Origin of the sequence: Candidatus Poriferisodalis sp. (assembly GCF_965215815.1) — a bacterium.
Classification (GTDB): domain Bacteria; phylum Actinomycetota; class Acidimicrobiia; order Acidimicrobiales; family Poriferisodalaceae; genus Poriferisodalis.
This window is the reverse complement of record NZ_CBDCEO010000012.1, coordinates 633,164-690,834: the sequence shown is the minus strand read 5'-3', so window position 1 is coordinate 690,834 and position 57,671 is coordinate 633,164. Positions and strand designations below refer to the sequence as shown.

Sequence of the window (57,671 nt, the reverse complement as noted above, 5' to 3'; positions counted from 1 at the left end):
AGATGTTGGTGGGCCTGTCGGTGCGTTGCGCTTTCTGTACCGATCCGCCTGTGACGTTGAAGGCTTGGAGCTTGAGGGTCTTGTAGCTCAGGCGGAGGTTTTCGCTGAAGTCGAGGTCGAAGGTGAACTCCGACGTTCCGTTGTGGGTGGTCGGGGCGGCGGCGGTCACGCTGACGGTGAACGGGACCGGTTCCGGTTCGGTCTCAGACTCGGTCTCGGTTTCAGACTCGGTCTCGGTCTCGGTCTCAGCCTCGGTCTCAGTCTCGGTTTCGGTCTCAGCCTCGGTCTCAGCCTCGGTTTCGGTTTCGGTGGTCTGTTGTGAGACTGTTCCGGTTACTTTGATTTTGAAGCTGGCTGTCTCGTCGTAGGCGGTCCAGGTGCGTGTGTCGGAGCTGACGGTGAGGTGGTAGGCGTTGTCGGCGATCGTCCAGCCGTCCGCACCGCCGGGGTCCTCTTCAGTGGCGGCTGTTTCCTCGGTGGGATAGGTCTGGGGGATGAGTGCGAATGCGTCGGTTCCGTTCGGGTTGACCCACTCGATGACAACGAAGTAGGTGGTCTGGGCCGCCAGTTGCGGGCAGGCGCTTTCGCCTGTGGGCGCGTCGAAGGCGATCACGCCCGGTGCGGTGAAGGTCGACGGATCGGTCAAGGTGCAGTGCGCGTCGGCGGGCTCGCCGTCGGTTGCGGTGCTGTTGAGCGTCACCTGGAGCTGGTCTCCCACGCTCGACGCGTCAGGAAAGCTCGAGACCTGGATGCCGACCGCATCCAGTGCGTAGCCGCCGGTGTTGGTGCCCGTCGTGAATGCTTGGGCGAACCCTGATCGGGCGGCGTTCAGGGTGCGCATTATCCCGGTCTCGACGTTTATGCCCAGGTTGGCGACCAGGACTTGTGTCGGGGTGCTGGTCAGTGTCTCGCTGTCGGCGGGGACACCTGTGTCCGGTGTGTTGGCCGGCAGAGCGTCGATGTCGGCCGTGCGAACAATGCGCACGCGAATGACCTGGCCGTCTTCCCAGTCGACGTCCACGTCGTTCCATTTGAAGCTGCTGGCACCCGAGCTGTCCGCCGGGAACTCCAGCGACAGATCGCCGACTTGGAGGGTGTAGTCCGCAGCATCGGGAACGTCGGCCTCGAATGCCAGGCGAAGATCGCGGCCCGTTACATAGGACCACAGCCACCTGACCTGCAGGTCCCCGCTCCCGCCCACATCGGAGAACAGATCCGCGGTGGCCGCGCCGACCGACACGCTGCTGTACTCGGTCACCGTCATGTCCGCCGACCACAGCGGCTCTGGGGGCTCGTCCGCGTCCGCCGGCACCGACCAGAACGCCATGCCCACCAGCACCATCGCCATCGCCGCCAAGGCGACCCTGATGCCGCGTGGGCTCAAGACCCGACCAGACAGGCCAACGAGCGCCTCTGTTCGGGGGGCGGAGCCCGCCAAATTGATGCGTCTTGTCGGTTTCATCTCGAATCGCCCCCCAGGTCGGCGACGACCGTTGGATCCCATGCCACTTCTCGGCCCTAGTTCGTGGTACCGATGACCTCGATCAACAAGGAGTCACCGTTGGCATCGGCTGTCCACGTCGTCCCGGACAAGTAGCTGCTGTCGTTTTCGATCGACGAGCCGGTCGTGCCGCCGCTGTCCTCGTTGTCGCTGTTTGTCTTGCTCAAAGAGATGCTGTCGCTGTCGATCGTCACCCGTTCTATGACGACGAAGTAGGTCGTTTCCGCCTTGAGCGTCGCGCACAGGTCCCGGCCGAAGGTGTTCACCGCGTTCTCGGAGAAGCTCGTCGGGTCGATCAGCGTGCACATCACCCTGCCCGGATCGCCGCTGTCGTCCGCGTTGAGCGTTACCGACAGCTGCGCACCGGCTGACGAGCGCGTATCGATGGAAGCGAACCCGACGCCGATTGAGACCAGCTCGTAGCCCCCGGCGTTGTCGCCGGTGGTGAATTCCTGGGCGCTCTTGGGAGTAGCAGCGACTAGGGAATTGACATTGGAGGAGACGGTCTGGCCGGTGTTCTTGACCAGGAGCAGCGATGTTGATCCGGGCGCCCTCCCGCCGGCCACCGTGAAGATGGGCGAGATCGCGTAGAGCGGCAGCAGCCTTTCTTGCTCTTGGCCATGGATCACGACAAGGAATTGGCGGTATGCGTACCCGGAATCGGAATCGACGGCGCCAAGAGGAGCGTGGTTGGCCTCTGGATCGTTCGGTGTGCCCACGGCGATCATGTTCATGTCTGAGATGGCGCCCATGGGGACAGACGGATGCGGGTCTCCGGAGGCGTCGCACCCGGTCCAGACCTTGGCCGACGGGTGGAGGTAGGCGGAGTTCCCGGTGACATAGGCGCCGTAGTCGGTGTTGACCCACTTGGGGCCGTAGAAGTCGGCGTACGAATTGGCGACCAGCGTGGGGCGGTCCTGCCAGCCCCCGTCCAGCCAGTGGACCGGCACGCCGGGGCCCGTCATCCCGGTGTTCGTCCGCGCGTCGTCGTCAGCGGTGCAGACCACCGCCCTGAACTCCGAGGCGTTTTTCCAAATGACCGGATCGGTGTAGGGATCGGCCTTTTCTACGCCCCGGACAAGGATCCCCGCTGCCTCCTCCTGGACCCAGGCGTTGTAGTCGTCTATGTCACTGGACGTGGGGAGCCTGCCGCGATGTGTGACGAACAGCGCCCTGAACTGGTACCCCGCATCGACGCCCTCCGGTATGTGGAGCCAGCTCTGGGGCACCTCGATACCGCCGGCCACGAAGGGGGCACCCTGGTTGACCTCGGTGTACACCGCGATCTCCAACTTATTGGTGCCCCCGATCAGGTCGGTCAGGTCGGTGCCCCGGTTCAATCCGTCAGCGATGCTGGCGCCTGTTCGAGCGTCCGAGTCCTCGCTGTTGCTCGAGGTTCTCTGCAGCCTGTGCCAGGTGCCGCGGAGGTAGCTCCAGACCAGCACATAGGAGGTGTCCGGCGTCAGTTTCGTTCCCGGCGGCGCCTCGAAGAAGCTGTGGCCCGGCGCGTACTCGGTGGGACTGACGAGGTCGAACAGCTTCGCGCCCGGCTTGCCGCCCGAGTCGGCGTGCACGGCCACCGACACCGACGTCGGTGCAGAGGGCACTTGGGCGTTGCCGGCCGTGTCATCGGAGCCTTCGATGGCGACGCCGATGCCCTGGAGCCGGTACCCGAGCGCGTCGGAACCGGTCGTGAAGCCCTGTGACACCACTTTGTAGGTGTCACCGACGGTGAAGTAGCTGTTGTGGGTCTGCCCCAGGTTCTGCACCATCGCCACGAGCGGCTCGCCGAAGACGGCCATCAGCGGTTGGTCGCAATCGAAGTCCCCTGTACCGTCGCCGATGATCACGCCGGCCGCCGCCGGCGAGTCCACCTCAGTGGACGGGCTGCAATGATGTCGGCTCAACGGGACGCCCCCCATCCGGTTGAAAGTCTTGATGTCCTGGAAGAACTCGTATTCGGTGCCTCCTGCCACGGTTGCGCCTTGGGGAGCCGTAAATTCATTGATGCCGGGTATCTGACGTGTGCTGACCATCCGGACCCGCGTGGTAGTTCCGAGGCGCAGGTCCCACGGATTGGTAAAGCCCCCTTCTGTGGACGCGTTATCGAGGCTGAAAGTCACACCGCGAATGAGGTAGCGATCCGCCTCCCCGACAGTGAACTCGAGACCGTTCTGATCGCCGACCGAGACGATTTCCTGCGAGCCGAATCGCTGGTCTTGCGCGTAGGTCGAAGCTAGGATGCCGCGGGCCCGCTTCGAGCCCTTCACGGCCAGGCGCAGCACGCTGCTGTTCCCGCCCACGCTGTCCGCCAGCGTCGCTCCCGTCTCGCCGTCCTCGCCGTCCGATGTCGTCTCCTTGATCGACAGCGAGGAGCCGAAATCCGACAGCACGATGAAGTATTGGATCCTCTGGTACGCGAACGCCCCTGCGGGAGCGGTGAACTCGTTCGGACCGACGGTGAACGAGGACGGGTTCTCAAAGTCGAACAGCCATGTTCGCGCTGTTCCTGAGTCATTCCCAGGAGGGGGGCCCATCCACAGCGACACCCTCAGACCGGGCGGTATCGCGGCCAGCTCGACCGAGACGCTGGAGATCTCGTAGCCCTGGCCGTGATTCCCCAGCCTGAACCGCATGGAGTACCGCCCGGTGATCGGCGCCGTGGCCGACCCCGGCTGACCCGTGTTGCCGACCAGCGTCGTTGTGGGCGCCGACGGGCCGGCTGGTTCGGCGAGCGGGCCGAACGGCAGGCTGATCACAGTCTCCAAGTTGCTGCTGGCGTCGTAGAACGACACCTGCACCTTGATCAGCTTGCCGATATCCGCCTCGACACGCCGGTAACGGGCCGATTTGCCCACCGCTGTCTCAGTGTCGCCGTCGACCCGGATCCACTGGTAGGACCAGTCGTTAAGGATGCCTGTCGAAGCTATATCACCCACATTGACGAGCCCGTCGGGGTCGCCAATGCCCGAAGTGTCGACAGCCAGGACGCCGGCGTCCTCCGCGGAAGCCAGCACGACCGGCCGGCCGGTGGCATTTACCACGATCTTTGTGGGGCTGTACACCGCCATTTCCAAGACATCGCTGCCCGTGTCCACGGCCAGGTTGTCAAGGTCGACACCTTGATAGAACGCGTTCGCCAAGCTGAAGCCTGTCAGCGCGCCCGAGTCCTCGCCATTGCTGCCGGTCTTCCGCAACCTGTGCACGGTGCCGCCGAGGTAGCGCCAGACCAGCACATAGGAGGTGCTCGGCTCCAGCGTCGCTCCCCGCGGCGCCTCGAAGAAGCTGTGGCCGACCGCGAACTCGCTGGGACTGACCAGGTCGAACAGCTTCGCGCCCGGCTTGCCGCCCGAGTCGGCGTGCACCGCCACCGACACCGACGTCGGCCCGTCAGGGAAGTTGCTGCCCGAGCCTTCGATGTTGACGCCGATGCCCTGCAGCTCGTAGCCGCCCACGACCGAACCGGTCGTGAAGCCCTGCGTCAACGCCTTGACAGTGCCGCTGCCGACGGTGCGGTAGCCGTCGTTGGCCTGGCCCAGGTTCTGCACCATCGCGTAGAGCGGCTCGCCGAGGACGGCCATGAACGGCAGGTCGTGAGCACCGAGTTGCGCGTCTCCAATTCCGCCGCTGAGGGTCACGCCCGGCGCCGTCGGCACGTCGTCGAGATCGTCTTTGATGCCCCACGTGCGCGTCAAGGTGCCATCTATTCTCTCAATTGAGCCTCCCCTCAGATTCTGCCCCATGAAGTATGAGGCGCTCCCTTCCACGGTCGCGCCTTGCGGAGCCGTCCATACATTTAGGCCCGCATTGTTACGTGTCTTTCGCAGGTTGAACCGCCTGGTGCCCAGGGCATTGGAGCTTTCGTTCCACAGGCTCATCTTGTTGGCAATGCCGCTGTTTTGGGATGATGTGTCGTCCGAGATCCAAGAAAAACCGCGGATGAGGTAGCGATCCGCGGCTCCGACATTGAGCCCGACAGTCCATAGGTCGCCAATCGAGATGATTTCTTGGTCATCGTCGAAGGATTGGGCGTAGGTCGCAGCCAGGATGCCCCTGGCCCGCCTCGAGCCCTCGAGGGCCAGGCGCAGCACGTTGCTGTTCCCACCCGCGCTGTCGAAGAGGATGGCTCCCGTCTCGCCGCCCGCATCTTCATTGTCGGACGTCGTCTGCTTGATCGACAGCGAGGAGCCGAAACCCGACAGCACGATGAAGTGATCGATGTTTTGGTACGCGAACGCCCCTGCGGGAGCCGTGAACTTGTTCAGGCCGACCTTGAAGGAGGACGGGTTCTCAAAGTCGAACAGCTTGTATGCCGTGGTTGAGCTGTCGTCAATGAGCTCAGGATGGCCGGCGATCCACAGGGAGACGGTCAGGTTCGACGGCGCCGCGGCCAGGTCGATCGAGACGCTGGAGATATCGTAGCCCTGGCCGTGAGTCCCCAACCTGAAGCCCATGGAGTACTGCTCGGTGATGTTCGCCGTGGTCGCCGGCGACTGGCCGGCATTGCTGACCAGCGTCCCCAGTACCCCCGACGGGACTTCCGGTTCGGCGATGGGGCCGAAGGGCAGGCTGGTCACCGTTTCCGAGTAGACCGGCCCTGTCCGTGAATGAGACTCGCACCTTGATCAGGTTGCCGACATCGCCGGCGTCGAGCTGGTAGCTGGGCGAGTCGCCGCCCACGTTGGTCTCGGCCGATGTGCCGCCGTCGACCCGGATCCACTGGTAGGACCAGTCGACTCGGATGAGGGGGCCAGTGACTTTGGGGAAATCGTTCTCGTCGGCGATGCCCGAAATGTCGGCCACCAGGATGCCGGAGCTTTCCGCGGAACGAAGGACTCTCGGCGCGCCGGTGGCGGTCTGGTTCGCGTCCCTTTCAGAGCCACGGACGGTGATCTGGAGTGCCTCGTCGCCCCCGCCCTTTTGCTGCCAGGTGCCGCTGTTGTTCCAATCGAACTTGTTCTTGATGGTCCAGCCCGTGAGGCCGCTCGAATCTTCTGCCCCGGACGTGGTGGTGTCGAGCGTGACGCTCCCGCTGCCGCGCTGTTTGATCACCACCACGTAGTTGTCGTTCGCATTGAGGTACATGCCCGGGTGCGTGAACTCCAGGCTCCCGGCATCGAAGGATCCCAGATGTATCAGCTCCGTGCAGGTCGAGGTCGGAAACTCGGTCGTGTCGTCCGCCTCGCAGATCTCGACATCGAAGTCGTCGCTCCCGGTGTCCTCGGAGACGACGATCACGCTGGTCACCACGTAGCCGTTCGTGGCGCCAGCCGTGTGGAACAGCTGCGCATGGTCGTTGCCAGCCGTCTCAGCGCTGTCGTCGCTCCCTTGCCCGACGTTGCTCACGAGGTCGCGCAACGTGAATTGCGCCTCCGCCGCCGTCGACCAGAAGGCCATGCCCGCCAACACCATCGCCAGGAAGGCCAACCCCGCCAGGAAGGCCAACCCGAAGTTTCGTAGCGACAAGCCCCGACCAGACAGGCCAACGGGCAGCAGCGGGAGCGTGCCAAGACGCCGGAAGGCAGTCACGACCTACCTCTCGCGAGCCGAGCGCCAAGGTCGGGGGGGGGGGGGGGGGGGTCATGGCGCGCAGCCCATTACGGCCAAGCGACCACAGTGCGTGAGTCATATGCATGAAGCATTGAGCTTATCTCACACTGCGCAAACTCGGCGCGAAGTCCGGGGCGACTGCCGCTCGATCCGCTACGCGTCGCTCATCGAGTGCTCGCCTGGCGGATTCGTCTCTCGACCCGGCTACGAGCAGCCCGGCGGATTGTGAAGCTGGCTGTCTCGTCCCAGCCCGTCAACCCCAGCTCACGGGACGACCGTGAAGACCGGCGAGATCGCATACAGCGGCCTGTATCCATCGATGCTGGCGGTGACGCGCCCCACAGCGACATCGACCGCCCCGATGGGAGCGTTGTTGGCCGCGGGATCGTTCGGCGTGCCCACGGCGACCAAACCCATGGGCGAGGCCGCACCCATCGGGAACAGCGGATCCGCGGCCCCGGAGGCGTCGCATCCGGTCCACACCATGGCGTTCTCGTGGAAGTAGGCGGAGTTCCCGGTGACATACGCGCCGTATTCGGTGTTGTCCCACGCGCCGCTGTAGAACCTGTCGTAGGAATCAGCGATCAGTGTGGGGCGGTCCTGCCAGCCGCCGTCCAGCCAATGAATCGGGACCCCGATCTCGATGATCGGCATCTCGGTGTTGGATCGCGCGTCGAGCGAAGCGGTGCACACCACCGCCTTGAAGTCTTCGGCGACCCTCCGAATGATCGGGATCGGTGTAGGGCTCGGCTGCTGGTATATCCCGGACAGGTTTGCCCCGCACAAGGGTCCCCGCTGCCTCCTGCTGGACGAATTCGTTGTAATCGACGATGTTGCCCGAGGTGGGAAGCGTTCCGCGATGGGTGACGAACACCAGCCTGAACTGGTACCCCTCCTCGGCGTCGTCGGGGATGTGCAGCCAGCTCGTGGTCACCGGATGACCGCCCTCCACGAAGGGCGGTAAGGGCTCCTCGTCGTTCTTCACGCCGTACACCGCGATTTCCAGCGAATTGCCGTCTGGGTCCGCGGACAGGTTGTCAAGGTCGACACCCTGAGAGAACGTGTCCGCGATGGCAGAGCCCGTCAGCGCGCCAGTGTCCTCGCTGTTGCTCGCGGTCTTCCGCATCCTGTGCCACGTGCCGCCGAGGTGGCGCCACACCATCACGTAGGAAGTGTCCGGCCTCAGTTGCGTTCCCGGCGGCGCCTCGAAGAAGCTGTGGCCGGCCGCGAACCCGGTGGGGCTGACGAGGTTGAACAGCTTCGCGCCCGGCTTGCCGCCCGAATCGGCGTGCACGGCCACCGACACCGACAACGGACCGTCAGGAAAGTGACTGTCGGAGCCTTCGATGTTGACCCCGATGCCCTGCAGCCGGTACCCGAACTCGTCGGAACCGGTGGTGAAGCCCTGCGACAACGCCTTGACAGTGTTGCTGCCGACGGTGCGGTAGCCGTGGTCGGTCTGGCCCAGGTTCTGCACCATCGCGTCGAGCGCCTCGCCGAAGATGGCTATCAGCGGTGTGGTGAGAGCAAAATCATCAGTAGCGTTGCCGATGGTCACCCCGGTCGCCTTCGGCGAGTCCTCCGTAGTGGACGTGGTGCCAAAAAAGCGGGACCCGACGACGCCTCCCGCCCGCTCCCCCGTCACCGGGTCCGTAGCTTGCATGTACAAGTTGTATTCCTCGCAGGTCTCGATCATCGTCATTGCGTCGGTGGTGCACCCTCCTGCCACGGTCGCGCCTTGGGGAGCGGTGAACTCGTTGATGCCGCTTATCTGACGTGTGCTGACCATGCGGAACAGCTCGTCAGTTCCGTCGCGCAGATGCCACGGGGCGGTAAACAGCCCCCCTAATGAGTTGTTGTCCCCACTGAAGGACACACCGCGGATGAGGTAACGATTCGCTGCCCCGACAGTGATCCCCCAACCGCCTTTATCGCCGATCGAGACGATTTCCTGCGTGTCCGCGTCTTGCGCGTAGGTGGAGACCAGGATGCCGCTGTTGCGCTGCGAGCCCTTGATGGCCAGGCGCAGCACGTTGGTGTCCCCGCCCGCGCTGTTGGCCAGCGTCGCTCCCGTCTCGCCACCCGTGTCCTCGTTGTCAGAAGTCGTCTCCTTGATCGTCAGCGACGATCCGAAATCTGACAGCACGATGAAGTAATCGACGCCCTGGTACGCGAACGCGCCCGGAAGGGCCCTGAACCTGTTCGAACCGACCTCTAACGGGGACGGGTTCTCAAAATCGAACAGCTTGGTCTGCGCACCTGCGGCGCCCGACCCAGGAGCGCGGCCCATCCACAGCGACACGGTCAGGCTGGGCGGCACCGCGGCCAACTCGATCGAAACGTCCGAGATGTCGTAGCCCTGGCCGTGACTGCCCAGCTCGAACCCCATGACGTACCGCTGCCCGCTGAAATCTGCCGTGGCCGAGTGCGTCTGGGCGGTGTTGGCCACCAGCGTCGACGCCGACGGCGACCGCGCCGGCCTGGGAACCGGGCCGAACGGCAGGCTGGTCACAGTCTCGAGGGTGCCTAAGTTGTCGGTGAACGACACCTCCACCTTGAGCAGCTTGCCGATATCAGCCTCGACACGCCGGTAGCGGCCCGACTCGATGCGTATGCCCGAATCGTGCAGTTCAGGGTCGATCTGCCGGTAGTCGGCCGAGTCGGCGCCCACCACGGTCTCGGTGTCGCCGTCGACCCGGATCCACCGGTAGGAGAAGTCACGCAGGGTCCCCGTCGCACCCAGGCGGCCCACATTGGGGATCCCGTCGGGGTCGCCGATGCCCGAAATGTCCACAGCCAACACGCCGGGATCCTCCGCGGAAGCCAGCACGATCGGCGCGCCGGTGGCCGGCATGTTTCTGCTGTACACCGCGAGTTCCAGCACATCGCCGGCAGAGTCCACGGCCATGTTGCCCAGGTCGAGACCCAAATAGAACGCGTTCGCGATGGCGAAGCCGGTGAACGCGCCCGTGTCCTCGCTGTTGCTCGCGGTCTTCTGCAACCGGTGCACGGTGCCGCTGTTGTAACGCCACACCAGCACGTAGGAGGTGCTCGCGTCCAGCGTCGTTCCCGCCGGCGCCTCGAAAAAGCTGTGACCCGCCCCGAACAGGCCGGGGCTGAGGAGGTCGAACAGCTTCGCGCCCGGCTTGCCGCCCGAATCGGCGTGCACGGCCACCGACACCGACGTCGGGCTGTGGGGAAACTTGCTGTCGGAGCCCTCGATGTTGACACCGAAGCCCATCAACGGGTAGCCGTCCGGGTCGGAGCCGGTCGTGAAGCCCTGCGACAACACCTTGACGGCTCCACTGCCGACCGTACGGTAGCCGTTGTCGGTCTGGCCCAGGTTTTGCGCCATCGCGACGAGCGGCTCGCCGAAAACGGCCATCAGCGGTGCGGTGCCTGCATAATCCTCAGTAACGCTGTCGAGGGTCACGCTGGCCGCCGTCGGCGTGTCCTCGGCGGTGGATGTGGTGCCAAAGTGGCGACTCCCGGTGCCGCCTCCCATGCGGTCCACTGAGGCGATGTCCTGGTTGATCTCGTATGAGTCGCTTCCTGCCACGGTTGCGCCTTGGGGAGCCGTCCATTCGTTTATGCCGTTTATCTGACGTGTATTGGTCATGCTGAACAGCTCGGTGGTTCCGTCGAGCAGGTCCCACGGGTTGGTAAAGAGCCCCCCTGCTTTTGTGTTGTCCCCGCTGAAAGTCACACCGCGGATGAGGTAGCGATCCGCTGATCCGACAGTGATCCCGACACCGACCTTGTTGCCGACCGAGACGATTTCCTGCTCGTCCGAGACTTGCGCGTAGTTCGAGGCCAGGATGCCGCTGTTGCGCCTCGAGCCCTCGATGGCCAAGCGCAGCACGTTGGTGTCCCCGCCCGCGCTGTTGCTCAGCGTCGCTCCCGTCTCGTTGCCATCATCCTCATTGTCAGAAGTCGTCTCTTTGATCGACAGCGACGACCCGAAATCCGACAGAACGATGAAGTAGTCGACGTTTTGGTACGCGAACGCGCCCGGCGGGGCCGTGAACTTGTTCAGGCCGGCGGCGAACGAGGGCGGGTTCTCAAAGTCGAACAGCTTGGTTGTCGCACCTCCGGAGCCGGACCGCCCAGGAGCGTGGTCCATCCACAGCGACACGCTCAGACTGGACGGCGCCGCGGCCAACTCGATCGAGACGCTGGAGATCTCGTAGCCCTGGCCGTGATCGCCCAACTCGAACCCCATGGCGTACTGCGCGGTGATCGTCGCCGTGACCGAGTTCGACTGGGCGGTGTTTTTGACCAGTGTCGACGCGGGCAGCGGCGGAGCCGGTGCGGGAACCGGGCCGAACGGCAGGCTGGTGAGCGTCTCTGAGTTGCCCAAGCTGTCGGTGAACGACACCTGCACCTTGAGCAGCTTGCCGATATCGGCCTCGACACGCCGGTAGCGGCCCGACTCGATCATGAGGTCCGAATTTGAGGGCACTACGCCGGCGACAAGTTCTATTTGGCCGGCGACCTGCCGGTAGTCGGTCGAGTCGGCGCCCACCACGATCTCGGTGTCGCCGTCGACCCGGATCCACCGGTAGGAGAAGTCGTGAAGGATGCCCGTCGAACCTGGGGTGCCGACATTGGGGATCCCGTCGGGGTCGCCGATGCCCGAAGTGTCCACCGCCAACACGCCGGGGTCCTCCGCGGAAGCCAGCACCCCCGGCGCGCCGGTGGCATTGGGCCGGTGTCTGCTGTACACCGCGAGCTCCAGCACGTCGCCGGCAGAGTCCATCGTCATGTTGTCGAGGTCGGGGCCCGAATAGAACGCGTTCGCGATGGCGAAGCCTGTTCGAGCGCCCGTGTCCTCGCTGCCGCTCGAGGTCTTCTGCAACCGGTGCGCGGTGCCGCTGTTGTGGGTCCACACCAGCACATAGGACGTGCTCGCCTCCAGCGTCGTTCCCGGCGGCGCCTCGAAGAAACTGTGGCTGGCCGCGTATTCGCGGGGGCTGAGGAGGTCGAACAGCTTGGCGCCCGGCTTGCCGCCCGAGTCGGCGTGCACAGCCGCCGACACCGACACCGGGCTGTCGGGAAACTTGCTGTCGGACCCCTCGATGTTGACACCGAAGCCCGTCAACGGGTAGCCGTCCGGGTCGGGACCGGTCGTGAAGCCCTGCGACAGCACCTTGTTGGCGCCGCCGACCGAGACGTAGCCGTTGTCGGTTTGGCCCAGGTTCTGGGCCATCGCATCAAGCGGGTCGCCGAGGATGGCCATCAGCGGTGCTGCGGTGAAGATAACGTCCAAATTCGTATTCACGCCGTCGATGGTCACGCCGGTCGCCGTCGGCGAGTCCTCCTCATTGGACGAAGTGCCAAATAGGCGGTTCACGGTGGTGCCTCCCATTCGGTCGTCCGATATGAGGTCCAGGTAGAACTCGTATGAGTCGCTTCCTGTCACGGTTGCGCCTTGGGGAGCCGTCCATTCCATGATGCCGTCGATTTGACGAGTGTTGATCAGGCTGAACAGCTTGGTGGTTCCGTCGCGCAGGTACCACGGGTTGGTATATCCCCCCCCGTCTGCGCCGTTGTCCCCGCTCAAGGTCATGCCGCGGATGAGGTAGCGGTCCGCTGCCCCGACAGTGATCTCGATACCGCCCTCGTCGCCGACCGAGACGATTTCCTGGAGGTCCTGGGCTTGCGCGTAGTTCGAGGCCAGGATGCCGCTGTTGCGCCTCGAGCCCTTGATGGCCAGGCGCAGCACGTTGGTGTCCCCGCCAGCGCTGTTGGCCAGCGTCGCTCCCGGCTCTCGAAATACGCCCTCGAAGGCGTCGTCCTGGTCGTCGGTTGTGGTCTCTTTGATCGACAGCGACGTCCCGAAGTCCGACAGAACGATGAAGTAGTCGACGTTTTGGTACGCGAACGCGCCCGGCGGGGCCGTGAACTCGTTCAGGCCGGCGGCGAACGAGGACGGGTTCTCAAAGTCGAACAGCTTGGTGCGCGCACCTATGGTGCCCGACCCAGGAGCGTGGCCCATCCACAGCGACACGGTCAGGCCCGACGACGGCACCGCGGCCAGTTCGATCGACACGCCCGAGATCTCGTAGCCCAAGCCGTGATCTCCCAACTGGAACCCCATGGCGTACTGCGCGGTGATCATCGCCGTGGCCGATTCCGGCTGGCCCGTGTTGGCGACCAGCGTCGACGCGGGCAGCGGCGGCGCCGGTGCGGGAACCGGGCCGAACGGCAGGCTGGTGACAGTCTCTGAGTTGCCCATGCTGTCGGTGAACGACACCTCCACCTTGAGCAGCTTGCCGATATCAGCCTCGACACGCCGGTAGCGGCCCGACTCGATCATCAGCTCCGCATCTGTGGCCGTTACGCCGGCGACAAGTTCTATTTGGCCGGCGACCTGCCGGTACTCGGTCGAGTCGGCGCCCACCACAATCTCGGTGTCGCCGTCGACCCGGATCCACCGGTAGGAGAAGTCGTGCAGGATGCCCGTCGCAAGCTGGCGGCCCACATTGGGGATCCCGTCGGGGTCGCCGATGCCCGAAGTGTCCACAGCCAACACGCCGGGATCCTCCGCGGAAGCCAGCACCACCGGCGCGCCGGTGGCGTCCTGGTTCGTCAGAGCCTGAGCGTGGGCGAGATGCCGGCCGCCGGCTAACCACAGGACGCTCGCCAGCGCGGCAATGGCGCCCAGCCCAACGAGCAGCAGCGAGAGCGTCGCACGACGCCGGGAGGCGGTCACGACCTACCTCCCGCTAGCCGAGCGCCAAGGTCCGGGGGGGGGGGGGGGATCATGGCGCGCAACCAATTACGGCCAAGCGACCACGGTACATGAGCCGTATGCATGCAGTGCTGACGTTATCTCACACTGCGCAATCTGGGCGCGAAGTCCGGGGCGACCGCCGCTCGATCCGATATGCGTCGCTCATCGAGTGCTCGCCTGGCGGATTCGTCTCTCGACCCGGCCACGGGCAGCCCGGCGGGTTGTGAAGCTGGCTGTCTTGTCGTGGCCCGTCAACCCCAGCTCACGGGACGACCGTGAAGATCGGCGAGATTGCGTACAGCGGTCTGTATCCATAGATGCTGGCGGTGACGCGCCCCACACTGGCATCGACCGCCCCGATGGGAGCGTTGTTGGCCGCGGGATCGTTCGGCGTGCCCACGGCGACCAAACCCATGGGCGAGGCCGCACCCATGGGGTACAGCGGGTCCGCGGCTCCCGAGGCGTCGCATCCGGTCCACACCATGGCGTTCTCGTGGAAGTAGGCGGAGTTCCCGGTGACATACGCGCCGTAATCGGTGTTTACCCAAGCGCCGCCGTAGAACGTGTCGTAGGAATCAGCGATCAGCGTGGGGCGGTCCTGCCAGCCGCCATCCAGCCAATGAATCGCCACCCCGATCTCGATGATCGGCATCTCGGTGTTGGATCGCGCGTCGACCGAAGCGGTGCACACAACCGCTGCGAACCGATCGGCGACCGTTCGGATGACCGGATCGGTGTACGGCTCGGCTGCTGTTGTATCCCCGACAGGCTCACCCCGGACATGGGTCCCCGCTGCCTCTTCCCGGACGAAAGCGTTGTAGGCCTCGATGTCCCCCGGCGCGGGCAGCGTCGCGCGATGGGTGACGAACACCAGCCTGAACTGGTAACCCACATCGGCGTCGTCGGGGATGTGCAGCCAGCTCGTGGTCACCGGATGACCGCCCTCCACGAAGGGCGGGCGAGGGGTCTCGGTGTTGGCCTCGCCGTACACCGCGATCTCCAGCGAATTGCCGCCGGAGTTCTTAGACAGGCTGGTCAGGCCGGCGCCGCGATAGTACGCGTCTGCGATGCTGAAGCCCGTGAGCGCGCCCGAATCCTCGCCATCGTTCGAGGTCCGCTGCAAGCGGTGCCAGGTGCCGTCGCGGTAGCTCCACACCAGCACATATGCGGTGTCCGGCTTCAGTTGCGTTTCCGGCGGTGCCTCGAAGAAGCTGTGGCCCGCCGCGAACTCGGTGGGGCTGGCGAGGTCGAACAGCTTGCCGCCGGGCTTGCCGCCCGAATCGGCGTGCACGGCCACCGACACCGACGTCGGCCCGTCAGGGAACTGACTGCCGGAGCCCTCGATGTTGACCCCGATGCCCTGCAGCCGGTAGCCGAACTCGTCCGAACCGGTCGTGAAGCCCTGCGATGCCACCCGAGCGTTCGCGGCGCCGAGGGAGACATAGCCGTTGTCGCTCTGGCCCAGGTTCTGCGCCATCGCGTCGAGCGCCTCGCCGAAAACGGCCATCAGCGGTGTGGTGAGAGCAAAATCATCAGTAGCGTTGCCGATGCTCACCCCGGTTGCCTTCGGCGAGTCCTCCGCAGTGGACGTGGTGCCGAAATAGCGGGACAGCACGACGCCTCCCCGCCGGTGCCCCGTCACAGGGTGGGAGACTTGCTGGTAGAAGTTGTATTCCTCACAGGTCTCCATCATCGTCATTGCGTCGGTGGTGCACCCTCCTGCCACGGTCGCGCCTTGGGGAGCCGTCCATTCATTGATGCCGCTTATCTGACGTGTGCTGACCATGCTGAACAGCTCGTCAGTTCCGTCGCGCAGATCCCACGGGGCGGTATAGACCCCCGCCCTTGAGGTGGTGTTGTCCCCGCTGAAGGACGCACCGCGGATGAGGTAGCGATCCGCTCCCCCGACAGTGAACTCGACACCGAGATTGTCGCCGACCGAGACGTTTTCCTGAATGTCAGCGACTTGCGCGTAGGTCGAGACCAGGATGCCGCCGTTGCGCTGCGAGCCCTTGACGGCCAGGCGCAGCACGTTGGTGTCCCCGCCCGCGGTGTCCGCCAGCGTCGCTCCCGTCTCGCCGCCCGTATCTTCATTGTCGGACGTCGTCACTTTGATCGACAGCGGCGACCCGAAATCCGACAGCACGACGAAGTAATCGACGCCCTGGTACGCGAACGCGCCCGTCGGGGCCGTGAACTCGTTCAGGCCCACGGCGAACGAGGACGGGTTCTCAAAATCGAACAGCTTGGTGCGCGCACCAGCGTCGCCCGACCCAGGAGCGAGGCCCATCCACAGCGACACGGTCAGGCTCGACGGCACCGCGGCCAGCTCGATCGACACGCCCGAGATCTCATAGCCCTGGCCGTGACTGCCCAGCTCGAAGCCCATGTCGTACCGCCCGGAGATCGTCGCCGTGGCCGAGTCCGCCTGGGCGGTGTTGGCGACCAGCGTCGACGCCGACGGCGACCGCGCCGGCCTGGGAACCGGGCCGAACGGCCCGCTGGTCACAGACTCGACGAACCCGAAGCTGTCGGTGAACGACACCTCCACCTTGAGCAGCTTGCCGACATCAGCGTCGACACGCCGGTAGCGGCCCGACTCGATGCGTATGCCCGAATCGTGCAGTTCTTTGTTGATCTGCCGGTAGTCGGCCGAGTCGGCGCCCACCGTGGTCTCGGTGTCGCCGTCGATCCGGATCCACCGGTAGGAGAAGTTATGCAGGATGCCCGTCGTATTCTGGTCGCCCACATTGGGGATCCCGTCGGGGTCGCCGATGCCCGAAGTGTCCACAGCCAACACGCCGGGGTCCTCCGCGGAAGCCAGCACCACCGGCGTGCCGGTGGCGTTGGCTTGGTGTCTGCTGTAGACGGCGATTTGGAGTGCGTTGCGGGCTGGGTCCTGGGCCATGTTGTCCGGGTCGGCGCCCTGGTAGAGCGTGTTCGCGATGGCGAAGCCTGTTCGGGCGCCGGTGTCCTCGTTGTCGGCGGCGGTTTTGACGAGCCGGTGCGCGGTGCCGTTGTTGTGGGTCCATACCAGCACGTAGGGGGTGCTGGGGTCCAGTGTTGTTCTGGGCGGCGCCTCCAGGAAGCTGTGGCCGGCTCCGTATTCGGTGGGGCTGAGGAGGTCGAACAGCTTGGTGCCGGGCTTGCCGTCGGTGTCGGCGTGCACGGCCGCGGACACTGATGCCTGGCTGTCGGGGAACTTGCTGTCGGAGCCCTCGATGTTGATTCCGAAGCCCTGCAACTGGTAGCCGTCGGGGTCGGGGCCGGTGGTGAAGGCCTGCGACAGCACCTTGTGGGTGTCGCCGACCGAGACGTAGCCGTTGTCGGTGCGGCCCAGGTTCTGGGTCATGGCATAGAGCGGGACGCCCAGAACGGCTGCCATGGGTTGGTTGATTGCGTTGTCGCCATGGGCTGAGATGGTGATGCCCGGTGTCGTGGGGGTGTCCGAGCCGGTGTTGCCGGCCTCGGTGCCGAAGATGCGGGTCAAGGCGGCGCCGGTTCTCGTGCCGGGATCGAGGCCGCTGGGCCAAACGAAGTCCTGGTCGAAGAGGTATGTCTTGCCGGTTCCTCCTGGCACGGTCGCGCCTTGGGGGGCCGTCCATTCAGTGATGCCTGCTGCGTTACGGGTGTTGATCAGCTTGAACAGCTTGGCGCTCGAGTCAGTCGCGCCGTCGCGCAGGTCCCACGGGTTGGTGATGCCGCCTGTGTTCGATGTCGTGTCGTCCGAGTTCCAGGAAAAACCGCGGATGAGGTACCGGTCCGCGTCTCCGACACCCATTTCGAAACAGCAGCTGTCGCCGATCGAGATGACTTCCTGGTCGTTCGCGACGGGTTGGGCGTAGGTCGAGATCAGGATGCCGCTGGTGCGCCTCGAGCCCTCGACGGCCAGGCGCACCACGTTGGCGCGCGAGCACGAACCCGTCCAGCGTCCTGTTTTGGCCAGTGCACGTTCACACGCTGAGTCCCCGAGCTCGACTCCGGTCTCGGCGCCCTCGTCCTCGTCGTCGGACGTGGTCTCCTTGATCGACAGCGAGGAGCCGAAACCGGTCAGCACGATGTAGTAATGGACACCGGGGTACGCGAGCACGCCCGCCGGAGCTGTGAACTTGTTCGTGCCGGCGACAAGCGAGGACGGGTTCTCAAAGTCGAACAGCCTGGCCCGCGGCGACGTCGAGCTGCGACCAGAATGGTTGCCGATCCACAGCGACACCGTCAGATCCGACGGGGCCGCCGCCAGCTCGATCGACACGCCCGAGATCTCATAGCCCTGCCCGTGAGGACCCAACGTGAACTCCATCGCGTACTGCTTGTCGATCATCGCGGTGGCCGAGTGCGCCTGGGCGGTGTTGGCGACCAGCGTCGACGCCGACGCCAACGGGGCCGGCTCGACGACCGGGCCGAACGGCAAGCTGGTCACCGTCTCAGAGAAACCGTCACCGTCGATGAACGACACCTCCACCTTGATGATGCTGCCGACATCGGCATCGACCAGCTCATACCTGGGCGAATCGGAGCCCACCACGGTCTGGGCCGCAGTGGCGCCGTGGACCCGGATCCACTGATAGGAATAGACGAACTCGACAACAGCCTCCTCCATACCGGTAAACGCGATCCCGTTCGGGTCCCCGATGCCAGAAGTGTCCGCAAACAAGACCGGCACCCCCTCCGCGGAAGCCAGCACCACCGGCGCGCCGGTGGCGGACTGGTTCACCGGAGTCTGGGCGTGGGCGGGATTCCGGCCGTCGGCCAACAACAACACGCTCGCCAGCGCTGCAACGGCGCCCAGCCCAACGAGCAGCAGCGGGAGCGTCGCACGACGCCGGGAGGCGGTCACGACCTACCTCCGGCTGGCCGAGCGCCAAGGTCCGGGGGGGGTCAAGCGTTTTGGTGGAGCGTTCGAGGACGTCGGCCCTGCCGGTGCCGGCGGTTGAGGTGAGTAGTGTTCCCTGTCGCTCGCTGGCTGACTAGCGATGTGCCACATGGTCATCAGTGGGTGTCACAGACACATAAGTGTATGTGACGTCCTCATGGAACGCCGTCGACTACGGCAGGCCGGTTCTCAGCCTGGCGTCAGGCATAGATTCCGCGGGCAGGCACACTGCCCGTCGGCGCTGTCGGCTAGCGCCACAGAGCCAGCAGCACCCCGATGACGCAGTAAGAGACCAGCGGGTAACTGGCGTTGATGGCGAAGAGCCGCAGGCTGCGGCCTTCGAAGGTGTAGTTGATGCCGTTCGAAGTGAGCTATCCGCAGGGAGGTGCGCGTCGCGGTGTGCCGTCGGGCGGTGTGTCTATGGCCCAGTGGCGTTGGTGATGGTCGAGATGGCAGGGCACGCACAACATGGCCAAGTTGGGGATCTCGGTGAGCCCGTCATCCTCGTAGTGATCGATGTGGTGAGCGTGGCAGTGCTCGGTATGCGTAGCGCAAGCAATACAGCCGCCGTCCCGGATCGCCAGCACGATGCGCTGCGCCTCGCTGGCGCTTCGGGCACGCCCCAAGGCAAGCTCAGACCAGTCAGCCTTGAACATCGCCGGCAGCACCTTGGCATCAGCGGCCAGCTCGGCAAGCTGTCTCGCCGACAGTGGAGTGCCATCGTCGAGTCGGGGATTGTCGAGCCGACCCGACACCGTGTTGTAATCGGCGACGATCACCAGACTTGCCTGCGGCTTCTGGCGGCCCAGGATCAGTTCGCACAATGCATCGGCATTGCGCTGTGGATAGGTGAGATCACCGCCGTCGTCTCGTTGGCGCACCGCCCGCTCAGCCGCAGCAATCTGCTGGCTGATTTCGCGGCCGCTGATGAAGTCCAGATCGGCTCGCAGATGCCACATCCCGTCATCGCCGAGGAACATCGAGCAGCGACGCTCCTCGCGCTGCAGCGCCAGCTCGGCATCGACCGGAGTGTGATCGTTGGCTGCGGCCTCGGCATCGAGGTCTGCAAATACCTGCAAGCTCTCATAGGCCAGCGTGTGACGGGCAACCACATCGGAGGGATACGCGCGGCACAGCTCGAGGAACTCTTCCTCGTCGCGACGGTGCTTCTTCGGCGACTCCCGAGCAATCACCTTGGCATGAGATATCTGGATCTCACCCGCGGACAGCGCGTCGAGTGTGTCGGTGAACTCGTGCTCGACAAGAGCTTCGGCCAGCCGTGCTTCACTGCGAGCCTGCGCTGAGTTCATCCGGGTGTACTCACGCAGCTGCCACGCAGCCGACTGAGCCCCATCGCGGGACACCAGTTCGCCGAGCAGAGCCACATAGCGGCCCTCCAAACGGGCACGTTCCGCCACCAGATCCACCAACTCATCGACCAAATCGCCGTGCTTCAGCATTCCGAGGTCGACACCGTCGTCGACACCGTTTCCGTCCGGCTGGGCCTCACCGGCAGTCGCGGCAAGCAGCGCAATGGCATCGGGGTGAACCGGCGGAGCGTCCAGCAACATGGATTAAGCATACACTCGTACGCAACCAAATGCAAACACTCGCGCGCTTGAATTTCGTCAACACATGCCAGAGGAAACATGGCGGATTCGGCGCATCACAGTTCCTGGGGCGTCGGCTGAGCAATTGCCCACATCGTCGGCGCGAGAACGCAAAAGCGCAGGTCACGGAGTCGCTAGTCGGCCCCATTCCGGGCAATTCAGTAATCTCGGCGTTCGTATCCCACCCGAGCACCCGGGAGCGGCCTAGCTTGCGCGACGATGCGGGTGCACACATCGAACCGTGTCCCCGCTGCGGTCCAGCGATCTCTCATCGGAACCTGCCTCGTGGGCGCCGTTCTCACGCTGGCCGCGTGCGCCCCGGCCCCCGACACGTCCCGAAGCCAACCCGACGCTGAGGCTGCCCGGGCCAGCTCGACAAAATCAGACTCACCGATCGTCACGCTGCAGCCTGCTGCGGACGCCACCCCGCGCTCGGAAGCCATAGGCGGGACAACCCCTTCAGACACTGCCCCTTCAGACACTGCCTCCGCTGCTGCTCCGAACCCTTCAGACACTGCCCCTTCAGACACTGCCTCCGCTGCTACTCCGAACCCTTCAGACACTGCCCCTTCAGACACTGCCTCCGCTGCTGCTCCGAACCCTTCAGACGACGATGTCTCCGCATTCCCGCAGGTCACATTCCCGGAGGCGACGGTGCGTGACACCGACGCCGAAGCCGCTGACCTCGAGCGGCGCAGGAGCGTCATCGGCCTCTTTGAGCGGCTGCGGATCGAGGTGGAGCACCGCAGTGGGTACAGCCGCGATGCCGTCTTCCCGGGTTGGCTCTACAGCAACGGCCAGACGACACGGGAACGCGTGCTGGCCCAAGAACAGCACCCGGACGGCACGTGGAACTCTGCCTATGACAACACCACGGTGACCAGCGCCGGCGATTTGGATATCGATCACCTCGTGCCGCTTGCCGAAGCATGGGAATCGGGTGGGTACGTCTGGTCGGCCGACACGTGGACTCGATTCGCAAACGACCTCGGCGATTCACGGTCACTGATCGCCGTCAGCTCCTCGACCAACCGCAGCAAGGGCGCCCGCGATCCCCATGACTGGTGGCCGCCCCAAGCCACTTATCGGTGTCAGTACGCCGCAGACTGGATCGCAGTCAAGACTCGCTGGGAGCTGTCGGCTGACACTGCGGAAGAGCGCTCGCTCGACACCCAGCTGTCGTCATGCACCGGCGCAGAGTTCGAATTCGCAGTACCGGCAAAGGGAAGCGTCACAATCGAAGAATCCTCGCTTGAAGATGCCAGCTCCCCTGAGACACCGGGAGAGACCAGCGAAGCAGATACCGACTCGGCGGACACCGAAGCCGCTGCACCGGGTACTGGCTGTCATCCTGCCTACGAACCCTGCTTGCCGAACCTGCCCGGCGATGCCGTCAATTGCGGCGACCTCACGTCGGAGCAGAAGCCGGTGCGCGTCAAGGTGATCGGCGAGGACCCGTACCGCTTGGATCGTGACGGGAATGGTGTCGGCTGCCAGTCCTAGGTCGATGCGGCAGCCGGAATCAGGACTCGGCGGCACAGCAGCCGAAACGAGAAATCGGCGGCGCAGCGACCGGAATCAGGACTCGGCGGCGGCCTTGATGGCCACGAGGGTTGCGGCCATGCCCGCACGCACGACGTCGGCCCGTGCCGCCAACTGCTCCGCGCTGAGCGGCTGCAGTGTCGGCGGCAGCGACAGGACGTCCCAAGTTTCGGTCAACGTCGTTCCGCCACCCTCGTTGGACGCCGTGCGGTACGTCCAGCGCACATAGGGGCCCTCGGGATCCTCTGGCCGGGTCACCCATTCGAAGCACTCGCCGGGTTGCGCCACGGTGACGGTGCACGGCACGCTCCACTCGCGTTCGCCGATGCGGTTGTGCCCTTCGAACGTGGAACCCTCGGCGCCCGGCGTGCCGCTGGTCCAATTTGCTCCGGCGTTCTCGGGGCTCCACTCCCCCATGCGCGGCACGTCGCAGACCATGGCGAAGACGGTTTCTGGCGTGGCGGCGATCTCGACGGTGGCTTCGTGCTGCATTCCGTGAACGGTCATGGTCGAAACCGTAGTTCCGTGCGGTCACTTGGGAGCAGTGCAGAAGTGCCGTGCGCTCACCCGGGAACAGCGCAGGGCACCGCGCACGAGCCCGCAGCGCCATACCATTGCGGCGACCGCGAGCGACCCAACACAACCTGCACCGACACGCCGAGCGATACCTGGCGGCCGTCGGCCACCCCGCAACGGCCCCGACATCGAGGAGTACCCCATGGGTGAGATTCCACGCACCGAGGACCGTCGAAGCCCGATCCGGCGCCTGGGCCGCACGGTCGAGCCGATCCACACGGTGGCCTACTACTCACCGGAGATCTACGGATTCAACGACGACGGCTTCAAGGGCTGGTGGCACGCCTACTTCGCATACCGCTCGGCCCCGATGGGCAGGGCCAGCGCAGCGACGGTGACTGCGGTGTTCTACAACTTCGCACCTCGCATGGTGGAACGAGCGGTGCCTGGCTGCTGGGACATCATGGAGCCTGACGCAGTCCGAGCCCGGCAGCTTGAGCTCACGACCGCCTCGATGCAACGGGCTCTGGGCGAGTACCCGGATCCCGGCGACATCTCAGCCGCAGCATCCGCCCTGCGCAGTTTTGCGGGCGATCTGCCGACGGGCGCACGACCGCTCTACGCGGGGTGGGCCTCGGAACCGTGGCCGTGCGACAGCACCGGCGGCGGGGACGTCATGGACCTCTGGCACGGCTGCACGCTGCTGCGAGAGTTCCGCTTCGACGCGCACAACATTGCGCTCGCAGCCGGTGACCTCGACCCCGTCGAGTGCCACGTCATGATGACCACTGGTGGCCACGGAAACGGCGCCACCATCCAGAAGATCCGTGGCTGGAATGCCCAGGAGTGGGACGCTGCCTGCCAGCGGCTCATCGACCGCGGTTGGATCACCGCCGACGGGGAACAGACCCCCGAAGGCAACGCTGCACGCAGAGCCGTCGAGCACGACACGGACCGCCTGTCCTCCCCAGCAGCCGAAGCCCTGACGGCCGACGAATTCGAGGCCTTGCTCGGGCGCCTCGAGAGCATCACCGGCTACCTGGTCGAGTCCGGCATCGTCGCAGGCGTCTGGCCGCCGCCGCACGTCACTGTCGCTGCCTGAGGAGCCGTGCCCTCCCGCCCTGCCGAGATCAGTCCTGAGCCAGACGACGGCAGCGGGCGCGACCTCATTCGCGATCTTGTCGTAGCGGACCTTGCTTCGGCGCGGTTCGCGGGCCGAGTGCAGACCCGCTTTCCGCCAGAGCCGAACGGGTACCTCCACATCGGTCATGCCAAGGCCATCTGTCTCGACTTCACTGTCGCTTCCGAATTCGGCGGGCGCTGTGTCCTCCGCTTCGATGACACGAACCCCGCCACCGAGAGCCCTGAATATGTCGATGCCATCGTCGACGACGTGAGGTGGCTCGGATTCGAGCCGCACGAGATCCGCTACGCCTCGGACTACTTCGAGCAGTTGTACGCGTGGGCCGAGCTGCTGATTGAGCGAGGTCTTGCCTACGTCGATGATCAGGACGCGGACGCCATCTCGGCTGGCCGCGGAGGCTTCGGCCGCGCAGGCACGGAGAGCCCGTACCGCGACCGGCCGGTCACCGAGAACTTGCGCCTGTTCCGGGAGATGGCCGCCGGCCGGTATCCCGAGGGCAGCCGGGTGCTGCGTGCCCGCGTCGACATGCAGCACGAGAACATGCAGATGCGCGACCCGGTGATGTACCGCATCCGTCACGAGCATCACTACCGCAGCGGCGACCGCTGGTGCATCTACCCCACCTACGACTGGGCACACGGCCAGAGCGATGCCGTCGAGGGCGTCACCCATTCGCTGTGCACGCTGGAATTCCGAGACAACCGGGCGCTCTATGACTGGTACCTGGAACATTTGCCGCTCGATGCGCTCGGCCATACCGGTGAGCGGCCCTACCAGACCGAGTTCGCCCGGCTGGAGCTGAACCACACGATCACCTCCAAGCGGGTCCTGCGCCGGCTGGTGGAGGGCGGCCATGTGGACGGCTGGGACGATCCCCGGCTGCCGACGCTGCGTGCCCTGCGGCGGCGGGGGTATCCCCCTGCGGCCATCCGAGAGTTCTGCGCCTCTATCGGGGTTGCGCGTACCAACAGCCGCCACGCTCCTGAGCTGCTGGAATCGTTCGTGCGAACGGAGCTGAATGCCGTGGCGCCTCGCCGCATGGCCGTCCTGCGGCCGCTGAAGCTCGTGATCACCAACTGGCCCGCCGATGACGACGGCGTGCCCGTCACCGAGTACCGGGAGGCGGTCAATAATCCCGAGGATCCGGCTGTGGGCACCCGGCAGGTGCCCTTCAGCGGGACCCTGTGGATCGAGCAGGACGACTTCCGGCTGGAGGCCCCGCCGAAGTACTTCCGGCTCACGCCTGGTCGGGAGGTCCGGCTGCGAGCGGGCTACTTCGTGCGTTGCACCGACGCGGTGACCGACGGCGAGGGCAATGTCACCGAGGTGCACTGCACCTATGACCCGCAGACTTCCGGCGGTCAGGCGCCCGACGGCCGAAAGGTCAAGGCCACCATTCACTGGGTCAGCGCAGCGCACGCAGTGCCCATCACTGCTGCGCTGTATGAGCGGCTCTTCGATGCCGAGCTGCCAGGCGACCGCACCGGTGATCCCCTCGACGACCTGCATCCGGACTCCCGTGAGGTTCTTGCCGGCGTTGCAGAGCCGGCAATCGCGGATATCGCTGCGGGCACCGTGGTGCAGTTCGAGCGACTCGGCTATTTCTGCGCCGACGGCCCCGTGTCGGACAGCCCTGGGTTGGACAACCCCGGGTTGGACAGCCCCGGGTTGGACGGCCCTGCGTCGGACAGCCCCGTGTCGGACAGCTCAGGGGTCTCGCTGTTCCACCGCACCGTCGGGCTGCGAGACGAGTGGGCGAACATTCAGAAGCGTCAGGCCCAAGCCGCCAAGCAGGGCGGCAAGCGGGGCTCCAAGGGCGACGGCGAGCGAAGCGGCACTCAGCGCGGCGAGCGAAGCGGCACTCAGCGCGGCAGTCAGCGCGGCGAGCGAGGCGGCAGTCAGGGCGCAACAGAGGGCGGCGAGCAGCCGCAGAAGGAGGCCACGTGAACGCACCACAGGTAGGCGAATCGGGAACTGCTCCAAATGACGCTGCTCCTGGCGATGCCGGCTCGAACGACGCCGGAACCCGTGACCGGGTGGCAATCATCACCGGAGGCGGCACCGGTGTCGGCAAGGCCTGCGCGCTGGCGCTCTCGGAGGCCGGCTGGAAGGTGGTCATCTGCGGCCGTCGCCGAGAGCTGCTCGACGAGGTGGTGGATCTGTGCGCGGATGAAGCACTCGCCGTCACCGCTGATGTCTCGGAACCAGACCAGGTCGATGCTCTGTTCGCAGGGACCACAGACCGGTTCGGACGTGTCGACCTGCTGTTCAACAACGCCGGCATGGGCACCCGTCCCGTGCCGGTGGATGAAGTACCGGTCGCGGACTGGATGGCCACCGTCGGCGTGAATCTCACCGGCTCATGGCTGTGCGCCCGTGCGGCCTTCGCTCAGATGAAACGCCAGCGGCCCTCCGGCGGTCGCATCATCAACAACGGGTCGGTGTCGGCGCAGACACCGCGACCGCATTCATCCCCCTACACAGCGACGAAACACGCCATCACAGGGCTGACCAAGGCACTGTCGCTGGACGGGCGCTCCCACGGCATCACCGTCGGGCAGATCGACATCGGCAACGCCGAATCGCCCCTGACCGCGGCCATGGCCACCGGTGTCCCCCAGGCCGACGGGAGCATCCGGGCCGAACCGCTGATGGATGTCGACGACGTGGCCCGCGCAGTCCTCTACATGGCGGAGCTGCCTGCCGACACCAACGTCCTGACGATGACGGTGATGGCCAACGGGATGCCGCTGGTCGGCCGAGGCTGAGGATTTCGTTGGGTCTGGTGGGGGCTGCCGGGGTGGCCCTGGCTGAGGAGCTCGTTGGGTCTGGTGGGGGCTGCCGGGGGTGGCCTTGGCTGAGGAGCTCGTTGGGTCTGGTGGATGTTGCCGGGGTGGCCCTGGCTGAGGAGCTCGTCGGGTCTGGTGGATGTTGCCGGGGTGGCCTTGGCTGGGGAGCTCGTTTGGTCTGGTGGAGGCTGCCGGGGGTGGCCTCGGCCGAGTCTTCGTGTAACAGGGTGTGCTTACAGTCAATGTCATGAGGTTCACGGACGTTCGCGGCGATTCGGCGGCCGGATCGGCGCCGCCTGCCGAGTCGGTGCTGTCGGTGCTGTCGGTGCTGCGCGGCGCGCGTGACGTAGTGGCGCGGGCGTCGCTGGTCCCGCTCGAGGGTGCGTCCAGCGACACGCTCGCTCTGGTGGTCGAACAGGCTGAACGGCTGCGCTCAGCCGCTCAGGCAATGCTGCTGAATGCCACCGCCGCGCTGGAAGCCTCACAGGCAGGAGCGGGCCGTTCGGCGCTTCGCGAGCGGGCACGGCAGAGCAGCCGCAAGGCCAAGCGCACCACACAAGTCAGCGAACAGATCGCTCAGATGCCGAATGTGGCGCGCGGCCTCGCGGTGGGCGATCTCACCGTCGAGCATGCCGAGGTGCTCGCGGACGCGGCCCGACAGACCAGCCCCAATGCCGTCGACACCGCCGCGGACCTGCTCGAGACCGCCGCTGCGGTGCCGCCCGAGATTCTGCGCCGAGACGCCCGCGACTTCGCCGCCCGCTACGACCCCGACGCGGTGCGATCAATGCTTGCGCGCCAACGCCGCGAACGCAGCGCCGCATTGTTCGTCGATCACGCCAGCGGCATGGGAGTGCTCAACGCACGCTTGGACCCGATCAGCTTCGCGTTGATCCAACAGGCAGTCGAGACCTACAAAGATGCCCTGTGGCGACAAGACGGCGGACGCGACGGCACACCCAACCAGATCCGCGACAACAAACAACGCCTCGCGGACGCCGTCTTCGAAATGCTCACCGACCGCAACGCTTTGGTCACCATCGACCACCCCACGGCCCCATCGCTTCTGGCACAGCACCACTCCCCCAAGAGCACCGACACCGACCCGGGCCGTGACGTTGCCGAACCCGTGCGCACTGGCGATCCCCGACATGGCCGCAGCGAAACAAGCGATGCCGAGCGCGACCGTGATGGCCGCGACGAGCACGAACACCGCTGCGATAGCGACGACATCCCGCAACGCTGCGATGCGACACCCCCTTCACACAGGGATGCGACACCCCCCACACACAGGGATGCGACACCCCCCACACACAGGGATGCGACACCCCCTGCACGCAGCGATGCGACACCCCCCACACACAGCGACACCGTGCCGGTCGGCGCCGCGGGCCGCTCGATCCAGCACTGGCGGCCTGCTCAAGCACCCAACCAACTCGTCATCGTCGCCGAGATGGGCGTCATCGACGGCACCACACCCCACGGACGATGCGAAGCCCTCGGCGTCGGACCCGTACCGGCCGAGATCCTCAACAACCTCTCGCCCGACACACGCATCAGCGGCGCAGTATTCGACACCGCAGGCCAGCCGCTGTGGCTCGGGCGCGGCCGACGGCTCGCCACCGCAGCTCAACAGCTCGCCGTCGCCATACGCGACCGCGGCTGTGTTCTGTGCCGTGCCCCGATGCATCGCTGTGAGTACCACCACATCGACGAATGGAACGCCGACCGCGGCACCACAGACCCTCCCAACCTCGCAGCACTGTGCGACGACTGCCACAACGGCCTGCACGAACGCAACCAGCGATTGCGCCGACACCCCACCACCGGCCACTGGGACACCGAACCCCGCAGCGAACCCGCCAGCGGCGAGCGAGGAGGCAACCCGCCATGACCAAACCCCTGCATCTACAACGAACAGTGAAGATGTGCGCACGAACGGCGACTTCGGCCGCCACCACGACATCAAGTACCAGTAACGGCACCCCAGTAGTGACACCCAAGGGCCCGAGCGAGCAGGTGCCGGAGGACACCTTGAACCGGCGGTCGGCCGCGTCTGGAGGCGCCGGCAGTCGGCCGCGGCTGGAGGCGCCGGCGGTCGGCCGCGGCTGACGGCGCCAGCGGGCATACGTGTCAGCGTGGCATTTAGGCTGCGCGCCATGAAATTCGGGTACCTCACTGGCAATCATCACGGCGGCATCGATCCGGGCGATCTGGCCCACGAGCTCGAAGAGCGTGGCTACTACTCGGTCTGGTACCCCGAGCACACCCACATCCCGACATCTCGCCAGAGCCCGTACCCCAATGGCGGGCAGCTGCCGGGGACCTACCTGCACATGATGGATCCGTTTGTGTCGATGGGCGTTGCAGCAGCGCGGACCTCCACCATCAAGCTGGGCACCGGCATCTGTCTCATCCTGCAGCACGACCTCATCGATCTCGCTCGGACTGTGTCGTCGACCGATGTGCTGTCGGACGGACGAGTCGTGCTCGGCATCGGCGTCGGCTGGAACAAAGAGGAACTGGCCGATCATCGGCCCGACATGCCGTTCGGTCAGCGATACGGCGCCATGCGCGAGCGTGTGGCTGCCATGCGGTCCATCTGGGCGAACGATCCGGTACCGGCCTTGGACGGCCGCTGGGACAGCCACAGCGAGTCGTGGATCTACCCCAAGCCGGCGAATGGCTCGGTACCGATCGCGCTCGGCAATGCGGGTCCGCTCGGCATCGGGCACGCAGCGGAGTACGCCGATGAATGGTGTCCCATCGATGTCGGTGTGATGAACGTCACTGGCAAGCCCGACGTGGTCGGCGGCATCGAGCGATTCCGTCGACTCGCCGCCGAGGCAGGGCGGCCCGACGCCGACGACATTCCCATCACGCTCTACATCTGGGGACGGCCGCGTCTGGACCGGCTGGAGTCCTATGCAGAGGCCGGCGTCAGCCAGTTCGTGTTCACGCCTGTGAACTTCGACCTGCCGTCGGCAGACGAGACGCTGCAGTACCTCGACGAGCTGACACCCACGCTCGAAGCATTCAATAACTGAGACTCCCGATCGGGTCCGACGAAGTACGCTTGCCGAAGAGGCCAGCCTCAGCCGGGTGGTGGCCGAGTCCGAAAGGCACTTCCCACCCGGAGTGGCTGGCCCTCGCGCGAACGTAACGACACATTGCTACGGGAACCCCATGGATTCCGCGCAGGCTCGAGCCGAGCTGTCCGATGATCGCGTTCCGGCCGGAGGCCTGCGCGCCTGTGTCCGATGGCCGCGCGCGACCTAGAGGCCTGAGCGCCTGTGTCCGATGGCCGCGCTCGACCTAGAGGCCTGAGCACCAGCATCTGATGGCCGCGCTCGACCTAGAGGCCTGAGCACCAGCATCTGATGGGGCGTTCGGGCTAGAGGCCTGCGCGCCTGTGTCCGATGGCCGCGCGCGACCTAGAGGCCTGAGCGCTCCAGGACGTGCACGCCGCAGCTGGAGCCGAGGCCGATGACGTGGGCAAGACCGACCTTGGCGTCGGGAACCTGACGATCGCCAGCCTCGCCACGAAGGTGGGTAGCAACCTCGAACAGGTTGGCCACGCCGGTAGCGCCGATGGGGTGCCCCTTCGACAGCAGGCCACCCGACACGTTGACGGGGATATCGCCGTCACGCCACGGACCGCCCCGGTCGATCCACTCGCCGGCGCCACCGGGTTGGCACAGACGCAAGTTGTCGTAGTGCCGCAGCTCGGCCGTCGCGAAGCAGTCATGCAGCTCGACGAGGTCGAGATCGGCGGGGTCGACGCCCGAGTCCTCGTAAGCAGCGTCGGCTGCGTTGCGGGTCAGCGTGTTGACATCAGGCTGGACCTGGCAGCCCTCGGTCCAGGGATCTGAGGTCAGCACCGAAGCCGAGACCTTGACGGCGCGTCGTTGCTGCTCACGTGGCAGCGTCCGCAGCTTCTCATCGGAGACCAGCACGACTGCAGCCGAGCCGTCGCCGGTGGGGCAGCACATCAGCAGCGTGTTCGGGTAGGCGATCACCTCGGAGCCCATGACCTCTTCCAGCGTGAACGCCTTGCGGTACTGCGCCAGCGGGTTCAGCGTCGAGTGCTCGTGGTTCTTCTGAGCCACCTTGGCGAATTGCTCGAATCCCACGCCATCGTTCTCATACGCGTACTCCATGCCGGCCTGGGCAAACACGCCCGGCATCATGTTGGTGCCCAAGCGCCCCTCGACACCCACCACGGAGCCGAAGCGGCCCTTGCGTGCGAACACGGTCTTGTCGGAGCGGGCGGCCCGATCGCCACCGAGCATGCCCATCTTGCCCATCTGCTCGACGCCTACAGCAAGGCCCATCTGCGCCTCGCCGGACTTGATCGCCATCATCACCGTGCGGACCGCCGTGGCGCCCGTGGCGCAGGCGTTGGCCACGTTGTACACGGGAATGCCGGTCTGGCCGATCTGCTTCTGGAGGCGCTGTCCGACGCTGCCGTTTGCTTCGTAGAGGCAGCCCGCCGCCAGGACATCCATGTCGGCCATGGTCACCCCGCCGTCGTCCAGTGCCCCCAACGAGGCCTGCGCTGCAAGGTCGATCAGGTCTTTGTCGGCGTAACGGCCGAACTTGGTCATGGACGTGCCGAGGATCCAGACGGGGTCCTGGTTGCTCATGGCTGCTCTTCTCCGGTGAATGGCGGTGCTGTTGGTTATCTGTGCTGAGTTGTCTGTGCTGAGTTGTCTGTGTCGAATGCGGTCGTTATGCGGTCGGATCGGGGTCGGTATCAGCGGGCCTGCTGGCGCCCTCAGGCTGGCGAAGGCTCGTATCCGAAGGCAACGGCTTCGTTGCCTTCGTCGTCGGTAGCAGACACGTAGGTAGCGAGGCGCACGCGCATCCCGAGGCTCACGTTCTCGGGCGTGGGCTCGACATTGACGATGTTGCTCTTCACGCGCCCGCCTCCGTCGAGATCGACTACCGCGGACACATACGGAGCCGGCACTCCCCGCGCAGCGCGGTGCACGATCGTGAACGCCCTCACCGCGCCCGTGTTGGCGAGCCGAGTCGTCGAGAATTCGCGAGCCCCGCACGCGGCACATGCATTCCGACGATCGAAATAGGTGACCCCGCAGGCATCGCAGACGTTGGCGGCCAGGTGGGGGTCCTCCCCGAGCTGCAGGTACTCGACCATTGAAATCTGGTTCGGCGCAGTTTCGTTCGGCGCAGTTTCGTTCGGCGCGATTTCGTTCGGCGCAGTTTCGTTTGGCGCGATTTCGTTCGGCGCGATGTGCTCGCCCACGTCAGCGTTCCTCCCAAGTCGAGGTGAGTGCAGCGGCCCGGCGCAGAGCCAGCACCGAGCCAACTCGGGCCGCCACTGCCACCCCGCAGCAACTTACCAGTGCCCCAGCCAGTGCCCCCGATGAACCAGCGGGCGATCGACCGTTGCGTTCAGCGCTTCGGGATCGTGTGCGTTCGCTTCGGCGAAGAGCGGACGCCGAGGTCTGCGGTGGCTCGCGGCGGGTCCGCTTGAGGCCTCTGCTGACCGATCGGGCCATCCCACAGCCACCACGCCGATGGGTTCGTGCGATGGCGGGACGCCGAGCGCTGCCGCAACTGCGCCGGCGTGTTTGAACATGCCAAAAAACAGCACGCCGAGACCTTCGTCTATCGCGGCGTACTGCAATGCCATCGCAGCGAAACTCGCATCCACCGTCCAGAACGGCGTCGACCAGGCATCAGGGTTTTCGCCGAGGCCCGTATGCGCTTTATCGGACTCTGCGTAGCGCTCGACGTACGCCCCTGGGTCCGCCCAGACGGTGATCAGGACCGGGCAGGCGATCAAGCTGGCCCAACGAAAGCTGTCCCGACGATCTGCCCGCAGCGTCGCGTCCCAGTACCGAGCCGTCTGGGAGGCCCCGCTGAGCACGACGAAGTCGAAACCCTGCGAGTTGCCGGCCGATGGGACGCGCCGAGCTGCATCGAGGACCCGCGCCACAAGCACATCGTCAACAGGGTCCGGCATGAAATGCCGGGTCATGCGCCGTCGGCGGGCGAGTCTGCCGAAATCTCCGCTCACAGGACCAGGTGCTCAGCCCGCCCGGGACCCCAATTGGCCGGGAGCGCTACAGCAGCTTCGCTAGGTCTTCCCGGGTGGCCCAGCCGAACGAGATCAGCGCGTCACCATTTGCGGTGTCGAAGCCGTCAAACAGTGCGATCAACGCCGGATCGACCTTCTCGGGCCGTGGTGCGGTGTGGTTCAGCACGAACGAGGGCCCGCCGTCGCCATAGACCTTGAACTCTCGAGCCTTGTACTCGCCCTGAATCTCGAATCGCTTTGCGAGTCGCCGTCCCCAGGCGCGGTCCTCGCCGTTGGGCTCGTAGCCGGGACGTGGCACCACCCGATCGAGCGGCTTGAACGCAGTGAAGGCGCCTGCGTCGGCCATCTGGGAGGCCACCAGCACGTCTTCGTCGGGGAACGCCAGCACGGCGCGGCGAAGTTGATCGGTCACCATTGCACGCAGTGCGCTGTCACGACGGGCCGAACGCCGTGTTGCACCCGCACCCATCAGCACGGTGGGATCGCCGCCGACACGCTCGAGGGTGCAATAACCGTATGCGGCGAGCTTGGTGCCGTCTCGTACGTGGGTGACGAGCACCCAGGCATCGCGCTGCTTGGAGAGATGTCCGACGTCGAAGTGAACGTTCTCACCCGTGACCAACTCTGCCATCTCGCAGATCTCGGCATCGCTGAGTGCCGTGCAGTCCTTTGTCTCAACTTCGAGCGCCATTTTGGTTCTCGCTCCCTGCGGTGCTCGCTGACCGAACCCCAATGGCTGGCCAGACAAATCCTTCAGTGCTAGCTCAGTGCGCGGAAGCGCCCCCCGTTGCAGCGATGCCAAGCATGCGACGACTGCCGCCGACCGATCTCGCCCCGGTCACAGATAGACACCGCCACGCTCTGCTGTCCTGCCTGGACTGGGCTGCTCGCCGGCTTCGAGGGCGTTGCCACGCATGCTGCGCAGCTGCCGCTCAGCCATCATCTGCTGCGCCGATACTGCTGCTTGGATGCCGTGGAACAGTCCTTCGAGCCATCCCACGAGTTGGGCCTGAGCGATGCGTAGCTCAGGGCCAGAGGGGATTTCCTCGTCGAACGGCAGCGCAATCCGGTTCAGCTCGCTAGCGAGCGGCTCGGACAGCGCCGTTGCCAGTTCCTCGACGGACAGGTGGTACACGTCGCGCATGCGATCGCGACCTGCTTCGTCGAGTTCCGCATGGCGGACTTCTTCGAGCAGTTTGCGAATCATGCCGCCAATACGCATGAGCTTCGCCGGTTCAGGAACGAAGGGCTCGTCGTTGGGGTCATCTTCCGTGCGAGGTCCGCTATTTAGCAGTTCACCCTGTTCTGGATCCTGAACCGAATCGCCGACCACCATCAAAATGCTATCTGGCGAGGGCGCGATCCCCGTCGGCGAGGTCTCAAGAAATGCCCGTGGACACTGGATGCACGTCGCTTCACAGCCAGTCGGCAGCCGCTTGTGAGCCTCGCTACAACTGTGCGAAGGGCACCATCATTTCCTCTGAAGTCAAACCCCCGTGCCGGCCGATCAGGCCATGGTGCGGCTGGTCTTCATCGGGCATGGTGAAGGCCTGCAGGCCACGGGGAACGAGCGCGACATCGCCGAGACGGCCCCGGGCTGCCTTCGAGACATGGTTGCCCAGCCAACATTCGTCCAGCACCTGGCTCACGGGAGCGATCTCCGCGAGGGCGGCGTATCGCTCACACGCACCTGCGAGTTGACGTTGCGCACCTGGGCGAGCGTGCAGCCACAGCATCCTGGCCTCACCCGACCAGCCGGTGGTGAGATCGGCCACCTCAGGGTCGATCATGACGAGCGGTTCGAGCACTTCGACGACGCCGTGGTCGGCCGTGACGATGAGCGGAGTGTCACCAGGCAGTCCGGTACGCAATTCAACGGCGAGGCGTTCTACCTCAGCCAGCGCAGCTCGATAGTGGTCGCCCAGCCCGAATTCGTGAGCGACCTTGTCGAGGGTGTCGTAGTACGCGAATACCAGCCGAAAACCCGCGGCTACTGCGCCGAAGACGCATTCGGCAATCTCGTTCACTTCGCGCCAGCCCCGGAATGCACTGCCCCGCAGGTGAGCCATAGTGAAGCCACTGTGGCGAAATTCCGCCCGTGTCACCACCGCCGCCGGTTGGCCGCAAAAGGGCACGACAGGTTGCAGTTCATCGGCTGGCAGCGAAGCGCGTACGTCGGTGCCGCCGGCGCGCCAGCGAAGGGCGTTCAGCAGTCCCAGCGACGTCGGCACCCGATACCCGACAAGGCCGTGTTCGCTGGGCGCAGCACCAGTTGTCAGAGATGTCAGGGCCGTCGCAGTCGTGCTCGGCGCAACGGTGGTGATGGGTGGCGTGCGGTCGTTTGCCGCTGCGAGCACCGGGGCCAGTGATCTGTTGCGTCGCAGCTGATGCCATCCGAGCCCGTCGATCACCAGCATGACCACGGTGGGAGCCGAAGCGACAGGATCGCTGATGAGTTCGGTCTCTACGCCAGCGAGGAGCCCTGGAATTGCTGCTGTGATGCACCGACCGCCGTAGGCGGGCAGGACACGCTCGAGTACCAGCGGCTCGCTGTCGATGGCGCTGGCGCTGCCGAGGGCACGGTCCATGGCGCTGACCCTACGAGCACCCGCAGAGGCGGGGCTACGCTGCCAGCGTGGCCGTCTCGACGCGGGGAGACTACGCAAGCCGCGCGTTGCTGTCCCTGGTCCTCAACGACAATGGCAGGCCGACCTCTGTGCGCGACATCGCGGAGCGCACCGGTCTGCCCCAGCCGTACCTCGAGCAGATCTTGCTGGCGCTCAAAGGGGCCGGGTTGGTTCGCTCCAAGCGTGGTGTCGGAGGTGGGTACGTGATGGCACGTGACCCTTCCGAAATCACGATCGGGATGATCGTTCGGGCCGTCGACGGGCCGATCGCCCTCGGCGATTTCGGCCAGCCCCATCAAGACGGTGCCTGTGACCACGAAGGCCAATGCGTGCTGCTTGCGATCTGGGACTCAGTCGGGCATCGCATGCGTTCCGAACTCGATTCCTACAGCCTCGCTGCTGTGGCAGAGGTGGCCCGGGGCCGCGCGCCGTGGCCCGGAATCGCCTTCGAGACGCCGTAGCGACTCAGCTCTCCGGCTCAATTCCCAGGCTCAATTCCCAGGCTCAATTCGTCGGGAATGCCGACGGGTCTGAACCGAATTCTCGCAGTGCTTCGACGAAGTCTGCGGGCATCGGAGCGGCAAAGCTCATAGTGGCTCCCGAGGCGGGGTGCCGGAATGTCAGCTGCGTCGCATGCAACAGCGGGCGACCGACGCCGAAGGGATCCGGCACGCCGTACGCGAGGTCTCCGAGCAGCGGCAACCCGATGCTGGCGAGATGCACCCGGATCTGATGCGTCCGGCCCGTGGAGAGCTGGCAGCGAAGCAGGGATGCCTCCACAGGGTGCGTGAAGGTCTCGACGGTGTCGTAGTGCGTTCGAGCTTCGCGTCCGGTGGCCATTACTGCCATCGTCGTGCGGTTGTTGGGGTCGCGGCCGATGGGAGCATCGATCGTGCCCCTCGGCGAAGCAGGGTGTCCGCGTGCCAGGGCTGCGTAAATCCGGCGGACCTGTCGCCGCGAGAGCTGCTCTATGAGATCTTCGTATGCCAAAGCACTGCGGGCGCAGACCAAGGCCCCGCTCGTCCCCCGGTCAAGCCGGTGCACGATGCCCGGCCTGTCGGATTGACCGACTTCGGCCATGTCGGGGAACCGCTTGACGAGCGCGTCAGCGAGCGTTCCGCTGGGTTGGCCGGTGCCTGGATGGGTGACCACGCCGGAGGGCTTGTTCACCACCACGACATCAGCATCGGCATGCAGGACATCGAACGGGACGATCTCGGGCTCCCGCTCTTGAACGGCATCGGGAACCCGATCTGGCAACACCTCGACTACTTCGTCGGGCGAGAGTCGTCTCGAACCGACGGGCGATACCTCGCCGTCGATCAGGACACAGCCGTCGGTCACCATCTTCGCCGTCTCGGACCGCGATCGTCCGGTCAGCAGCGACAGCGCCCGGTCGAGGCGTTCCCCCCCCAGGGAGGCAGGGATCTCGAACCTGCGGCGTCGCTCGCTCACTCAGGCGCCCCTCCGGGGGTTCGGGAAGATTGCCTTTCGGTGCGATACAGGTGGAACAGCACGATGACGAGCCCGACGGTGATCGAGGCGTCCGCCAGGTTGAAGATCGGCCACCACCCAAGATCGACAAAATCCACGACTGCGCCCCGACCCCAGCCCGCGCCGCGAAACAGGCGATCGGTCAGATTGCCCAGAGCCCCGCCAATGATCCCTCCGAGACCGCTCGCAGCCCATCCTGCGCGGACGCGCCGTCGTGACGACCACAGCACGCCGACGATCACGATGGCGGCCAGTGCCAGTACGGGACCAAGACCGCTCCCTGCCGAGAAGGCGAAGCCGGTGTTGTGGACGAGCCGCAGGCGCAGCGTCCACACGACATCGATGATCTGATCGTCGAGTGCAACGACGGCCCACGCTTTGGTGATCTGGTCGACACAGAGAATGACGAGCGAGGAGATCGCGAGCTTGAAATTGCGCGCCAAGCGATCTGGCAAGGCATCTGGCCGGTTCGCGAACACCTGAGGCCCGGCTAGGGCCGCCGCCACGCCGGACCGCTGCTCTTGACCTCCACACGCATCGATGCGTGCGGGATGGCCTCCAAGCGCTCCTTGGGGATCGGCTTTCCCGACACGATGCAGATGCCGTACGTGCCGTCTTCGATACGCGTGAGAGCTGCGTCAATCTCGGCGATTTCCTCGCGTTCTCGCGCAGAGATCTGCAGTGCTCGATCGCGCTCGACGGCGATGGAGTCTCCTTCGCCGGACTCCTCGTCGAACTGCACATCACCCGGCTCGCGCTCGTTGACAAGCTGTTCGGCTTCGGCTTCGTATCGCTCAGCGTGCGCGGTGTAGCGGCGACGCTCGGCCAGCAGCGCCAGACGTTGCTTCTCCATGAACACCGCGCCGAAGCGCGGCTTTGACGGTCTGCGCAGTGGTGCGGTTTTCTTCGCAGCCGCTTTTGAGGCGACGCCAGTCTTACGGGCGCCAGTCTTGCGGGCGCCAGTCCTATTTTCAGCAGCATTGGTGCCGGAGGAGTTCGCGGCATTCTTGGGTGCCGGAGCCTTCTTCGCGGCAGTCTTGCGGGCAGCAGCCTTCTTCGCAGTAGCCATGGCCCCTCCCCTGCTCAGCGAAGCGGCATTCTAGGTCTCCACTCCTCGGAGCGGGCGGCAGTAATTGGCTCCGTTGATTTCCGTGCCCCAGGGGTACCCTCACCATCTCGTGGGCCAGACCGCACCATCGCTGGGACGATGACACAGCCTGCAGGAGGCGCTGGTGATGCGAGAGCCGATTGACACCGTGTACCCCCGCGTCTTCGCCCAAGCTGATTTCCCTCGAATCGAGGAGAGGATCCTTGCGCGCTGGCAGGACGAGGGAACCTTCGAGGCGTCAATCTCCAACCGCCCCGCGGACGACGAGTTCGTCTTCTACGACGGACCGCCTTTTGCGAATGGATTGCCTCACCACGGTCACTTGCTGACCGGCTACGTCAAGGATGTCATTCCCCGCTACCAGACGATGCGCGGCCACCGTGTCAACCGGCGCTTCGGCTGGGACTGCCATGGGCTGCCCGCCGAGATGGAAACCGAACGTGAACTCGGCGTGGCTGGGCGGGCCGCCATCACGGATTTCGGCATCGAACGCTTCAATGCTCAGTGTCGCGAATCGGTGCTGCGGTACACCGCCGAATGGCGCAAGACCGTCACACGCCAAGCCCGATGGGTGGACTTCGACAACGACTACAAGACAATGGATCTGCCCTACATGGAATCGGTCATGTGGGCGTTCAAGCGACTCTGGGACCAGGGTCTCGTCTACCAGGCATTTCGGGTCATGCCGTATTCGTGGGGCGCCGAGACACCACTGTCCAACTTCGAGATCCGGCTCGATGATGCGACGAGGCCGCGCCAGGATCCCGCCATCACGGTCTGGTTCGAGCTTGATGACACCGGTGACACCGCTGGCGCAGGCGGCGCAAGCGACACCGCTGGCGCAGCCGGCGCAGGCGACACGGCCGGCGCAAGTGACACGGCTGGGCCCCTTCGGTTGCTGGCGTGGACGACGACGCCATGGACCTTGCCTTCCAATTTGGCGATCGCCGTCGGCGGGGACATCGACTATGCCGTTGTGGAGTCTGCGGCGCTCGGTTCTGGTCGTTACGTCCTGGCGTCTGACTGTCTCGAGCACTATGGCGAAGACCTCGAGCCGTTCACGGTCGTCGGAACGCTGAGCGGCGCTGAGCTGGCGGGGCGTCGGTACGCACCGATGTTCGAGTTCTTCGACCACCGCAGCGAAGCCTTCCGGGTGCTCAGCGGCGACTTCGTGGACACTTCAGAGGGCACCGGCGTCGTTCATTTGGCGCCCGGCTTCGGCGAGGACGATCAGATCATCTGCGAAGCCAACGGCATAGAGATCGGCGATGCCGTCCCGGTGGATGACCGCGGTTGCTTCACTGAGCAAGTGTCGCCGTGGGCGACCCTCAACGTCTTCGAGGCGAATCCGCAGATCATCGTGGAGCTGAAGAGTCGCAACCGGGTGCTGCGACACGACAGCTATGAGCACAACTACCCGCACTGCTGGCGCACCGACACGCCGATCATCTACAAGGCCATCAGTTCGTGGTACGTCAAAGTCACGGCGATCTCGGATCGCTTGGCTCAGACCAATCAGGAGATCAACTGGGTACCCGCCCACGTGCGCGACGGCCGGTTCGGGCAGTGGCTGGCGGGAGCCCGTGACTGGTCGATCAGCCGCAACAGATTCTGGGGCTCGCCCATCCCGATCTGGGTCAGCGACGATCCCGAGTACCCCCGCATTGACGTCTACGGCAGCCTCGACGAGCTGGAAGCTGATTTCGGCGTGCGTCCGACCGACCTGCATCGACCCTTCATCGATGAGCTGACGCGACCCAATCCCGACGACCCCACAGGCCGCTCGATGATGCGGCGGGTACCGGAGGTGCTCGACTGCTGGTTCGAATCGGGTTCGATGCCCTTCGCGGCGGTGCACTACCCGTTCGAGAACTCCGAATGGTTCGAGAAGAACTTTCCAGCCGACTTCATCGTGGAGTACATCAATCAGACGCGGGGCTGGTTCTACACGCTCCATGTCCTGGCGGGAGCGCTGTTCTCCCAGCCAGCGTTCCAGAACGTGATCTGCCATGGGATCTTGCTGGCGGCTGACGGCAACAAGCTGTCCAAGCGGCTGCGGAACTACACCGAACCCACCGACATTTTCGCCAATCAGGGCTCAGATGCCCTGCGTTGGTACCTGATGGCGACAAATATCGTCCGCGGCGGTGACACGCGTATTACAGACGCCGGTATCGATGAGGTCGCCCGCCAAGTACTGATCCCGATGAGGAACGCGTACGCGTTCTTCACGCTGTATGCGAACGCGGACGGCTACGAGGCGCGGTTCCGTGTCGATTCGGACAACGTGCTGGATCGCTACCTGCTGGCCAAGACCAGGGCCACGCTGGAGTCGGTCACGGCCAGCTTCGACGCGTACGACCTGCCTGGCGCAGCCGCCGAATTGCGGGCGTTCATCGATGCCCTCAACAACTGGTACATCCGCCGCAGCCGTGGCCGATTCTGGGGCGAAGCCGCCGTTGGTTCGCTTGTGGGTGACGGCCGACCGACCGGCGACCGGGACGCCTTCGACACCCTGTACACGGTGCTGCGCATCTTCTCAGCCATGGCAGCTCCGTTGCTGCCGATGATCACCGAGGAGATCTACGGTGGGCTGACCGGCGGCGACAGTGTTCACCTGAGCGACTGGCCGGATCCGGAGACTCTGCCGTCTGATCCAGAGCTGGTCGAGCGCATGGACGCCGTGCGCGCCGCTGCCTCCGCTGCGCTGCGGGTACGCGAGGACGCAGGCTTGCGAGTGCGATTGCCGTTGCGCAGCGTCACGGTGGCCGGTGCTGGGGCGGAGCTGCTCGAGCCGTTTGCTGAGTTGCTGGCCGAAGAAATCAACGTCACAGAGGTTGTGCTGCGTGACGAGTTGGGGACGTTGGCGACGCCTGTGCTGCGCCCCTCGGGATCAACGCTCGGGCCCCGGTTGGGCAGCGCAGCTCAAGAGGTGTTTGCCGCTGCTCGTTCCGGTAATTGGCGCGCTGAACCGGACGGTTCCGTGATTGCAGGCGGTCACCAGCTCAACGACGGCGAATTCCAATTGAGCCTGCAACCCGCTGACCCCAGCACAACCTCGGTGCTCGACGCTCAGCGGCTTGTCGTGGTGCTCGACACCACTGTCACTCCCGAACTCGAAGCCGAGGGCGCCGCGCGCGATCTGATCCGCAACGTCCAGCAAACGCGCAAGGAAGCGGGCCTCGATGTCACCGACCGGATCAGCCTGAAGATCCGCTGGAGTCCACCGAACTTGGATGCTGTTCGCCGTCACGAACCGCTGGTGACAGCTGCGGTCCTCGCTGAAGAGATCGAGTGGCTCGGCGGCGGGGACGCGCCCGAGATCGAACTCGCTGTGTTCTCGCAGGCTGCCGGCTCCTAGGCCTGCTGGCCCTTCCGCCGGCTGTCTCCTAGGCCGACAGGGGTTCTTTGCGAATCAGCGCATCCAGGAAGGGATCGTCGAGCTCAGCGAGCGAGAGCGGCGGCCGGTCGGCATCGATGACGAAATCTTCGTCGTCAACGTCGTCATCGTCAACGTCGTCAACGTCGTCATCGTCAACGTCGTCATCATCGAACCCGGAGCTTGCTTCGCGGATCGATTCGTAGGCGGCCTCAGTCCGGTCAGCAACTCCAGTTGACCTGCCGACGAGCGGTGCGACAATCGACGGCATGGCCGCCGGCCCGGGCCCAGAGCGCACGGACGCCGCCACAGGTTCTACCTCAGGCAGGTTGTGGTCGGCCAAATCCTCTTCGGCTTGGTCATCGGGGCCGACCTCGACGAGCAGGGTCGCAGCATCGGGTTCTGCGGCTTCGATGACGTCAACGTTGTAGCCAGCGTCGGAGAGCGACCTGGAGATCTCGGCCCGCACGAGACCCGACAGCGCATCGGTGAGATCGTCAGTCGCTGACTTGAAGACGTCATCCAGCGCTTGACTGCCGGCTGCCTGAAGCGCCCCAAGAGCCTCGGCGATCTGTGCGACGGTCTCGGGCGAGAGCTGAACTTCCACGGGGCGCGATGGCGATCCCGATTCCACGCTGGTCATGCGCTGGTCGATCTCAATGACCTGTGCCGCAAGAGACGCGATCTGTGCACCGAGGCTCTCGAGCACACCAGTGCCTTCGGGGCTGGGGGTATCGACGGGTAGGGGTGTCGGGCTCGCCATGGCGCGGAATGTACCAGCGTCTCAACAGCGCAGCAGCACGCCGGACACGAGCACCTGCAATCCGATGATCAGCACGATCGGCGAGAGATCCAGCGAAACTCGGCCCAATCGCACCGCAGGCAGTGCCCGCCGAAGCGGACCCATGACCGGCTCGGTAATCCGCACCAACCAGGTCCGCACCACCATCACTGGACTGTCCGGGGAAAGCGGGATCCAGCTGAACAGGACGCGAGCGAAGACCGCGAAGACGTACAAATTCGTCAGCGTGCACAGCAGGCCTCTCATCGTTCGGCCAGGTGGCCCGCGCCAGAGCGTTTCAGTGGTCGACGCCCTCTGTGGGAACCGCTTGATGCTCGCTGTCGTTCACGACGACATTTGCCGGTACGAGCATGTAGACGGCATTGGCAACCTTTCGCATCTCTCCATCGCGGGCATAACATAGGCCGCTGGCGAAATCCAGCAGCCGACGTGCTGTGTCGCGGTCGAGTCCTTGCAAGTTCAGGATGATCGGTTGGTCACGCTTGAAGCGGTCGCCGATCTGCTGCGCATCGTCGAACATGCGGGGCATGAGCACGAACGGCTGTGCTGCCGATGTCGACACGCGGCGTACAGCCGATGGCGGTGGGGACGCCCCCGAGTGCGGTGTTGCCGATTGTGGTCGTTCGACCACCGTGACACCGCTCTGGCTGGTTTTTTCGGCGAAAGCAACCGCCGCCGGCATTTCGCCCGGCAGGGCGCGCTCGGCCGACGGTGCATAGCTGTCGTCGGGCCCGAGGCCCAGATAGCTCATCGCCTGCTTCATGAACGAAGCCATGCAGCACCTCAACAACGGCAGCCTCGATTGGAGACTGTCTCGGTTGCAAAGAGTACCGACTCGCCAAGTTGCCGTCAGGCACCCCGCGTAGAGGCGACCCGCGGCGGTCGATTGCCGAACAGGGCGGTCCCGATACGCACCATCGTGGAGCCAGCCCGGATTGCTTCCTCGAGGTCAGCGCTCATTCCCATGCAGCGGTGCTCGAGATCGTGGCGATCCGCAAATCGGGCGACCTCGGTAAAGGCTGTTTCGATCTGTGATGACGTGCCTTGAGGCCCGATCGCCATACAGCCCCCAACATCGAGTCCGGACTGGCGGGCGGCAGCAACCAGCGACGGAGCCTCGGAGAGCGGGCAACCGCCCTGGGTGGCAGTGCCGCTCACATCGAGCTGCACAAAGACCGCGGCTCGGGGGCTGTGCCGTGCAATCTGTTCGATGAGCCGTGTCCGGTCCACGCTCTGCCACAGATGCACCACATCTGCCAGCTGTCGCACTTTGTTGGACTGCAGCCGTCCGATGAAGTGGACGTCGATCGTGCTCCTGGTCTCGGGCAGCAGCTGATCCCACTTCCCTTGCAGTTCCTGGGCATAATTCTCGCCGATCATTCCCAGGCCGGCAGCTGCCGCGGCGTCGATTGCAGAGGCGTCGAATCCCTTCGTCACGGCCACGATGCCGATCCGAGCTGGGTCGCCCCCGGCGTCAGCAATCCGGTGCTTGACGCGTTCGATGCGTTGGCCGACCTGTTCGGCGTCAATCACCGGACTCGTCTCCTGCTCCGTCGGCGTCCAGGCAGACCAGGAGCGCAGTCCGGCCCTTCTCGGCACGCGTCCGGTGCGAGAAGTAGCGGCCATCGCTGGCCGTACAGCGTCCCAGCTCGGTGTCGATCATCGCTCCCCCGCTGCGAAGCGTCCGCCGGGCAGCCTCGCCAAGGTCAAGCGCCGGCGTTCCCCACGCAGTCCTGCTGGCCACCGAGGGGCCGAAGGAACTCACTGCAGCGTCGAGTTCATCGGGCCCGAATTCGTAGTGCAGGCGGCAGATGTGAGGCCCGACGACCGCACGGATGTGGCGGATCCCGTGGCGACCGAGTTCAGCGAGCGTCGTCTCGACAACGCCGCCGAGCAGACCGCGCCATCCCGCGTGAACCGTCGCGACAGCACCACGACCGCTCGCATCTGTCCCGTACAGCGCGATCGGCACACAGTCCGCTGTGCGCACTGCGAGCGTCGCTCCTGACGTCATCGTCCACGCAGCGTCGGCGCTGGTGCCGCGATGCTCTCCAGGATGGGAAACCCGGACGACGTGGGTGCCGTGGGTCTGCTTGAGGACGGTGACTGTGCTGGGACCGAGCTCCACCAGGGGGGCGCAGTCGCCGTCGCTGCGTTCAGTGACGGCGATGCGCACCGTGCTGGCCCCGCTGCGCCGGCGCAGTGTCAGCATTCGCAGTGCCGACCCGTTCGGCTTACGCCGTTCCGCAGCCGCGTGGCCACGCCAACGCGCGGCATCGCGGTGCCGTCGTTCGACGGGGATGCACCCTCGCCCCGGGCGTCACCGCAGGAAACTCGGTACGTCGAACGATTCGTCGTCCTCGTCGAGGTCGCCGAATGGGTCGGTCAAGTCGTCAGCTTCTTCGGAGCTTGCGTAGTCGCCCAGGGTGCTGGCTCCGGAGCGAGACGGCGCGTAACGGTCGAAGCCCGCCGCGATGACGGTGACACGGATTTCTTCTCCGAGCGAGTCGTCGATCACCGTGCCGAAGATGATGTTGGCCTCGGCGTGTGCCACCTCGCGGATCACTTCCGCCGCCTCGTTGACCTCGAACAGTCCCAATTCGGGTCCGGCGGCAATGTTCAGCAAGATGCCGCGGGCTCCCTCGATGGACTCCTCGAGCAGCGATGACGACACTGCTTGGCGAGCAGCGTTCTTGGATCGGTTCTCGCCATGTGCACGGCCGATTCCCATCAGGGCCGTGCCGGCGTTGGCCATAATCGCCTTGACGTCTGCAAAGTCGGTGTTGATGAGGCCCGGAGTCGTGATGAGGCCAGAAATGCCGGACACCCCCTCGCGCAGCACGTCGTCGGCCATCTGAAAGGCATCGATGATCGACGTGTGCTCGTTCGCCACCGTCAACAGCCGGTCGTTCGGGATCACGATCAAGGTGTCGACTCGTTCCTTGAGCCGTTCGATGCCCTGCTCAGCCTGGATCTGACGGCGCTTGCCTTCGAATGCGAAGGGGCGGGTGACCACGCCGATGGTCAGTGCTCCAACTTCCTTGGAGATTTCTGCGACGACCGGCGCACCACCAGTTCCGGTGCCTCCGCCTTCCCCGGCGGTGATGAACACCATGTCCGCGCCCTGCATTGCTTCTGCGATCTCATCCCGGTGTTCCTCGGCCGCCCGGGTGCCGATCTCGGGGTCGCTCCCCGCTCCAAGTCCGCGCGTCAGTTGACGACCGATGTCCAGCTTGACATCAGCGTCGCTCAGCAGTAGCGCTTGAGCGTCGGTATTGATGGCAATGAACTCGACGCCGCCAAGGCCGACATCGATCATCCTGTTGACGGCGTTCGAGCCACCGCCGCCGACGCCCACCACCTTGATGATTGCCACGTAGTTCTGTGGTGAGGCCACAGGGCTCCTCGCGTTTGCTGGCCGGCCGACGACACCAATCGTGTCGTCGGCAAGCACCTCCTAGGAAAAATAGCGCAATCTATGACAATACCGATGCCTCTGTTGATGGGCAAGACCCGCCGCATGGAATGACCTGCGGGATCAGTTGGCTCTGCGGAGCACCGGGAGATGCGGAACCGATACATCGAGGATGTCATCTGAGTGCTCGAGATCGGAGATGACTGCGGCAATTGCGGCCGTTTTCGCACCGATCGCCGACTCGTTCCCCAACGCCACCTCGAACACGACACCACCCGGTTGTTGTCGGACACGTGCTCGCACGTCCCCGCGCCCGTCACGCCACAACGCAACGACCGCGAAACCGTGCTGGCCGCGCGCTGCGTCGAGGACCCCAAGCAGGGCGTCAGCATCGCTGGCGAGGTAGCCGCCTGGTTCCGGCGCTGCGGAAATCCCCGACAACCGCGGCAGTTCGGGTGGGGCTGCGAGCGGTGATGTGAGGATTCGGCCTTCAATATCGATCAGCACCCAGCTGCTGGGTGCGGCGAGCGCCAACGCCACCGCGGTTCGCTCGACAACGTCCACTTCCACCGTTGCGGGCCATCGCCGCCGGATCCGAGCGTCGGCGATCCACGGCAGTTCCTCGAGCGATTGCTCTCCATGTCCGGTATCCAACGTTGCCATGAAGTCACCGGCGCGAATGCCTGCTGCCCGGTACGCCTCGTCGTAACTCACTCGATGCAGATCGCCGAAATGGATCCGATCGACCTCAAACGTGCCTGCGGCGAGAATGATCGTGCCGATCGAGAGCACGAGCGCCGTGAGCGCAACTCCGATCAGCCAACGCTTGGGGCCCTTCGGTGGAGGTACGGGGGCTTCCGCAGGTTCAGCCGGCACGTTCAGGTAGGGATCGGTGCGGTACCGAAACCCACCATGCGGATCTCGGGCTGCAGCGCGATGCCCGACGAATCCGCGACACGGCGGCGGATTTCGGCCATCAGCGCGACGACATCGGCTGCAGTTCCGCCGGGGTCCGAAACGATGAAATTGGCGTGCAGGCGTGAGACCTCGGCCGTGCCGATACGCAAGCCGCGCAGCCCTGCTTGATCGATGCGTGCCCCTGCGGATTCTTCAGTCGGGTTCATGAAGACCGAGCCGGAGTTCTGGCCGCCCGGCTGGTGTTCTCTGCGCCAGCGGACGATCTCCGCGATCCGGTCGGTCACTGTTGAGGGAAGTGCACGGTGCCCTTGCAATCGCGCGCTCAGCACCACATGGCGGTTCGTCAAGCCACTGCGGCGGTAGCCCAGATTGAGAGCATCGACGGGGCGAGGCTGGCGCACTGGAGGTGCTGAGGGGCCTCCCAGGTCGGCAATGTCGGCGTCAATCAGGCAGGACGCAATGTCGCTGCCATGCCCTCCTGCGTTCATGCGCACGGCCCCGCCAACAGAACCCGGGACTCCCACAGCCCATTCGAGCCCGCCGATCCCTGCCGCGGCGCATTGGCGCGCGAGCACAGGCAACGCCACCGCTGCACCAGCGCAGACCGTGGCGTTCGCCTGATCGAATTCGATGGTGCTGTAGGCATCTCCAAGCAGCAGTGCGATTCCTTCAAAACCCCGGTCCGCGACCAGCAGGTTCGATCCTCGTCCGACAACGAGGATTTCCAGCCCGGAGGCTGCGCCGGCTTCTCGCACCCGTTGCAGGTCGGCGAGGCCATTGGCCACGAATGCAACCGCAGCAGGGCCTCCGACTCGCGACGTGGTGATCGAGCCCAACGGTGCATCGATGCGAGCTTCGTCGCCCAAGGCTGCTGCAGCTCGTCGGACCGCATCGGGATCGGACCATCGCTCAGTGGGCATGCAGCAGCTCATCTGCGAGCGTCGTCAGGTCTCCCGCTCCCAAGGTGAGGCAGAGGTCGCCGGCTCGCAGGTTCGCACGCAGGTACGACCGCAGTTCAACCCGCCCCGGGAGATACGCCACCGACGCATAGGGATGCGAGTCGAGAACGGCGCCGAGCACAAGTTCTGTGGACACGCCAGGCCGTGGCACCTCGCCGGCGGGGTAGATGTCGGTGAGGACCAACTGGTCGGCGCCTCCGAATGAGTCCGCGAAGTCCTGCCACAACGCCGCGATCCGCGAGTAGCGATGGGGTTGGAAAACCGCAACGATGCGATTCCAGTCCCCGCTGCCAGCCGCAGTGATCGCGGCCCTCACCTCAGCGGGAAGGTGCGCATAGTCGTCGATGAACGAGATGCCATCGCGCTCGCCCCGCCGTTCGAACCGCCTGGCCACACCCGCAAAGCGCCCCAGTGCCTCGATCATCGGTGTAGCTGCAGCGCCGAGTTCGAGTGCTGCGGCCAGCGCACCAGCGGCGTTCGTGACGTTGTGCAACCCAGGCAGCGGCAGTTCGCAGTGCCCGATCAAGGTGGTGTCCGCGAACAACTCGAACTCTGCACCGCTGCGCGAGCTTCGTGCGCCAATGATCCGGTATTTCGCCTGCTCAGATCTTCCGTACGTCACGCAGCCGCCGACGCGCTCTGCCATCGCGGCGGCCTGTGGGTCATCGGCGCACACCACGCGCGGCCCGTTCGCGCTGCTGCAGAATCGCTCGAATGCCCCGGTGAGCGCGTCGAAGCTGCCGTAGTGATCAAGGTGATCGGGCTCGATGTTTGTCACGAGCACTGCGTCGGCGCCGAGTTGGAGGAACGTTCCGTCGGACTCGTCGGCCTCGACAACGAACCACTCCCCCGCCATGTCCCAGACGGCGCCCGAGCCGATCTCGTTGACTTCGCCGCCAATCAAGAACGACGGGTGCTCTCCGGCCGCAACGAGACAGAGCGCCAGCATTGACGACGTGGTCGTCTTGCCATGGGTCCCTCCGACCGCCAGTGTCCTCTTGCGTTGACAGATCTGGCTGAGCAGTTCGGCTCGACTGAGGACCGGTATTCCCCGGCGCCGAGCTTCGGAGAGCTCCACATTGTTCGAGGGCACAGCGCTCGAATGCGCCACGATGTCTGCGGAGCCCACATTGATGGCGTCGTGGCCAATCGCTGTTCGTGCTCCGTGGGCGGCGAGCCGCGTCATTCCCGGGCCCGGTCTCAGATCGCTGCCGCTGAGGGTATGACCCATCTCGGTGAGCACCAGCCCGATCGCATTCATTCCCGCACCCCCAGCCCCTACCAGGTGGATGCTGCGAGATTCGGTGAGGTCGGGCTGGGTCCTGGTCACGATGTGGGTTCCTTGGGCGAGCGCTGCCTCGTCACGACAGAGCCCGGGACCACCGAGCTGTGCTCGATCACGAGTTGTGCGACTCGTTCTGCAGAGTCTCGACGACCGAAGGTCGCAGCGGGGGCAGCTGCTGTTCCCCCCTCAACCCCCCTGGCGCCGCCGAGTTCGGACATCAGGTCGATCTCGGCGAGCATCCGCTGCGCATCGAGCTCAGCATCGGGCACCACGCGTGCCTGACCGATCGACACCAAGTGCTCGGCGTTGCGGCGCTGATGGTCGTTGGTTGCGATGGGCAATGGCACAAGCACCGCCGGGGTGCCGATCACCGACAGCTCGGCCACGGTGGAGGCTCCGGCACGGCAGATCGCCAGGTCAGCTGCAGCCAGCGCCAAGGGCAGCTGTTCGTCAAAAGGCACAGTTCGGTACCACTCGGTGACCTCCGAACCGTCGGGTCGCGGCGCTGGGTGCGGCGGGCGGTCATCCCAATCTCGTTTGCCTACGACGTGATACACGAATACACCGTCGCGGCCGCGCAGTGACGGCAGCGCCGACCACACGGCGGTGTTGATTCGAAGAGAACCCAGCGAGCCGCCGAACACCACGATGACCGTGGCATCAGTGGGCCAGCCAAGCCGGGTGCGGGCGTCGTCCGCCTCGAGCGCTGCCTGGGTGACCTCGGAGCGCACGGGATTGCCCGTCACCACCTCGCGCCGCAAGCCGGTTCCGTGTACTGGCACTGCAGCCGCCCGTGCGAAGCGACCCAGAAGCCGGTTGGTTGCCGAGGCGACAGCATTTTGCTCTGCGATCACCAACGGCACTCTCCAAATCACGGCGCCGACCGTCGCGGGCAGAGCGGCGTAGCCGCCGAGCGACAGCACAGCGGCAGGTCGGCGTCTTGCGATGAGCGCGATGCCGCGCAACGTCGCCCAGGCCAAGCCCGCGGCCGCCAGTGCATTCGTCAGGTTGATTCGCCTCGCAGTGAGGCCTCGGCCGCCAAGTGCGGTCAGACCGAAGCCCGCTGCCGGAACGATTTGTGCGTCCATTCCCCTGGTGCTGCCGACGAAATGGATCGCGCCCGCCGGCCACCCGCGCTCAGTCAGAGCGGCGGCCACGGCCAGTCCCGGCATGAGATGTCCGGCAGTTCCGCCCCCGGCGATGAGCACGCTTGGTGCGCCAGGGGCTCTGTCGCGTGCGGGCACGGCTCAGTCGGACCGCCGGGTCACGTTCAGCAGCAACCCTGCGGCCGCTGAGGTGACCACCAAAGAGGTGCCGCCAAAAGAGAGGAATGGCAGGGTCACACCGGTCACCGGCAGCAATCCAACCACACCGCCGACGTTCACCAGCGTCTGAAGCACAAACCAGATCGAGATGCCGGCGGCCAGCAGCGAGCCGAAGAGATCAGGCGCCTTCTGACTCGTCCGGAAACCGCCGATGCCGACGACTCCCAACAGCGTCAGGAGCCCCAGTGCGCCAAGAAGTCCCATCTCTTCGCCAACGATGACGAAGATGAAATCGGTGGGGGCATTGGGCACCCATCCCCACTTCGCCTGGCCTTGCCCGAGTCCGGTGCCGCGCAGTCCGCCCTGTGCCAGGCCGACCAGGCTCTGGAACGTCTGGTAGCCGCTTGAGGCACGCTCGGAGATCGGATCGAGGAAGCCCGCGAGGCGCGCTCGGCGATACGGCGCCGCATACGCCAGCAGGGGCGCTGCAACTCCGACTATCAGGGCAATCTTGGCGAGGTCCCGGCCCGGCAGGCCTGCGACGAACAGCATCCCGACGCCGATGCCGGCCATGATCAGCGTGGTCCCCAGGTCCGGCTGCAGCAGCACGAGGGAACAGCCAGCGGTCAGCAGGAGCATCGCCGGGCGCAGGATCCGATCGGGACGATGGATCTGATCCTTGCGAGCGTCCAGGAATGCGGCCATCGCAACGATGAGGGCCAGCTTCGCGATCTCCGACGGCTGAATACTGAATTGTCCGATTTCGATCCAGCGACGAGCACCGCCCGAGCGTTTGCCCACTGCCAGCACGACGATCAGCAGACCCACGCTGAGGGCCACAAGAGGCATTGCCAGGCACCGCCAGCGCCGGTAGTCGATGCCGAGCGTCGCCAGCAGCACGCCCACGGCGATGGCCACCGACCACAGATGTCGTGTGAAGTACTGCAAGGGGCGGTCGGGTGAGTCGATTCCGGTCGCTGAGGTAGCGGACAGCACCAAGACCACCCCGGTGAGGAGCAGCAGGAAAACTGCGGACAGGAGTGCGGCGTACCGCACCGAAGGTCCCGATTGCGCGCGAGGAAGATCCAGGCGGCTCATCGCAGGTCTCCGGAGCAGGTCTGGGGGCCAAGGCGCGAAGCGAGATCTGACACGGCTGCAATGAAGTGCTCGCCCCGTTCGCGGTAGCTCGAGTACCAGTCGAACGAAGCACATCCGGGTGACAGCACGACATCTCCGGTCGGTTGGGCCATCCGGTAGGCGATTTCCACGGCCTCGGACATCGACCCCGCCCCGGAGAGCTCGATCTGACCGTACGCGGGTCGGCTGAAACAGGCGATCACATCGGAGGCAGCCTCGCCGATCGCTATGACACCGCGCACATGGGCAGCCACCGCAGCGAGATCATCGAGATCGAGGCCCTTGTTCCGCCCTCCCGCGATGAGGACCGCATCGGAGAATCCCCGGAGCGCGGCCACGGTGGCATGAGGCGCTGTCGCTTTGCTGTCGTCGTGGAAGCTCACATCCCCGATTCGCCCTGCGAGCGCGAGTCGGTGGGGCAGACCGTCGAACGAGCGCAATTCAGCCGCCACGGCCTCCGCAGAGGCCCCCATCTCCAGTGCGATCGCCGCTGCTGCCGCGGCGTTCGACAGGTCGTGGGGCCGACGCCGCGGCAGTTCCGCAGTTGCCACGAGCGCTGTGTGACGCGCCATCAGGACACCGTGCTCGTAGCGCACATCGCAGGCCGCATCGAGCGACTGAGGCGTCGCAAATGTCACACGGCGTGAACGGATCCCCGACGTCCATGGCTCGACGTCGGGATCGTCGAACGGCACCACCGCGACGTCGTGGGGGCCTTGGGCGGCCCAGATTCGCGCCTTGGAAGCGGCATAGTCCCGAAGATCGACATGCCAGTCGAGATGGTCGGGTGCCAGATTCAGCCATGCGGCCACAGCAGGGGCAAAGCGTTGGGCTCGGTGAAGCCTGAACGACGAGGCCTCCACGACGAAGGTTGTGACGTCTCGGTCGATCGCATCCACCAAGGCAACATCGGTGTTCCCGGCGCCGAGCGCACTGATGCCGCTCCGGTTCAGCATTCGCTCGGTGAGCACCGTGACCGTCGTCTTGCCATTCGTACCCGTGATTGCGGCAAGCGGGCGGTTGTCCCACTGTGCCGCCAGATCCAGTTCGCTCACCACCGGCACCCGACCCGCATCGGCAAGCGTGTAACAGGGGTGCCGTGGCGGCACTCCTGGAGAGGGGACTACAGCGGCAGCGTTCGACACCAGAGCGCTGAGCAGACCGCGATCGGTGGAGTCGTGGATCTCCACGGAAGCGAGCCCTGCGGAGGCAACCCTCGCGGCGGCCGCGTCGGGACGGTCGTCAGCCACGATGATCTCGTGACCTCGGGCCCGCAGCGCCGTTGCCACCGCGCATCCCGTCACGCCCATGCCGACGACCAGCACTGGTCCGTCGTGCGGACTCAGGGCGTCGGGCATCGGGCGGCGGGCGCCGGGGAGATGCTGGGCGGTCACAGCGAGCCTGACGGCAGCTCGACCAGGTCAAGACTCAAGAAGTCGGCGTAGTAGAGGCCGAGCGCGACGGCCACGAGCAGGCTGTTCACGACCCAGAGGCGGATGAGCACGGTGGTCTCTGGCCACCCGCCCAACTCGAGGTGATGGTGTATGGGGGCCATCCGGAGCAGGCGGCGGCCGAAGAACCGGAACGAGCCGACCTGGACGATGACCGACGCTGTCTCGATGACGTACAGGCCGCCGATGACCGGCAGCAGCAGATCTACGTGCAGAAGCATCGCGAGCCCGCCCATGGCGGTGCCGATGGCCAGCGAGCCTGTGTCGCCCATGAAAATCCTCGCTGGCGGTGCGTTCCACCACAGGAAACCCACGCAGGCACCAGCCATGGCGGCAGCGACGATGGCGAGGTCCAGCGGGTGCTTGACGTCATAGGAGATCGGGTGACGGAATGCCCAGTAGCCGACGACCACGAATGCGGCGAAGGCCACTGAAGCGGCGCCTGCGGCAAGGCCGTCCAGGCCGTCGGTCAGGTTCACGGCGTTGGAAGTGCCCAGAATGATGAGCACAGCCCACAGGATCCACACAGCGGCGGGGGTTCGCAGTGCGTTTCCGCTCAGCCGAGTGAAGCCAATCGCCAGGTCGAGGTTCACCCACCACACTGACGCAGCCGCGAATCCGACGCCCACTGCGGTCAAGCCGATCAGCTTGGCCCGCTTGTTCAACCCCAGGTTGCGCTCACGGCTCACCTTGATCCAGTCGTCGGCCAAGCCGACGAGGCCCGCAGCGCTGACTGCCGCCAGCAGCACGATGCCCGAGCGCGTCATGACCGTTCCGGCGCGCAGGTGACTGACCACGTAGCCCACCACAGCCGCAGCCACGACTGCGACGCCTCCCATTGTCGGCGTGCCGGCCTTCGTGATGTGCCCTCGGGGACCGTCGAGGCGAATCGGCTGGCCGACGCCGCGTGCCTGCAGCCACGGCACGAGATAGCGAGTGCCGATGAGCGATACGACCATCGCGGAGCTGGATGCGATGAGCAGGGCGATCATCGCTTCGCACTCCTGCGAATCTGCAGTGCGTCGGCCGCGACGACTGCGTCGTCGAACGGCATGGAGCGTCCTGCGGTCACCTGGGTGGTCTCGTGACCCTTCCCCGCCACCACGATGACGTCCCCGGCCCTCGCACCCTCGATGGCAAGCGAGATGGCCCGGGACCGATCGAGCTCGACGTGCAGCCCGTCGCTGGTGTCATGTCGCCCGCTGGCACCAGCGGCGATCTCCGCTGCGATGTCGGCGGGATCCTCGTTGCGGGGGTTGTCGGAAGTCAGGACCAGCACGTCCGCGTGGCGATCTGCTGCGGCGCCCATGGGTGCCCTCTTGGATGGATCACGATCGCCACCCGCACCGAAGACCGTCCAGAGACGGCCATCGGGACCACCCAATTCGCGAGCACTCGCCAGTGCCGCGGCGAGGGCCTCGGGCTTGTGGGCATAGTCGACCAAGACGGTGATGTCGTCGCCGGGACCGTTCACGGGCCACAAACGCCCTGGCACTGGCTCCACAGCGGCGATCGCGGGTGTGATGGCGCTGTTGTCGAATCCGAGCGCGCTCGCTGTTGCGGCTGCAGCCGCCACGTTCGCAGCATTGAATCGTCCGAGCAGTCCGCACCGGACCGGCCGGCCGCGCCATCGACCGCCCAGCCCATTGGCGCTCACGGTGACGTCCTCGACGTCGGAGGGCTGCCATTCGACCACTGTGCCGGTTGTACCAGCGGCTATGGCTGCCAACCGGCGACCCCAGGCGTCGGCCACGTTCACCACTGCGATCTTGCTGCGGCCGTCAAAGAGTCGCGCCTTGGCGTCGAAGTAGTCCTCCATCGTGATGTGGAAGTCGAGATGCTCATGACTCAGGTTGGTGAAGACACCGGCCGCGAAGCTGGCACCGTCGACCCTCCCGAGTGCGAGCGCGTGCGATGACACTTCGAGCACGACCATCTCAGTTCCCGCATCTGCGGCTTCGCTGAGGCGTCGGCACACCTCTGGCGCCTCCGGCGTGGTGTGCGGCCCAACCAGGGTGCCCATCACCTCGCATGAGGTGCCGCAAGCGCGTGCGATGGCGCCGATCGCGTGCGCCACCGTGGTCTTGCCAGAGGTCCCGGTAACGCCGACGACCGCGCAGCGACGCCACGGCTGGCCCCATACCGCAGCTGAAGCAGGACCCAGCGCACCTCGCACACTGGGCACGACAATCTGGGGCACACCAACGTCGAGGACGTGCTCGACCATCAGCGCAGCGGCGCCTGCCGTGATCGCCTCAGACGCAAACGCGTGACCGTCGTGGTGCCGACCCACAACGCAGCAGAACAGCATTTCGGGCGCGACTGAGCGGCTGTCGTGGGTGATGCCGTGCACGAGCGCGGTTCCACCGTGCGTGTCGTCGGCGTGGCGACCCGACGGCGCAACATGGGTTCCGCCGATCTCGGAGGCCAGGCGCTGCACCGGCATTGGAATCGCAGAGCGCGGTGAGCTCATGGGCCGTTCTCACGCATCGGGCGAGACCCCCAGCATGCGCAACGCGTACTCGGCAACTTCAGCGAACACCGGTGCCGCCACAATGCCGGCCCGGTACTCGTCGGGTTCATCGAGGACGACGACCACGGTGAGCTCTGGACGATCAGCTGGGAGGAAACCTGCAAACGAGCTCGTGTACGTGTCGGGGCTGTACCCGCCGTCGGGACTGGGCTTCTGCGCCGTGCCGGTCTTGCCGGCAACTCGGTAACCGTCTATGGCGGCCCGCTTGCCCGTTCCCGCAGCGACCACGTCGGCCAGGATCGATTTCAATTGCCCAGCCGTTTGCGGCGAAAGGACCCGGCGCGTCACAGCAGGGTCAGCCGGGCGCAGCGCTCCGCTGCTGTCCACGCTTCCTAGGACCAGCCTGGGCGTGACATAGACGCCGTCATTGGCAATGGTGTTGTAGGCAGCGGCAAGCTGCACCGCTGTCACCGCGATGCCCTGACCGAACGCAATCGTGGCCAAGTCCGTGCCTCGCCATTGGTTCGCGGCACGCAAGATGCCGCGGCTCTCGCCGGGCAGCGCTGGGGCGTCCTGCGGCCCGGTCAGGCGACCGAAGCCGAACGCCCGCAAGGAGCGCTGCAGCTCGGCTGCGCCGAGTCGTTCGGCCAGTCTGATCGTGCCGATGTTTGACGAGTGGACGAGGATCTCCGTCGTGGTCATCTGGCGGTCAACGCTGGAGTACGGCTCGGTGAATTCCTTGTCGGCGAACGCGTAGGCGGCCGGTGTCGAATGGCTCTCAGTGGGTGTGGTCAGTCCCGCTTCCAGCACGGCGGCGACCGTGAAGCTCTTCGCGACCGAGCCTGGCTCGAATGCGTCGGTGTACGCCGGGTTGTACGCGACCGGCCCGATCTGTCCAGTATCGGGGTCGCGGGCCACCCCAGCCAGTGCAAGGACATCGCCTGTGTCGGTCTGCATCACTACCACCATGCCGCCGCGCGCTCGGGTCGCGTCGACTGCGGTGCTCAGTGAGCGCTCGGCAACCCATTGCATCTGGGTATGCAAGGTGAGGACCACGTCGTCGCCGTGGCTGGCCGGCTCAAAAAGCTCGATCCCCGTCGGGAGTGGCATCCCGCTCTGAGCGATCCGAGCGACCTCAAGACCATCTGTTCCGTCGAGCACTTCGGTGAACTGCTTCTCGGCACCTCCCAGCGGGTTCTGGTCGATATCGACAGCTCCGAGCAGACCGCGAGCGAAGTCGTCCCCGTTGGGCCGCAACCGTGAGGATTCACCCCGCACGCCGACACCTTCGAGCTGCAGCTCCTGTACGGCCAGCCCTTCCGATGGACTGACCTGGCGCGCCACGTAGACGAAATGCCGATCGCTCGCGAGCCGTTCGGCGATGACACCGATGTCGATGTCCAACACTGACGCCAAGGCTGTCGCAGTCTGATGCGGGTTGGTGACGAGGCGAGGGTCAGCCCAGATTGTGGGCAGGTTGTCGGACACTGCGAGAAGGTTCAGGTTTCGATCCAGGATCGCTCCACGTACCGATTCGAGTTCCCACTGTGCGGTCCCCTGGCGCTCCCCTAGCGCGGCATAGGTCTCACGGTCGAGCATCTGGACTTGGACCAGGCGGGCCGCAAGGGTGGACAGGGCAATGGCTGTCGCGATGATGAGCAGGAGCGCTCGGCGACGCGGCGGGCCGGACCGAACGTTGCGTCGGTGTGACTTGGGCGGCGCAGAGTCAGCATCAGCCGAGCGCCCTGATTCGAGGGTCGATCTCGGGGCGCCGACCGATGGGTGCCAGTGCAGTTCGGCTGGTGCCCCAGATCGCCGAGTGGTTGTGGAATCGGCGTGCGCAACAGGCGAACGCAGCCCTGGCGGGGCACCCATCGACGGGTGCCAGGACGCCGGGGCTACGCGGCGTTCGTCTCGGTCAAGAACGTCGGTCATGCGCTGTAGACGCATCGGTCAGCAGCGTCTTGATCGAGAGCCAATCTCCGCCCTGGTGGACGGTGCGTGACGAGGGCGACACCGCAGTGATGTGACGCGGCTCGATCCGCACGTCGATCGGGTCCGCCGCGTTGACGAGGCCGAGCGCGCCAATCCCCATCAACTCGATTTCCGCCGGTCCATGAAGTGTCTGAAGCTCGTAGCGAAGATCGATCAAGCGTTCTCGCTCGACCGCGATCTCCGATTCCAGCTCGGAGAGGCGGTATTGACCTGCGGCCAGCATCGAGTGGAACACTCCAAGTCCCGCAAGCACGGCGATCGTGGCAGCCGCCAGGAGCGCGGTGACGCCCACGAGCCGCAGGCCCACGGCGCGGCGCCCGCCGATGCGCACCAGCTCTGGTGGCGCATCGGCGACGCTGAGGTGAGCGGTGGCGAGAGCCATCGAACGTTGCTCGGTTCAGGGGCCGCTTGCAGATCAGCGGCTGGTGGTCTCGAGCCGTTCAGCGGCCCGCATCAAGGCGCTGGAGGAGCGGGAGTTGTTCTCGACCTCGTTTGCGCTGGGCCGCACAACCTTGCGACGCAAGAGCCGAACCGTGGGTGCGGCGCCGCAGATGCACGGCAACGTCGACGGGCACTCGCAGATGCCGTCTGCTGCTTCTCGAAGAATGATCTTCACAATGCTGTCTTCTCCTGAATGATAGGCGAGGGTTGCAAGGCGCCCACATGGCGCCAGGCGCGCGAGCGCAGCTCGCATTGCGGGTTCGATGAGGTCGAGTTCGTCGTTCACTTCGATGCGGATCGCTGCGAACGTGCGCATCGCCGGATGGCGCCGGCCACGTCGAGCCGCTGCGGGCACAGCTGCCCGAACGGTGTCGGCCAGTTGCCGAGTGGTGTGCAACGGTCGTGCTGCGACGATCGCCGCAGCGATGCGGTTCCCATGACGCTCTCCGGCGTTGTGCCGCAACAGACTGCGCAACTCTTCGACGTCATAGGTGTTGACGACGGTTCCCGCATCGAGTCCCGACCGGGGGTCCATGCGCATGTCCAGCGGGGCGTCGTAACGGTGCGAGAAACCACGCTCAGCGGCATCCAGTT

At 65.5% G+C, this 57,671-nt stretch carries 41 protein-coding genes and 1 pseudogene (2 of these 42 running past the window's edge); 8 read left to right on the top strand and 34 right to left on the bottom strand.

Going from position 1 to position 57,671, the window contains the following annotated elements; all coding sequences use genetic code 11:
- The 7 genes from ACOOHB_RS05030 to ACOOHB_RS05000 all read right to left on the bottom strand — a co-directional run.
- Positions 1-1,384, bottom strand: partial view of a hypothetical protein gene (locus ACOOHB_RS05030; RefSeq protein WP_420443713.1) — the 5' portion only. It extends 155 nt beyond the left edge of the window; 1,384 of the gene's 1,539 nt are visible here — the first part of the coding sequence; it begins with the start codon at positions 1,382-1,384; its stop codon lies beyond the left edge, outside the window.
- A gap of 134 nt (positions 1,385-1,518) precedes the next feature.
- The gene (locus ACOOHB_RS05025; RefSeq protein ID WP_420444663.1) at positions 1,519-5,052 is read right to left on the bottom strand and encodes a choice-of-anchor R domain-containing protein; all 3,534 of its coding nucleotides are present in this window, start codon (positions 5,050-5,052) and stop codon (positions 1,519-1,521) included.
- Between the two features lie 787 nt (positions 5,053-5,839).
- The gene (locus ACOOHB_RS05020) at positions 5,840-7,030 is read right to left on the bottom strand and encodes a hypothetical protein (RefSeq protein WP_420443712.1); all 1,191 of its coding nucleotides are present in this window, start codon (positions 7,028-7,030) and stop codon (positions 5,840-5,842) included.
- A gap of 285 nt (positions 7,031-7,315) precedes the next feature.
- Positions 7,316-7,705 carry a hypothetical protein gene (locus ACOOHB_RS05015; protein WP_420443711.1) on the bottom strand — a complete coding sequence of 130 codons (390 nt, stop codon included), beginning with the start codon at positions 7,703-7,705 and terminating at the stop codon, positions 7,316-7,318.
- Positions 7,629-13,766, bottom strand: coding sequence for a choice-of-anchor R domain-containing protein (locus tag ACOOHB_RS05010; protein WP_420443710.1), 6,138 nt, complete (start codon positions 13,764-13,766; stop codon positions 7,629-7,631). Before ACOOHB_RS05010 ends, ACOOHB_RS05015 begins: the two co-directional genes overlap by 77 nt.
- Before the next feature lie 283 nt (positions 13,767-14,049).
- Positions 14,050-18,624 carry a choice-of-anchor R domain-containing protein gene (locus tag ACOOHB_RS05005; RefSeq protein ID WP_420443709.1) on the bottom strand — a complete coding sequence of 1,525 codons (4,575 nt, stop codon included), beginning with the start codon at positions 18,622-18,624 and terminating at the stop codon, positions 14,050-14,052.
- Positions 18,625-19,031: 407 nt separating this feature from the next.
- A complete protein-coding gene (locus ACOOHB_RS05000; RefSeq protein ID WP_420443708.1) occupies positions 19,032-20,231 on the bottom strand; it encodes a DUF222 domain-containing protein in 1,200 nt (399 codons plus the stop codon).
- Positions 20,232-20,924: 693 nt separating this feature from the next.
- Between ACOOHB_RS05000 and ACOOHB_RS04995 the strand changes: the two genes are divergently transcribed.
- A complete protein-coding gene (locus ACOOHB_RS04995; protein ID WP_420443707.1) occupies positions 20,925-21,773 on the top strand; it encodes an HNH endonuclease family protein in 849 nt (282 codons plus the stop codon).
- Positions 21,774-21,848: 75 nt separating this feature from the next.
- Here the strand turns inward: ACOOHB_RS04995 and ACOOHB_RS04990 are convergent, their stop codons facing one another.
- On the bottom strand, positions 21,849-22,319 hold the full coding sequence (locus ACOOHB_RS04990; RefSeq protein WP_420443706.1) for an SRPBCC family protein: 471 nt from the start codon (positions 22,317-22,319) through the stop codon (positions 21,849-21,851).
- Positions 22,320-22,530: 211 nt separating this feature from the next.
- Here ACOOHB_RS04990 and ACOOHB_RS04985 point away from each other — a divergent pair, with 211 nt between their 5' ends.
- The 5 genes and pseudogenes from ACOOHB_RS04985 to ACOOHB_RS04965 all read left to right on the top strand — a co-directional run bounded on the left by ACOOHB_RS04985 (position 22,531) and on the right by ACOOHB_RS04965 (position 29,308).
- A complete protein-coding gene (locus ACOOHB_RS04985) occupies positions 22,531-23,430 on the top strand; it encodes an SCO6745 family protein (protein ID WP_420443705.1) in 900 nt (299 codons plus the stop codon).
- Between the two features lie 6 nt (positions 23,431-23,436).
- A pseudogene (locus tag ACOOHB_RS04980) lies at positions 23,437-25,269 on the top strand (glutamine--tRNA ligase/YqeY domain fusion protein); the annotation flags it as partial.
- 239 nt (positions 25,270-25,508) lie between these two features.
- A complete protein-coding gene (locus tag ACOOHB_RS04975; protein ID WP_420444662.1) occupies positions 25,509-26,240 on the top strand; it encodes an SDR family oxidoreductase in 732 nt (243 codons plus the stop codon).
- A gap of 268 nt (positions 26,241-26,508) precedes the next feature.
- A complete protein-coding gene (locus tag ACOOHB_RS04970; RefSeq protein ID WP_420443704.1) occupies positions 26,509-28,155 on the top strand; it encodes an HNH endonuclease in 1,647 nt (548 codons plus the stop codon).
- Between the two features lie 265 nt (positions 28,156-28,420).
- A complete protein-coding gene (locus ACOOHB_RS04965; protein ID WP_420443703.1) occupies positions 28,421-29,308 on the top strand; it encodes a TIGR03619 family F420-dependent LLM class oxidoreductase in 888 nt (295 codons plus the stop codon).
- A gap of 387 nt (positions 29,309-29,695) precedes the next feature.
- On the opposite strand, the gene ACOOHB_RS04960 is transcribed toward ACOOHB_RS04965, so the two are convergent.
- The 6 genes from ACOOHB_RS04960 to ACOOHB_RS04935 all read right to left on the bottom strand — a co-directional run bounded on the left by ACOOHB_RS04960 (position 29,696) and on the right by ACOOHB_RS04935 (position 34,916).
- Positions 29,696-30,907, bottom strand: a complete 1,212-nt coding sequence (locus tag ACOOHB_RS04960) for a thiolase family protein (protein ID WP_420443702.1) — start codon at positions 30,905-30,907, stop codon at positions 29,696-29,698.
- 131 nt (positions 30,908-31,038) lie between these two features.
- Positions 31,039-31,422, bottom strand: a complete 384-nt coding sequence (locus ACOOHB_RS04955; RefSeq protein WP_420444661.1) for a Zn-ribbon domain-containing OB-fold protein — start codon at positions 31,420-31,422, stop codon at positions 31,039-31,041.
- 201 nt (positions 31,423-31,623) lie between these two features.
- Positions 31,624-32,268: a nitroreductase family protein gene (locus ACOOHB_RS04950; protein ID WP_420443701.1), complete on the bottom strand. Its 645-nt coding sequence runs from the start codon at positions 32,266-32,268 to the stop codon at positions 31,624-31,626.
- Between the two features lie 85 nt (positions 32,269-32,353).
- Entirely contained in the window at positions 32,354-33,019 is a 666-nt protein-coding gene (locus ACOOHB_RS04945; RefSeq protein ID WP_420443700.1) for a hypothetical protein, read from the bottom strand.
- Between the two features lie 147 nt (positions 33,020-33,166).
- Positions 33,167-33,664, bottom strand: coding sequence for a proteasome activator (locus ACOOHB_RS04940; RefSeq protein ID WP_420443699.1), 498 nt, complete (start codon positions 33,662-33,664; stop codon positions 33,167-33,169).
- Between the two features lie 112 nt (positions 33,665-33,776).
- Positions 33,777-34,916, bottom strand: a complete 1,140-nt coding sequence (locus ACOOHB_RS04935; protein WP_420443698.1) for an alkaline phosphatase family protein — start codon at positions 34,914-34,916, stop codon at positions 33,777-33,779.
- A gap of 47 nt (positions 34,917-34,963) precedes the next feature.
- Between ACOOHB_RS04935 and ACOOHB_RS04930 the strand changes: the two genes are divergently transcribed.
- Positions 34,964-35,416, top strand: coding sequence for an RrF2 family transcriptional regulator (locus ACOOHB_RS04930; protein WP_420443697.1), 453 nt, complete (start codon positions 34,964-34,966; stop codon positions 35,414-35,416).
- A 43-nt stretch (positions 35,417-35,459) separates the two neighbouring features.
- Here the strand turns inward: ACOOHB_RS04930 and ACOOHB_RS04925 are convergent, their stop codons facing one another.
- The 3 genes from ACOOHB_RS04925 to ACOOHB_RS04915 are packed head-to-tail and all read right to left on the bottom strand — an operon-like array spanning position 35,460 to position 37,518.
- On the bottom strand, positions 35,460-36,410 hold the full coding sequence (locus ACOOHB_RS04925; protein ID WP_420443696.1) for an RluA family pseudouridine synthase: 951 nt from the start codon (positions 36,408-36,410) through the stop codon (positions 35,460-35,462).
- On the bottom strand, positions 36,407-36,928 hold the full coding sequence (gene lspA / locus ACOOHB_RS04920) for a signal peptidase II (RefSeq protein WP_420443695.1): 522 nt from the start codon (positions 36,926-36,928) through the stop codon (positions 36,407-36,409). The genes ACOOHB_RS04925 and lspA overlap by 4 nt, the downstream gene beginning before the upstream one ends.
- Before the next feature lie 11 nt (positions 36,929-36,939).
- A complete protein-coding gene (locus ACOOHB_RS04915) occupies positions 36,940-37,518 on the bottom strand; it encodes a TraR/DksA family transcriptional regulator (protein ID WP_420443694.1) in 579 nt (192 codons plus the stop codon).
- Between the two features lie 166 nt (positions 37,519-37,684).
- On the opposite strand from ACOOHB_RS04915, the gene ileS reads away from it, so the two are divergent.
- A complete protein-coding gene (gene ileS, locus ACOOHB_RS04910) occupies positions 37,685-40,918 on the top strand; it encodes an isoleucine--tRNA ligase (protein ID WP_420443693.1) in 3,234 nt (1,077 codons plus the stop codon).
- A gap of 28 nt (positions 40,919-40,946) precedes the next feature.
- Here the strand turns inward: ileS and ACOOHB_RS04905 are convergent, their stop codons facing one another.
- From ACOOHB_RS04905 to rsmH, 17 genes are all read right to left on the bottom strand, one after another.
- Positions 40,947-41,699: a hypothetical protein gene (locus ACOOHB_RS04905; RefSeq protein ID WP_420443692.1), complete on the bottom strand. Its 753-nt coding sequence runs from the start codon at positions 41,697-41,699 to the stop codon at positions 40,947-40,949.
- Positions 41,700-41,720: 21 nt separating this feature from the next.
- A complete protein-coding gene (locus tag ACOOHB_RS04900) occupies positions 41,721-41,984 on the bottom strand; it encodes a YggT family protein (protein ID WP_420443691.1) in 264 nt (87 codons plus the stop codon).
- Between the two features lie 31 nt (positions 41,985-42,015).
- Positions 42,016-42,513, bottom strand: a complete 498-nt coding sequence (locus tag ACOOHB_RS04895; RefSeq protein ID WP_420443690.1) for a cell division protein SepF — start codon at positions 42,511-42,513, stop codon at positions 42,016-42,018.
- Positions 42,514-42,587: 74 nt separating this feature from the next.
- Entirely contained in the window at positions 42,588-43,271 is a 684-nt protein-coding gene (locus tag ACOOHB_RS04890) for a YggS family pyridoxal phosphate-dependent enzyme (protein WP_420443689.1), read from the bottom strand.
- Entirely contained in the window at positions 43,264-43,950 is a 687-nt protein-coding gene (locus tag ACOOHB_RS04885) for a polyphenol oxidase family protein (protein WP_420443688.1), read from the bottom strand. Before ACOOHB_RS04885 ends, ACOOHB_RS04890 begins: the two co-directional genes overlap by 8 nt.
- A 108-nt stretch (positions 43,951-44,058) precedes the next feature.
- On the bottom strand, positions 44,059-45,135 hold the full coding sequence (gene ftsZ / locus ACOOHB_RS04880; protein WP_420443687.1) for a cell division protein FtsZ: 1,077 nt from the start codon (positions 45,133-45,135) through the stop codon (positions 44,059-44,061).
- A gap of 141 nt (positions 45,136-45,276) precedes the next feature.
- Positions 45,277-46,029 (bottom strand): cell division protein FtsQ/DivIB, encoded by a 753-nt coding sequence (locus ACOOHB_RS04875; RefSeq protein ID WP_420443686.1) that lies wholly within the window; start codon positions 46,027-46,029, stop codon positions 45,277-45,279.
- 2 nt (positions 46,030-46,031) lie between these two features.
- Complete coding sequence (murB, locus tag ACOOHB_RS04870; RefSeq protein ID WP_420443685.1) at positions 46,032-46,991, bottom strand: UDP-N-acetylmuramate dehydrogenase; 960 nt, start codon at positions 46,989-46,991, stop codon at positions 46,032-46,034.
- On the bottom strand, positions 46,981-48,360 hold the full coding sequence (murC, locus tag ACOOHB_RS04865) for a UDP-N-acetylmuramate--L-alanine ligase (protein ID WP_420443684.1): 1,380 nt from the start codon (positions 48,358-48,360) through the stop codon (positions 46,981-46,983). Before murC ends, murB begins: the two co-directional genes overlap by 11 nt.
- Positions 48,357-49,523 carry a UDP-N-acetylglucosamine--N-acetylmuramyl-(pentapeptide) pyrophosphoryl-undecaprenol N-acetylglucosamine transferase gene (locus tag ACOOHB_RS04860; RefSeq protein WP_420444660.1) on the bottom strand — a complete coding sequence of 389 codons (1,167 nt, stop codon included), beginning with the start codon at positions 49,521-49,523 and terminating at the stop codon, positions 48,357-48,359. The genes murC and ACOOHB_RS04860 overlap by 4 nt, the downstream gene beginning before the upstream one ends.
- Positions 49,524-49,562: 39 nt before the next feature.
- Positions 49,563-50,678, bottom strand: a complete 1,116-nt coding sequence (gene ftsW / locus ACOOHB_RS04855) for a putative lipid II flippase FtsW (protein ID WP_420443683.1) — start codon at positions 50,676-50,678, stop codon at positions 49,563-49,565.
- On the bottom strand, positions 50,675-52,111 hold the full coding sequence (murD, locus tag ACOOHB_RS04850; protein WP_420443682.1) for a UDP-N-acetylmuramoyl-L-alanine--D-glutamate ligase: 1,437 nt from the start codon (positions 52,109-52,111) through the stop codon (positions 50,675-50,677). Before murD ends, ftsW begins: the two co-directional genes overlap by 4 nt.
- Complete coding sequence (gene mraY / locus ACOOHB_RS04845; RefSeq protein WP_420443681.1) at positions 52,108-53,160, bottom strand: phospho-N-acetylmuramoyl-pentapeptide-transferase; 1,053 nt, start codon at positions 53,158-53,160, stop codon at positions 52,108-52,110. Before mraY ends, murD begins: the two co-directional genes overlap by 4 nt.
- On the bottom strand, positions 53,157-54,641 hold the full coding sequence (locus ACOOHB_RS04840) for a UDP-N-acetylmuramoyl-L-alanyl-D-glutamate--2,6-diaminopimelate ligase (RefSeq protein WP_420443680.1): 1,485 nt from the start codon (positions 54,639-54,641) through the stop codon (positions 53,157-53,159). The genes mraY and ACOOHB_RS04840 overlap by 4 nt, the downstream gene beginning before the upstream one ends.
- A gap of 9 nt (positions 54,642-54,650) precedes the next feature.
- The gene (locus ACOOHB_RS04835) at positions 54,651-56,576 is read right to left on the bottom strand and encodes a peptidoglycan D,D-transpeptidase FtsI family protein (protein ID WP_420443679.1); all 1,926 of its coding nucleotides are present in this window, start codon (positions 56,574-56,576) and stop codon (positions 54,651-54,653) included.
- Positions 56,560-57,018, bottom strand: a complete 459-nt coding sequence (locus ACOOHB_RS04830; protein WP_420443678.1) for a hypothetical protein — start codon at positions 57,016-57,018, stop codon at positions 56,560-56,562. The genes ACOOHB_RS04835 and ACOOHB_RS04830 overlap by 17 nt, the downstream gene beginning before the upstream one ends.
- 33 nt (positions 57,019-57,051) lie before the next feature.
- Positions 57,052-57,671, bottom strand: partial view of a 16S rRNA (cytosine(1402)-N(4))-methyltransferase RsmH gene (rsmH, locus tag ACOOHB_RS04825; protein WP_420443677.1) — the 3' portion only. It continues 337 nt past the right edge of the window; the window shows 620 of its 957 coding nt (coding positions 338-957); its start codon lies beyond the right edge, outside the window; it ends in the stop codon at positions 57,052-57,054.

Coding starts and splice junctions, on each gene's coding strand:
- ileS (WP_420443693.1), top strand. CDS start 37,685: ATGCGAGAGCCGATTGACACCGTGTACCCCCGCGTCTTCGCCCAAGCT.
- ACOOHB_RS04885 (WP_420443688.1), bottom strand. CDS start 43,950: ATGCTGACACTGCGCCGGCGCAGCGGGGCCAGCACGGTGCGCATCGCC.
- ACOOHB_RS05015 (WP_420443711.1), bottom strand. CDS start 7,705: ATGCCGATCATCGAGATCGGGGTCCCGATTCATTGGCTGGACGGCGGC.
- ACOOHB_RS04965 (WP_420443703.1), top strand. CDS start 28,421: ATGAAATTCGGGTACCTCACTGGCAATCATCACGGCGGCATCGATCCG.
- ACOOHB_RS04985 (WP_420443705.1), top strand. CDS start 22,531: ATGGGTGAGATTCCACGCACCGAGGACCGTCGAAGCCCGATCCGGCGC.
- ACOOHB_RS04915 (WP_420443694.1), bottom strand. CDS start 37,518: ATGGCTACTGCGAAGAAGGCTGCTGCCCGCAAGACTGCCGCGAAGAAG.
- ACOOHB_RS04970 (WP_420443704.1), top strand. CDS start 26,509: ATGAGGTTCACGGACGTTCGCGGCGATTCGGCGGCCGGATCGGCGCCG.
- ACOOHB_RS04935 (WP_420443698.1), bottom strand. CDS start 34,916: ATGGACCGTGCCCTCGGCAGCGCCAGCGCCATCGACAGCGAGCCGCTG.
- ACOOHB_RS04900 (WP_420443691.1), bottom strand. CDS start 41,984: ATGAGAGGCCTGCTGTGCACGCTGACGAATTTGTACGTCTTCGCGGTC.
- ACOOHB_RS04950 (WP_420443701.1), bottom strand. CDS start 32,268: ATGACCCGGCATTTCATGCCGGACCCTGTTGACGATGTGCTTGTGGCG.
- ACOOHB_RS04895 (WP_420443690.1), bottom strand. CDS start 42,513: ATGGCTTCGTTCATGAAGCAGGCGATGAGCTATCTGGGCCTCGGGCCC.
- murB (WP_420443685.1), bottom strand. CDS start 46,991: ATGCCCACTGAGCGATGGTCCGATCCCGATGCGGTCCGACGAGCTGCA.
- ACOOHB_RS04990 (WP_420443706.1), bottom strand. CDS start 22,319: ATGACCGTTCACGGAATGCAGCACGAAGCCACCGTCGAGATCGCCGCC.
- ACOOHB_RS04960 (WP_420443702.1), bottom strand. CDS start 30,907: ATGAGCAACCAGGACCCCGTCTGGATCCTCGGCACGTCCATGACCAAG.
- ACOOHB_RS04945 (WP_420443700.1), bottom strand. CDS start 33,019: ATGGCGCTCGAAGTTGAGACAAAGGACTGCACGGCACTCAGCGATGCC.
- ACOOHB_RS04835 (WP_420443679.1), bottom strand. CDS start 56,576: ATGACCGACGTTCTTGACCGAGACGAACGCCGCGTAGCCCCGGCGTCC.
- ftsW (WP_420443683.1), bottom strand. CDS start 50,678: ATGAGCCGCCTGGATCTTCCTCGCGCGCAATCGGGACCTTCGGTGCGG.
- ACOOHB_RS05000 (WP_420443708.1), bottom strand. CDS start 20,231: ATGTTGCTGGACGCTCCGCCGGTTCACCCCGATGCCATTGCGCTGCTT.
- ACOOHB_RS04905 (WP_420443692.1), bottom strand. CDS start 41,699: ATGGCGAGCCCGACACCCCTACCCGTCGATACCCCCAGCCCCGAAGGC.
- mraY (WP_420443681.1), bottom strand. CDS start 53,160: ATGATCGCCCTGCTCATCGCATCCAGCTCCGCGATGGTCGTATCGCTC.
- ACOOHB_RS04840 (WP_420443680.1), bottom strand. CDS start 54,641: ATGAGCTCACCGCGCTCTGCGATTCCAATGCCGGTGCAGCGCCTGGCC.
- ACOOHB_RS04940 (WP_420443699.1), bottom strand. CDS start 33,664: ATGGTGGTCGGCGATTCGGTTCAGGATCCAGAACAGGGTGAACTGCTA.
- ACOOHB_RS05025 (WP_420444663.1), bottom strand. CDS start 5,052: ATGGTGCAGAACCTGGGCCAGGCCAACGACGGCTACCGCACCGTCGGC.
- ACOOHB_RS04830 (WP_420443678.1), bottom strand. CDS start 57,018: ATGGCTCTCGCCACCGCTCACCTCAGCGTCGCCGATGCGCCACCAGAG.
- ACOOHB_RS04955 (WP_420444661.1), bottom strand. CDS start 31,422: ATGGTCGAGTACCTGCAGCTCGGGGAGGACCCCCACCTGGCCGCCAAC.